A 49,492-nucleotide genomic window follows, 5' to 3' on the forward strand; every position below is an offset into this window, starting at 1 on the left:
GGCCGCGGCCGCCACCGGCGCGCCGCGCGCGGCCTCCAGCCCCGGCACGGGGATGCCGTCCTCGCCGCCCAGCCGGTAGGCGCCGCCCTCGGCATGGGCCCGGAGCACCTCGGACAAGGTGCGCGGCGCCCCGGACGGCGGCAGCAGCGCCACCTGGCCGCGCAGGGCCGCGGCGCAGAAGCCGAGCAGGAAGCGGTAGCGGTCCTCGGCCAGGTGGGCGACATGGCGCGCCTCCGGCAGGCGCCCGGCCAGGTCGCGGGCCTGGGCGAGGAACTGGCCCAGGGTCACCCCGCCGCGGGCGTCGAACACGAGGACGCGCGCCGGGTCGCCCGCCGCCAGGGGCAGGTCTTCGACGGCGGGAAGGGCTGGCTGGATGACGGCTGACATCGGGCTGGGAGGTTCCTGCGACAGTCCCCGTTGCCGCACAAGACGGTACAGGATGGCGGCCGGCCCCGGCGTGGGCAAGCACGGCTGCGGGCGGGCATGACCTTCTGCCGTGGCCGCGGCGGACCGGGCTGGTACCCTGCGGCGCCAGTCCACCACCCGGTTTCGTCCATGACCCAGCCCTTTCCGCGGGCCGCGCGGCGCCTGCTGCCGCTGCTGCTGGCCGCCCTGCCCCTGGCCGCGTCCGCGCAGTCCCCGTCCGCCGCCTTCACCCTGGAACAGGCGATGGCCGACCCGGACTGGATCGGCCCGCCGGTGGAGAAGGCCTGGTGGAGCTGGGACGGACGCGAGGCGCAGCTGCTGCTCAAGCGCGAGGGCAGCACGGTGCGAGACGCCTGGCGCGTGCCGGTGGCCGGCGGTGCCCTGCAGAAGGTCTCCGACGCCGAGCGCGCCGCGCTCGACGCCCCCGACCCGGTGTACGACCCGCAGCGCCGGCGCATGGCCTTCGTGCGCAACGGCGACGTGTTCGTGCGCGACCTGGCCAGCTGCAACCTTCAGCAGCTGACCCGCACCGCCCAGGCCGAGGCGCAGCCGCGCTTCGCCGCCGACGGCGGCGTGCTGTGGCGCGCCGGCGACGACTGGTTCCACTGGCGCGCGGACGGGGTGGTCGCCCAGGTCACCACGCTCAAGGCCGCGCGCGACCCGGCCGCCGCGCCCGCGCCGGACGCCCTGCGCGAACAGCAGCTGCGCACCTTGGAAACCCTGCGCCGCGACCGCGAGCGGCGCGAGGCGCAGCGCGCGCAGGAGGAAGCCTGGCGCAAGGCCGACCCGACCCGCGCCGCCGCCCCGGTCTACCTGGGCGACGACGTGGAGATCGTCGACAGCAGCCTGTCGCCCGACGCCCGCCACCTGCTGGTGGTGGTGAAGAAGAAGGGCGCCGATGCCGGTCGCGAAGGCAGGATGCCGACCTACGTCACCGAGTCCGGCTACGAGGAGTTCGAGGACGTGCGCACCCGCGTCGGCCGCAACGACCCGGTCCCGCATGCGCTGTGGCTGGTCGACGCCGCCACCGGCCAGGTGCGCGAGCTGGCGTTCGACGTCCTGCCCGGGATCAAGGACGACCCGCTGGCGGCGCTGCGCAAGACCGCCGGCAAGGAACCGCTGAAGGGCAACCGCCCGCTGCAGGTCGGCGCCGAGGGTGCGGCGATCCGCTGGAGCGATGACGGCCGCAACGTGGCGGTGATGCTGCGCGCGGTCGACAACAAGGACCGCTGGATCGCCAGCGTGGACCTGGCCGCCGCGCGCCTGCAGCCGCGCCACCGCCTCACCGACCCGGCCTGGATCAACTGGAACTTCAACGAGTTCGGCTGGCTGCCGGACAACCAGACCCTGTGGTTCGTGTCCGAGGAAAGCGGCCACGCCCACCTCTACACCCAGTCCGGCAGCGGCAAGCCGCGCCAGCGCACCTCCGGCCGCTGGGAGGCCTCCTCGCCGGTGCCCACCGCCGACGGCCGCGGCCTGCTGTTCCTGTGCAACCGCGCCTGGCCGGGCGACTACGAGGTCTGTGCCCTGGACCTGGCCAGCAACGAGGTGCGCGAGGTCACCGCGCTGGACGGCGTGGAGGACTTCGTGCCCTCGCCCGACGGCCGCCACCTGCTGGTCCGCTACTCCGGCAGCTGGCTGCCGCCGCAGCTGGCGGTGGCCCCGCTCGACGGCGGCCAGGCGCGGGTGCTGACCGATACCCGCAGCGCCGCGTTCAAGGCCCGCGCCTGGACCGGCCCGGAGATCGTGCAGGTGCCTTCCCGGCATGGCGCCGGCACGGTGTGGGGCAAGTTCTACGGACCGAAGGACTACGAACCGGGCCGCAAGTATCCGGTGGTGATGTTCGTGCACGGCGCCGGCTACCTGCAGAACGTGCACGCGCGCTGGCCCAACTACTTCCGCGAGCAGATGTTCCACCACCTGCTGGTCGAGCAGGGCTACGTGGTGCTGGACCTGGACTACCGCGGCAGCGAAGGCTACGGCCGCGACTGGCGCACCGCGATCTACCGGCAGATGGGCCATCCGGAGCTGGAGGACTACCTGGACGGCCTGGACTGGGTGGTGGCCAACCGCCAGGGCGACCGCGACCACGCCGGCATCTACGGCGGCAGCTACGGCGGCTTCATGACCTTCATGGCCCTGTTCCGCAGCCCCGGCACGTTCAAGGCCGGCGCCGCGCTGCGCCCGGTGGTGGACTGGACCCAGTACAACCACGAGTACACGTCCAACATCCTCAACACCCCGGAGCTGGACCCGGAGGCGTACCGCACCTCCTCGCCGATCGAATACGCCCAAGGCCTGCAGGACCACCTGCTGATCGCCCACGGCATGATCGACGACAACGTGTTCTACCGCGACTCGGTGGTGCTGGCGCAGAAGCTGATCGAGCTGCGCAAGGACAACTGGGAGCTGGCCTCCTACCCGCTGGAGCGGCACGGCTTCGTGCGCCCGGACTCGTGGTTCGACCAGTACCGCCGCATCCACAAGCTGTTCGAACGCACCCTCAAGGAGCCCGCCCGATGAACACCCCCGTCGAACCGATCCGCACCGTGGCCGCGGTGATCCGCGACCCGGCCGGGCGCGTGCTGCTGGTGCGCAAGCATGGCTCGGATACCTTCATCCAGCCCGGCGGCAAGCGCGAGCCGGGCGAGGACACCCTGCAAACCCTGGCCCGCGAGCTGGACGAGGAACTGGGCGTGGCCATGCGCGCCGATGGCGCCGTCCGCCTGGGCGAGTTCGAGGCCGACGCGGTCAACGAGCCAGGGCGCCGGGTCCGCACCGAGGCCTACGTGGTCCAGGTCGAGGGCCAGCCGCAGGTGCGCGCCGAGATCGCGGAACTGGCCTGGGTGGACCCGCGCCTGCCGTTCCCGGTGAAGGTGGCCCCGCTCAGCGCCGGCCACGTGCTCCCCGCCCTGGACCGGGCGCTGGCATCCGGCGCGCTGGGCTGAGCCCCGGCGCCGGACGGCTTTCGGCACAATGCAGCGGTCGACCCGGGGAACGGATCCATGAACGCACCGCCGCCCTTGCCGCGCAACGGCTTCGTCAGCGTGCTGGCCCGCATCTCGATGCTGCTGGCGGCGCTGGCGGTGCTCGGCTCGCTGGCACAGGCGGCGCTGGCCCTGGCGGTGGGCGACGCCACCGTGGCCCGGATCGCCAGCCACGCCGCCGTGCCCCCGGCGGTGGCCTGGATGCTGGAGCAGCGGCGCCTGCTGTCGCTGCTGGGGCTGCTGCTGTCGGGCCTGTTCCTGGTCTCGTCCTGGGGCCTGCTGCGGCGCCGGGACTGGGCACGCTGGACCTTCATCGCCTTCCTGCTGGCCACCGCCCTGCTCAACTTCGCCTCGCTGGCGCTGGTCGGCCAGTTCTTCGACGGCATGGTCGGGATGTTCCCGCAGGAGTTCCTGGACAGCCGCGAGGGCCGCGAATTCATGGCCCAGATGCAGGCCAACCGGATCGTCTCGCTGGTCACCGCGACGGCCACCGCGCTGGCCTTCGCCGGCCTGCATGGCTGGCTGGCCTGGAAGCTTTGCACCCCGCAGGTGCGGGCCGAATTCCACCGCGACCCGGCAAGCCCTTGATCCCGATCAAGGGCAGGCCCGGGTCGCCCGCTAGAATGCACCCATGGATCCGAACTTCGAGCTCGTCAGGGACTACCTGACCGGACTGCAGGACCGCATCTGCGCGGCCATCGAGGCAGCCGACGGCAAGGCCCGCTTCGTCGAGGACGCCTGGACCCGCCCCGGCGAGCCCGGCGCCAGCACCCATGCCGGCGGCGGCCGCACCCGCGTGCTGCGCGAGGGCGCGGTGTTCGAGCAGGCCGGCATCGGCTTCTCCGACGTCTCCGGCAGCCGCCTGCCGCCCTCGGCCAGCGCTGCCCGGCCGGAACTGGCCGGCGCCTCCTGGCGCGCCACTGGCGTGTCGCTCGTGTTCCATCCGCGCAACCCGTACCTGCCCACCACCCATGCCAACGTGCGCCACTTCCAGGCCCAGCGCGACGGCGAGACGGTGGCCTGGTGGTTCGGCGGCGGCTTCGACCTGACCCCGTTCTACCCGTTCGACGAGGACATCCAGCACTGGCACCGCACCGCCTTCGAGCTGTGCGCGCCGTTCGGCGCCGACCGCTACGAGCGGCACAAGCGCTGGTGCGACGACTACTTCTTCCTGCGCCACCGCAACGAGACCCGCGGCGTGGGCGGCCTGTTCTTCGACGACCTGCACGAGGACTTCGAGCGCGACTTCGCCTACCTGCGCGCGGTCGGCGACGGCTTCCTCGACGCCTACCTGCCGATCGTCGAGCGCCGCAAGGACACCCCGTACGGCGAGCGCGAGCGCGAGTTCCAGCTGTACCGCCGCGGCCGCTACGTGGAGTTCAACCTGGTCTACGACCGCGGCACCCTGTTCGGCCTGCAGAGCGGCGGCCGCACCGAATCGATCCTGATGAGCCTGCCCCCGCGCGTGCGCTGGGAATACGGCTACCAGCCCGAGGAAGGCAGCGCGGAAGCCCGCCTGCGCGAGTACCTGGTACCGCGCGACTGGCTGGCGCAGGAGACCTGACACACCAGGGGATAGCGGCTGCGGCCGCCTGGGAGCTTCCGGCGTTACCGGGGACAGGGGCATGGGGGATGCCCGCCGCGCCAGGCGCGGCGACGTCCCGGCAGGGGCGCGCACGAGCGGACGCCGGAAACAAGAAGCCCCGCCAACCAGGGGGAGGTTGGCGGGGCCGGGGAACGACGGCTTGGGGAGGAGCCCCCGTTCCAGTAGATCTACTCCAGGGGAAGGGAGAGATCCGCGACAGGCGTTGCACCTGTCGAGGGTTATGAAAGCACGGGGGACATTGATGTTTCGTGAAGAAAATTCTGGAAAACCGGTCCCGTTTAGGCCGGATTCAGTAGCGCGAAGCGGCTTCTGACTGAAGCATACAGATTCGGGTGAAACCCTCGTGAAACCGGGCGTTCAGTGCGCCTCGTCCCAGTTGTCGCCCACGCCCACGTCCACCACCAGCGGCACGCTCAGTTGCGCCGCCGCCGACATCCGTTCCCGCACCCGTTCCACCAGCTCCGGCACGAACGCCTCGTCGGCCTCGAACACCAGTTCGTCGTGGACCTGCAGCAGCATGCGCGCGCGGTCGGCGTGCGGCGCCAGCCACGCGTCCACCGCGATCATCGCGCGCTTGATGATGTCCGCCGCCGTGCCCTGCATCGGCGCGTTGATCGCCGCGCGCTCGGCGCCGGCGCGCTGGGCCGCGTTGCGCGCGTTGATGTACTCCAGGTGCAGGCGGCGGCCGAACACGGTCTCGACGAAGCCGCGCTCGCGCGCCTGCTCGCGGGTGCGCTCCATGTAGTCGCGCACGCCCGGGTAGCGGCTGAAGTACAGGGCAATGTAGTCCTGCGCCTGGCCGCGGTCGATGCCCAGCTGGCGCGCCAGGCCGAACGCACCCATGCCGTACATCAGGCCGAAGTTGATCGCCTTGGCGGCTCGGCGCTCGTTGACCGTCACCTCCTCCAGCGGCCGCCCGAACACCTCCGCCGCGGTGGCGCGGTGGATGTCGGCGCCGGAGGCGAAGGCGCGCAGCAGGCCCGCGTCCTGCGACAGATGGGCCATGATCCGCAGCTCGATCTGCGAGTAGTCGCAGGCCACCAGCTTGCGCCCGGGCGGGGCGACGAAGGCACGGCGGATGCGGCGGCCGTCGTCGGTGCGGATCGGGATGTTCTGCAGGTTCGGATCGGACGAGGACAGCCGGCCGGTGGCCGCGCCGGCCTGGTGGTAGCTGGTGTGCACCCGGCCGGTCTCCGGGTTGACCATCTCCGGCAGCTTGTCGGTGTAGGTGCTGCGCAGCTTGGCCAGGCCGCGGTACTCGAGGATGATCCGCGGCAGCTCGTGCAGGTCGGCGATCGCCTCCAGCGCCTCTTCGTTGGTCGAGGGCTGGCCCTTGGGCGTCTTCACCAGCGCCGGCAGCTTCAGCTCGTCGAACAGCAGCGCGCACAGCTGCTTGGGCGAGTCCAGGTTGAAGCTGCGCCCGGCCAGTGCGGTGGCGCGCTCCTGCGCCTCCAGCATCCGCCGCGACAGGTCCGCGCTCTGCCGGCGCAGCTCCTCCATGTCCACCAGCACGCCGTTGGCCTCGATCCGCTCCAGCACCTGCACCAGCGGCATCTCGATATCGCGGTACACGGCCTGCAGCTGCGGCTCGCCCTGCAGGCGCGCCGACAGCACCCGGTGCAGGCGCAGGGTGATGTCGGCGTCCTCGGCGGCGTAGCGGGTGGCGTCCTCCAGCGCGCACTGCGAGAACGGGATCTGCTTGGCGCCCTTGCCGCAGATGTCCTCGTACTTGACCGTGGTGTAGCCGAGGTGGCGCAGGGCCAGGCTGTCCATGTCATGGCGGGCGTTGCCGGAATCGAGCACGAAGCTCTCCAGCAGGGTGTCGTCGGCGTAGCCGGCCACCGGCACGCCGTGCCGGCGCAGCACGTGCAGGTCGTACTTGCCGTGCTGGCCCAGCTTGCGCACCGCCGGGTCGGCCAGCAGCGGGCGCAGCAGGTCCAGGGCCTGGCCACGCTCCAGCTGCGCCGGCGCGCCGGGATAGTCGTGGCCCAGCGGCAGGTACGCGGCGCGGCCGGGTTCGGCGGCGAAGCTCAGGCCGACCAGGCGCGCGCGCATCGGGTCGAGGCTGTCGGTCTCCGTGTCCAGGGCGAAGCTGCCGGCGGCGCGCAGGGCCGCGATCCAGGCCTGCAGCTGCTCGACCGTGGTGATGGTCTCGTACTGGCCGGGCGCGGCCAGGGCCGGGTCCAGGCCCTCCGGGGCGGCGGCCGCGGCGGTGGCGAAACCGGTGCCGCGGGCGCGGCCGGGCTCCTTCTCGGCCACGTTGCCGGTGGCCGCGCCGCCTTCCAGCTCGCGCAGGGCCTGGTTGAAGCCGTAGCGGGCGTACAGCGCGCGCAGGGTGTCCACGTCCGGCTGGCGCAGCACCAGCGCCTCCGGACCCTGGGCCAGGGCCACGTCGGTGCGGATGGTCACCAGCTCGCGGTTGAGCGGCAGGCGGTCCAGGGCCGCGCGCAGGTTGTCGCCGATCTTGCCCTTGATCGAGGGCGCGGCGGCGATCACCCCGTCCAGCGAGCCGTACTCGGCCAGCCACTTGGCCGCGGTCTTGGGGCCGCACTTCTCCACCCCGGGGACGTTGTCGATGGTGTCGCCCATCAGCGCCAGCAGGTCGACGATGCGCCCGGCCGGCACCCCGAACTTCTCCATCACCGCCGCGTCCGAATCCATGCGGCTTCCGGTCATGGTGTTGACCAGGGCGATCGAACCGGCGCCCCTGCCGGGCTCGCGCACCAGCTGGGCGAAGTCCTTGTCGCCGGTGGAGATGGTCACCTCCATGCCGGCGTCGGCACCGCGGGTGGCCAGGGTGCCGATCACGTCGTCGGCCTCCACCCCTTCCACCCGCAGGATGTCGATGCCCAGCGCCTGGACGATGTCGCACATCGGCTGCACCTGGGCGCGCAGTTCCTCGGGCATCGGCGGGCGGTTGGCCTTGTACTGCGGGTACAGCTCGTCGCGGAAGGTCTTGCCCGGGGCGTCGACCACGAAGGCGACGTAGTCGGGCTTCTCCTTGAGCGTGGCCCGCAGCATGTTGACCACGCCGAACAGCGCGCCGGTGGGCTCGCCGGCGGCGTTGGTCAGCGGCGGCAGCGCGTGGAAGGCGCGGTAGAGGTAGCTGGAGCCGTCGATCAGGATGAGCCGTTTCATCGGGGCATTCTAGCGGCCCGTGCCGGTACCGGCCGGGAACGGCGCGGCGCGCGCGCCCGGCTGGCGCATAATGGCCGCGTCCACACGGAGAACCCGCGATGCGCACGCCGATCCTGACCGCCGCCACGCTGGCCAGCCTCCTGCTCGCTGGCTGCGCCACCACCGCCACCGCCGACGCACCGGTGGACGTCAGCGGGGCCGAGGTCGCCAGCCGGGTGCTGGAGAATGGCGACCGGATGGACGAGTACCGCGTGGCCGGCCAGCTGCGCATGGTCCGCATCACCCCGGTGCGCGGCCCGGCGTACTACCTGTACGACCGCGACGGCGACGGCACCCTGGACCGCGACGACGCCGAGGACCTGCCGCAGGTCTACTGGAAGCTGTTCTCCTGGTGAGCCGCGCCGGGCTCAGCCCGGCTCCAGCCGGCGCGCGCCCGGACCCTGCCGGCCCAGCACGTCGCCCGGGTTGCGCAGCGGGCACTCGCGCAGCGACAGGCAGCCGCAGCCGATGCAGCCGTCCAGCTGGTCGCGCAGGCGCACCAGGCGCTCGATCCGCGCGTCCAGTTCGGCGCGCCACTGGTGCGACAGCCGCCGCCAGTCGGCGCGGGTCGGCACCTTGTCCTGCGGCAGGGTCGCCAGCGCCTGCGCGATCTCCGCCAGGGGGATGCCGGCGCGCTGCGCCACCTTGATAAGCGCCACCCGGCGCAGCACCGCGCGCGGGTAGCGGCGCTGGTTGCCGGCGCTGCGCTCGCTGCGGATCAGGCCGCGGGCCTCGTAGAAATGCAGCGCGGAAACCGCCAGGCCGCTGCGCCTGGCCACCTCGCCCACGCTCAGCCAGTCGCCGCCGCGCGGATGCGCCGGACCGCGGGATGCCGCCATCGCTTGACCTCAAGTTTGCTTGAGGTCCTAGCCTGCCACACCCCCAAGACGAGGAGCGTCCGCGCATGCCCGACCCCACCCTGCGCCTTGCCCTGCTGTACGGCAGCGACCGCCGCCAGCGCTTCTGCGACACCATCGCCGCCTGGGCCGTCGCCCACGCCGAGGCGATGGGCGGCTGGAGCATCGACCGCCTCGACCCGGCCACCCCGGAGGGCCGCGACGGCGCGGCGCTGGAACGCAAGGTCCGCGAGGCGGACGCATTCCTGGTGGTGACCCCGGAGTACAATCACGGCTACCCGGCCGCGCTCAAGGCAATGATCGACGCGGTCTACATCCCCTGGCAGGCCAAGCCGGTGGCCTTCATCTCCTACGGCGGCCTTTCCCGCGGGCTGTGCGCGGTGGAGCAGCTGCGGCAGGTGTTCGCCAGCCTGCACGCGGTGCCGCTGCGCGACGGCGTCAGCTTCGCCCACGCGCGCGACCAGTTCGCCGCCGACGGCACGCTGCCGGGCGGGCACCCCGCGCACAAGGCGATGCGCCTGGCCCTGTGGCGCCTGCGCTGGTGGGCCGGCGCGCTGCGCCAGGCCCGCCTCCTGATTCCCTACGACGCCGCCGCCTGAACGGTCCCCGCAGATCCCCGATGGACGCACCCGCCCAACCGACCCCGTCCCGCCGCAGCTGGCTGTTCCGCTGGTTCGAACGCCGCATCGACCCGTACCCGCCGGCGCCGGTGGTGCAGCCGCCACGCTCGCTGTACGCGTTCTGCCGGCACTACACCCGCGGCACCGAGCCGTGGCTGGCGCTGATGGCGGTGCTGACCACCGCGATCGCGGTGACCGAGGTGTCGCTGTACGCGTTCACCGGCTCGATCGTGGACCGCCTGTCCAGCCACACGCCGGCCACCTTCCTGGCCGAGGAAGGCTGGAAGTTCGCCGCCATGGCCGCGGTGGTGCTGGTGGTGATGCCGGCGCTGAACCTGCTCAGCTCGCTGGTGATCCACCAGACCCTGCTGGGCAACTTCCCCATGCGCATCCGCTGGCGGGTGCACCGCTACCTGCTGCGCCAGTCCATGGGCTACTTCCAGAACGAGTTCGCCGGGCGCATCGCCACCAAGCTGATGCAGACCTCGCTGGCGGTGCGCGAGACGGTGATCAAGCTGCTGGACGTGGGCAACTACGTGGTCGTGTACTTCGGCGGCGCGCTGCTGGTGGCGGCCTCGGCCGACTGGCGGCTGATGCTGCCGTTCGCCGGCTGGCTGGTCGCCTACGCGGCGCTGCTGCGCTACGCGATCCCGCGCCTGAACAAGGTCGCCCAGGAGCAGGCCGACGCGCGCTCGACCATGACCGGCCGGATCGTGGACAGCTACACCAACATCGCCACGGTCAAGCTGTTCTCGCACTCGCGCCGCGAGGAGGAGTACGCGCGCGGCTCGATGGACCAGTTCCTCGGCACCGTGCACCGGCAGATGCGGCTGGCGACCTTCGTCAACGTCAGCAACGACACCCTCAACATGCTGCTGCTGTTCGCGGTGGCCGCCAGCGGCATCGGCCTGTGGATGCAGGACGCGGTGAGCGTGGGCGCGATCGCCGTGGCCATCGCCTTCGTGCTGCGCCTGATGGGCATGTCGCAGTGGATCATGTGGGAGATGTCGGCGCTGTTCGAGAACATCGGCACGGTGCAGGACGGCATCAACTCCATCGCCCTGCCGGCCGCGGTGGACGACAGGCCCGAGGCGAAGGCGATCGGCCCGGTGCGCGGCGACATCCGCTTCGACCACGTGACCTTCCACTACGGCAAGAAGGGCGGCGTGATCGAGGGCCTGGACCTGCACGTGCGGCCGGGCGAGAAGGTCGGCCTGGTCGGCCGCTCCGGCGCCGGCAAGTCGACCCTGGTGAACCTGCTGCTGCGCTTCTACGACCGCGAGGGCGGGCGCATCCTGGTCGACGGCACCGACATCGCCACGGTCACCCAGGATTCGCTGCGCGCGGCGATCGGCGTGGTCACCCAGGACACCTCGCTGCTGCACCGCTCGGTGCGCGAGAACATCATGTACGGCCGCCCCGACGCCACCGAGGAGGAGATGGTCGAGGCCGCGCGCCAGGCCAATGCCCACGACTTCATCATGGAACTGGTCGACGCCAAGGGCCGCCGCGGCTACGACGCCCAGGTCGGCGAGCGCGGCGTCAAGCTGTCCGGCGGCCAGCGCCAGCGCATCGCCATCGCCCGCGTGCTGCTGAAGAACGCGCCGATCCTGGTGCTGGACGAGGCCACCTCGGCGCTGGACTCGGAGGTCGAGGCGGTGATCCAGGAGAACCTGTACCGGCTGATGCAGGGCAAGACGGTCATCGCCATCGCCCACCGCCTGTCGACCATCGCGGCGATGGACCGGCTGGTGGTGATGGACCAGGGCCGGATCGTCGAACAGGGCACGCACGAGCAGCTACTGGCCGCCGGCGGGCTGTACGCGCAGCTGTGGCAGCGCCAGTCCGGCGGGTTCCTCGAGCTGGAGGCGGAGGCCGCGGCGCCCTGAACCGGCGCCGTGCCCCGCTACTGCGCCGCCGCCTCGCGCCGGCGCTGGGCGCGGCCCAGGGCCACGCCGGTGCCGGCCCAGACCAGGGCCACGCCGGCGCCGATGAACAACGCCAGCGACGGGTGCTCGCCCAGCAGGTCGAGCATGCGCTTGACCCAGGCCGAGAGCGCGTCGCCGCCGCGGTAGACCGCGGTGTCGATGAAGTTCTTGGCCTTGTACTTCTGCGCCGCCGGCACGACCGTGTAGAGCATTTCCCGGCCCGGGCGCACCAGCGCGTACTCGCCGGCGCGGCGGGCGACCATCACCACCACGAACACCGCGAACACCGGCGCCAGCGCCAGCCACAGGAAGCCGGCGGCCATCACCAGCGGCACCGCCACCAGCAGCACGCCCACGCCCAGCTTCCTGGCCACGTGGCCGGTGACGAACAGCTGGGTGAGGATGGCCAGCACCTGGACCACGGTATCGATCAGGCCGAACACCCGGGTCTGCTGCTCGCGGTGCGGGAACAGCTCGGCCACCAGCCGCGCCTGCTCGAAGTACAGGAAGGTGGTGACCGTGGTCAGCAGCACCACGAACAGGCAGATGCCCAGCAGGAAGGGCGAGCGGAACACGTCGGTGGCACCCTCGAACGGGTTGCCGCCCAGCCGCTTCGGCGGCGGTGCCGCCGCGCGCTCGTGCGCCGGCAGCGGGTGGCGGACGCGCCAGCGGTGCAGCCACAGCGCGGTGGCGGCGCTGGCGCCGATCAGCAGCGAGGACAGCAGCAGCAGGCCACCGTGGCCCAGCGTCCCCACCAGCAGGGTGGTCAGCACCGGCCCCAGCAGGCCTCCGGCGCTGGCGCCGGAGGCGACCAGGGCGAACAGGCGCCTGGCTTCCGAAGGCGCGAACACGTCGGCCAGCACGCTCCAGGCCAGCGAGATCAGCAGCAGGTTGACCACCGAGACCCAGATGTAGAACGCGCGCCCGACCCAGACGTTCTCCGGCTGCAGCAGCAGGCTGGCACCGAAACCCAGCAGGGTCGCCACCACCGCGCCGAACACCCAGGGCACGATCCGCCGCCGCGGCACCTTCGAGGCGATCCAGCCGAATACCGGCAGCACCGCGACCGTGGCCAGGAAGGTGCCGGTGAACAGCCATTGCAGGTTGTCCACGCCCCCGGCCACGCCGAAGGTCTCGCGCACCGGCCGCAGCATGAAGTAGCCGGTGAACAGCAGGAAGAACATCGCCAGGCCGGCGCCGACCGCAGGCGCTTCGTGCGGCTGCACGCCGAACAGGCGCGACAGCAGGGGCTGGCGGCGGGCGGAATCCGGCGAGGACGTCATCGGCGCCGGCTCAGGCGGAGAACATCCGCACCAGCTCGCGCTGCTGCGCCTGGTCCAGCAGCGGGCCGGTGCCGGCCGCGAGCTGGTCGCGCTGGCGCTCCGGCTTGCCGGTGGCCGGGATCACCACCGTCACCGCCGGATGGCTGATGGCGAACTTCAGGAACATCTGCGCCCAGGATCCCACGCCGACCTCGGCGGCCCAGCCGGGCAGCGGTTTGCCGCGCACCTGGGCGAACAGTCGGCCGTCGTCGAAGGCGCGGTTGATGAGGACCGCCACGCCGCGGTCCCGCGCCAACGGCAGCACAGTCTTCGCCGCGTTGGTGGAGTTGACCGAGTAGTGGATCTGGATGAAGTCCAGCGCCTCCGTGCGCAGGATCTGCTCCATTTCCGCCAGGCCGGCGTCGGTGTAGTGGGTGATGCCCACGTACTTCGCCTTGCCCTGGGCCTTGAGCTCGCGCGCGTAGGGCAGCTGCCGGCGCCAGTCGCGCATGTTGTGCACCTGCAACAGTTCCACGCGGTCGGTGCGCAGCCGGCGCAGCGACTCGGCCCACTGCGCCTGCGCCGCCTCGCGGCTGTCGGCGGCGATCTTGGTGGCCAGGAAACAGCGATCGCGCCAGCCGCCGTCGGCCAGCAGGCGGCCCACCACCGCATCGGAGCGGCCGTAGTTGGGCGAGGTGTCGATCACCGCGCCGCCGCCCTCGAAGAAGATCCGCGCGACCTCCTCCAGGGCCTGGTATTCGGGCGTACCGAAGTCCACGTCGTAGCTGCCGGAGGTGCCGGCGCCAATCACCGGCAGCTGCTGGCCGGTGGACGGGACCGGGCGGGTCAGCAGCGGGGAAGCACCGGATTGCCCGGCAGCCCACAGCCGGCCCGGGGTTCCCAGCAGGGTGGCGCTGGCGACGGCGGAGGTGGCCAGCAACGACTGGGCGAGGAAGCGGCGACGCGAAGAGGTGTTCATGGAACGGACTCCGTTGGCGGCTCGCGGTCCGCCGATGCTAACCCCGTTTCCCGCCTTCGCATGTGCAGCTTGGCAGGGGGCCGGCGGTCATGCCCTGGCGGCAATGACGCACGGGCGCGCGCCGGCACGCTAGGCTGCAGCCCGTTTCCCCGGATCCCATCCGAGCCCGTGAGCGAACTCCCCGACCCCGGCTGGCAGGTGCTGCCGCGCGAGTTCTACCGCCGCCATCCGGCCGAGGTGGCGCCCGAACTGCTGAACAAGATCCTGGTGCGCAGCGACGGCCGCGCCGCGCGCATCGTCGAGGTCGAGGCCTATGCCGGCAGCGAGGACCCGGCGGCGCACTCGTTCCGCGGCCCCACCACGCGCACGGCGACCATGTTCGGCGAGGCCGGGCACCTGTACGTGTACTTCACCTACGGCATGCACTGGGGCAGCAACGCGGTGTGCGGCGAGGTCGGCCAGGGCTACGGCGTGCTGCTGCGCGCGGCCGAACCACTGCTGGGCGTGGAGCTGATGCGCCAGGCGCGGCCACGCGCGCGGCGCGAGCGTGACCTGGCCAGCGGCCCGGGCAAGCTGTCGCAGGCCTTCGGCATCACCGGCGCGTTCGACGGCGCCGACCTGGTCGGCGGCGACCGTGGCCTGTGGATCGCCTGCGACGGCACCCCGCCGCCGGATGCGCCCGTGGTCGGCCCGCGCATCGGCATCAGCCGCGCGGTGGAGTTCCCCTGGCGCTGGCACGTGCCCGGGCACCTGCACGTCTCGGTGCCGCCGCGGCGGCGATGACGGCCTGTGTGGTATCCTGTCCGTCCTCGTTTGGGGAGTAGCCTGCCCCGCCGCAATGGCAGGGCGTCCGCGTCAACACACTCGGCCCATGGCCGTGGCGCGGACACCGCAAGGACTGGCGAGACCAACGGTTGGCTGACGCGTCCGAGGCTGGGCGCCAGCCGGCCGTGTCCGTTGTCCAGCCTGGTATTCCCGATGCGCCCACTTTCCATCCTCATGATCGGCCTGGCCATGTCCACCGATGCCTTCGCCGCGGCCGTGGGCAAGGGCGCGGCGATGCAGCGCCCCGGCATTGGCCTGGCCCTGCGCACCGGGCTGCTGTTCGGCGTGATCGAGGGCATCACCCCGGTGATCGGCTGGCTGCTGGGTATCGCCGCGGCGCGTTACATCACCGCATGGGACCACTGGATCGCGTTCGCCCTGCTGGTCCTGCTGGGCCTGCACATGATCTGGCACGGCATCCACCCGGACGACGACGAGGACGGAGAAAATCCGGCTCGGCGCCACGGCTTCTGGAACATGGCGCTGCTTGCCTTGGGCACCAGCATCGATGCGATGGCGGTGGGCGTGAGCCTGGCCTTCCTGGATGCGCCAATCGCGGTAGTCGCCCTGGTTATCGGCCTGTGCACGATGGTGATGGTCACCATCGGCATCCTGCTCGGGCGCGTGTTCGGTGCCCTGGTCGGTCGCCGCGCGGAGCTGGCCGGCGGCATCGTGATGATCGTCATCGGTGCCACGATCCTGCACGAGCACCTCGGCGGTGCGGCCTGACGGCCGCGCACGCTCAGCGCACGACCAGCACCGGCACCTTCGAACGCGCCACCACCGCTTCGGTCTGGCTGCCCAGCAGCACCTTGCCCAGGCCGCGACGACCGTGCGAGGCCATCACCACCAGGTCGGCGCCCTGCTCCCCGGCCGCATGCACGATGGCGTCCGACGGATGCCCGTCGGGCACGTGCACCGTGGTGCAGGCGACGCCGGCGGCGGCCGCCTGGGCGGCGGCATCGGCGAGGATGCGCTGGGCCGAGCGCTCGCAGCCTTCACGGTATTCGCGCTGCATGTCCGGATCGGCCGACAGCGCAAGAGCGTCGTCGAAGGCCGGCATCCACGGCTCGGTCACGGTGACCACGACCACGTGCGCGCCCACCGCGCGGGCCAGGTCCAGGCCGTGGTCCAGGCCCTTGCCGGCCAGCTCGGAACCGTCGGTGGCGATCAGGATGCGTCGGTACATGGCGGCCTCCAGGCGCGGGACTGCGCATATTGCACCCCCGCGGGCGTGATGGCGGCAGATACGCCGCCGCCCCGCCCGGGCCGCCGGCTCAGACCGGCTGCAGCTTGGCGAAGGCCAGCACCAGCCACTTGCTGCCGGCCTCGTCGAAGTTCACCTGCACCCGGGCGTGGGCGCCGCTGCCCTCGTAATCGGTGACCACGCCGCGGCCGAAGCTGGGATGCACCACCGCCTGGCCCAGGGCGATGGCCGGGGCCTCGATCGCCGGGTGCACCTGGGTGCGCGGTGGCGCCGCCATCGGCCGCGCCACCTGCACCCGCGGGCGCACCTCGTTGAGCAGGTGCCCGGGGATCTCGCGCAGGAAGCGCGAGGGCAGGCCGTACATGTCCATGCCGTGGATGCGGCGGCTCTCGGCATAGGTCAGCACCAGCTTCTGCCGCGCGCGGGTGATGCCCACGTACGCCAGGCGCCGCTCCTCCTCCAGCCGCCCCTGCTCCTCCAGCGACTTGCTGCTGGGGAACACGCCCTCTTCCACGCCGACCAGGAACACCAGCGGGAATTCCAGGCCCTTGGCCGAATGCAGGGTCATCAGCTGCACCCCGTCCTCGTCGGCCTGGGCCTGGCCTTCGCCGGCCTCCAGCGCCGCATAGGACAGGAAGGCGACCAGCTCGCTCATGCTTTCCTGGTCGTCGTCCAGCTCGGCGCGGGAGAAGCGCGAGGCCACCGACACCAGCTCGTCCAGGTTCTCCAGGCGCGACTCGGCGTCGAGCTGGCCGCGGGCCTCGCTGGCCCAGTGCTGGCGCAGGCCGGAGCGGGCCAGCACGTGGTCCACTCGGTCCTTCAGCGCCAGGTCGGCGGTTTCCGCGTCCAGCGCCTCGATCAGGGCAAGGAAGCCGGCGACGGCATTCCGCGCGCGCGCGGCCAGGGCGTTCTCGGCCACCAGCGCGGTGGCCGCATCCCACAGCGACTGCGAGCGCTCGCGGGCGCGGCGCCGGATCTCGTCCAGGGTGCGGTCGCCGATGCCGCGCGCCGGGGTGTTGACCGTGCGCTCGAACGCGGCGTCGTCTGCGCGGCTGGCGACCAGGCGCAGGTAGGCCAACGTGTCCTTGATCTCGGCGCGCTCGAAGAAGCGCATGCCGCCATAGACGCGGTACGGCACCTGTTCGGACAGCAGCACCTCTTCCAGCGCGCGCGACTGCGCGTTGGAGCGGTACAGCACCGCCGCCTCGCGCCAGCTGCCGCCGTCGCGCACCCACTGGCGGAGGCGCTCGACCACGAAGCGCGCCTCGTCCATCTCGTTGTAGGCCGCGTATACGTCCACCGGCTCGCCCTCGCCGCTGTCGGTCCACAGCTGCTTGCCGATGCGGTCGGGGTTGTGCGCGATCACCGCGTTGGCGGCGTTGAGGATGTTGGCGGTGGAGCGGTAGTTCTGCTCCAGGCGGATGGTCTGCGCGCCGGGGAAATCGCGCAGGAACTGCTGCACGTTCTCCACCCTGGCGCCGCGCCAGCCGTAGATGGCCTGGTCGTCGTCGCCGACCACGAATACGCGGCCGCTGTCGCCGGCCAGCACGCGCACGAAGGCGTACTGGATGGCGTTGGTGTCCTGGAACTCGTCGATCAGCAGCTCGCGGAAGCGGGCGCGGTAGTGGCCCAGCAGGGCCGGGTTGTCGCGCAGCAGCTCGTGCGCGCGCAGCAGCAGCTCGGCGAAGTCGACCAGGCCGGCGCGGTCGCAGCGCTCCTGGTACAGCTCGTAGGCGCGGCGCATGGACTCGGTCCACGGGTCGTTGACCGCCTGGATGTGCTGCGGGCGGCGGCCCTCGTCCTTCTGCGCGTTGATCCACCAGGCGATCTGGCGCGGCGGGAAGCGGCCCTCGTCCAGCTCCAGCTGCTGCACCACGCGCTTGACCAGGCGCTGCTGGTCGTCGCTGTCCAGCACCTGGAACGACTCCGGCAGCCTGGCCTCGTTCCAGTGCAGGCGCAGCAGGCGGTGGGCGATGCCGTGGAAGGTGCCGATCCACATGCCGCGGCTGCCGCTGCGCAGCTGCATGTCGGCGCGGGAACGCATCTCGCCGGCGGCCTTGTTGGTGAAGGTGACCGCGAGGATCCCGTGCGCCGGCACGCCGTGGACCTCGTTGAGCCAGGCGATGCGGTGGGTGAGGACGCGGGTCTTGCCGGAGCCGGCGCCGGCCAGCACGAGGTAATGGCCGGGCGGGGCCGAGACGGCCTCGCGCTGGGCGCTGTTGAGGCCGTCGAGAAGGTGGGAGACATCCATGGGCGCATTTTACGGGTTCGGGGGGCGCAGGCCGTGAGACGCGTGCCTGCGATTCATGCGCCGGGCCCTGCCGCAGGGGAAGCGGAGGCAGCCCCGGCGTGCGTCCGCGCCGGATTCCGCGGATACATGAACGACGAAGGGCCGCCCTGCGGCGGCCCTCCGGCATTCCTGTCCCGCGCGGTCGCGGCGGGCGGCGCGACGGCTCAGTGGCTGCCGTGCTCGCGCTTGTGGCTGTTGTGGGTCATCAGCTTGTCGGTCCAGGCGATGCCGATGGCCGACAGGATGAACACGATGTGGATGATGGTCTGCCACAGCACGCCATCGGTGGTCAGCGCGTTGCAGCGGGCGGCGCCGACATTGGAGGCGGCGGTGGCGACCAGCTCCGGCGGGCAGAACGGCAGGCCGTTGAGGGTGCCGGCGGCGATGAAGGTCTTCAGCAGGTGGATCGAGGAGATGCCGATGATCGCCATCGCCAGCTTCACCTTGAGCACCGAGGCGTTGACGTGGCTCAGCCACTCCGGCTGGTCCGGATGGCCTTCCAGGCCCAGGCGCGAGACGAAGGTCTCGTAGCCGCCGACGATCACCATCACCAGCAGGTTGGAGATCATCACCACGTCGATCAGGCCCAGCACGATCAGCATGATCTGCTGCTCGCCCATGCTCGGCGCGTCGTGGACCAGGTGCCACAGCTCCTTGGCGAACAGGAACACGTAGACGCACTGCGCCAGGATCAGGCCCAGGTACAGGGGCAGCTGCAACCAGCGCGAGGCGAAGATCAGCGAGGACAGCGGACTGAGCGGGCGGCGGGGCGTGGGCTGCGACATGGGTGGGTGCTGCACTGCGGAAAAGACGGCGCAGGTTAGCGGCGCGCCGGCCCGGCTGCCAAGCGGCCGGCGGACCGGCGGGCGGCGGGGCGGTCCCGGCGGCGGGCCCCGGCTGCAACGCAGCGGACCACCGGCGCCCACGGGGCCATGCCCTCCGCGGCCCTACACTCGCCGTTCCGAAGCGGAGGCAAGCGCATGATCGAGCTGTACTACTGGCCCACCCCCAACGGCCACAAGATCACCCTGTTCCTGGAGGAATCCGGCCTGCCCTACACCATCAAGCCGGTGGACATCGGCAAGGGCGACCAGTTCAGGCCGGAGTTCCTGGCGTTCTCGCCCAACAACAAGATGCCGGCGATCATCGACCGCGAGCCCAACGACCTGGGCGAGCCGGTCACCGTGTTCGAGTCCGGCGCGATCCTGCGCTACCTGGCCGACAAGACCGGGCGCTTCGGCGGCGAAGGCCTGCGCGGCCGCGTCGAGGTGGACCAGTGGCTGGCCTGGCAGATCGCCGGCCAGGGCCCGATGACCGGCCAGTACGGGCACTTCACCGTGTACGCGCCTGAGCGGATCGAGTACGCGATCGACCGCTACACCCGCGAGGTGCAGCGCCTGCTGGGCGTGCTCGACAGGCGCCTGCAGGGCCGCGCCTTCATCGCCGGCGATGACTACACCATCGCCGACATGGCCGCCTATCCGTGGATCAACCCGTACACGAAGGCACCGCTGGACCTGGAGCCGTATCCGGAAGTACGCCGCTGGCACGCCAGCATCGCCGCGCGCCCGGCCACCCAGCGTGCCTACGCCCTGACCCGGCAGGTCAACCCGAACGCCGGCAAGCCGCTGACCGAGGAAGAGCGCAAGCACCTGTTCGGCCGCTGAGGCAGCGGGCGGCCACCCGGCGTGGCCGCCCGTGCAACGCGGCGCCGCGGCCGGCGGCTCAGCCCTCGCCGGCCGGCGCGGCCGGTGCGGCGGCCGCCTGCTGCCGCTCCAGGTGCAGCAGGATGCTGCCGACCTTGGACAGCAGGTAGCCGAAGAACAGGCCGTTGAGGGTGCCGCCAAGGGCCAGCAGCATCCAGAACGGATCGAAGCCGGACCCGACCACGCACACCACCGCGCCGACCACGGTGACCCAGCCCAGCGCCCGGCCCAGGAACTTGGCGTTCCGGCCCTCGCTGTCCGGCACCTCGCTGGCGGCCGCGGCCGCGCGCGCCGCCGCCTCCTGGTCCAGCCGCTGCAGTTCGGCGCGCAGGCCCGGGATCTGTTCCAGGACCTCGCGCGGCAGGTTGTTGCCGCAGGCGGTGCACCAGATGCGATGGTGCTCATCGCCGATGGCCTGCTGGCAATGCGGGCAGTTGACTAGCGGATTCCCCCTGACTTTCGCCACAAACGTTCCTTGCTCAAGACGCATGCGAGAAGCGCCATCCGCGGGGATGGCGCGGACTTCCGACCCGTGTCGGGCGACGGATTATCGGGTGCGGCGGGCGCCGCCGGAAGCCGTTCCGGGCGGCAACCAGCCCGTACGCAGCGACGGCAGGCACTTGCGCGGGCAATGGAAGAACCTCGTGCCCGCGCCCGCCACCAGCGCCCACACCCGGGGCGGTGTTGGACCAGGACATGCCCGGCCGGAACGCCTCCCGCACCCGGCCCGGGCCACGCCCGCCGCGGCAGACGGGGTAATGCCGTGGCGCCGCGATCCGCGTTCCTCGCGCCTAGGCGCAGGGGAAGGTGCGGGACAGGCCGATCAGCAGGAACAACTCGACCGGCTCCTCGTCGCGCACCCGGCCGTCCTCGCGGGCCTTGCGCAGGGCCTCGTCGATGATCCGCCGGTAGTTGTCCTCGTTCAGCGCCAGCTTCGGCGGCGCGCAGTACAGCGGACGCTGGCCGCCGGTGGCCAGGGCGGCATTGGCATAGGTGAAGCCGTTGCCCAGTCCCAGCAGGTAGATGCCCTGGGCGATGCGCACTTCCGCATCGGCCGAATCCCGCTGCGCCTCGTAGTCGGCGACCGTCAGCGCGCATGCGCCATCGACCACGGTCATCGCGGCGAGCATGGACGCCGCCGCCAGCAATCGCGAAACCTTCAATGCATCCCCCAACAGGCCGGACCGGAAGGGCCACAGGCCGGCCGGGGCTCGCCGCCGCAGTCCTGCGGCGCTGCCCGGGCGCGTCCATGCAAGCCCGCGGCGGGACTCTGCTGGGACACGCCACGGCTGTCAATCCTGGCGTGCGCGCAGCACCGCCGCGATGCGCCTTGCGGCCCCGGTAGCGGCGGCGCGCCACGCGCGGCGCGGTCCGGCGCACGCCGTCTACAATGCCCGGATGTCGCCTTACCGGATGCCTGCATGCGCCTTGCCTTCTTCCCGGCCCTCGTCTCGCCGTTGCTGCTTGCCTTCGCCATGACGCAACCCGCCCCTGCCACCGCCGCGCCGGCGGGAGAAAAGCTCACCCTCGAGGCGATCACCGGCAGCGCGCCGCTGTCCGGCCCGACGCTGATGAAGCCGAAGGTTTCGCCCGACGGCGCGCGGGTGACCTTCCTGCGTGGCAAGGAGAACGACCGCAACCGCCTGGACCTGTGGGAATACGACGTGGCCAGCGGCCAGACCCGCATGCTGGTGGACTCCAGCGTGGTGCTGCCGGGCGAGGAAGTGCTCAGCGAGGCGGAAAAGGCGCGGCGCGAACGCCAGCGCATCGCCTCGCTCTCGGGCATCGTCGACTACCAGTGGTCGCCGGACGGCAAGGCCCTGCTGTTCCCGCTGGGCGGCGAGCTGTACCTGTACGACCTGGCCCGCGAAGGCCGCGAGGCGGTGCGCAAGCTGACCTCGGGCGAGGGCTTCGCCACCGACCCGAAGCTGTCGCCGCGCGGCGGCTACGCCAGCTTCGTGCGCGACCGCGACCTGTGGGTGATCGACCTGCAAAGCGGCCGCGAGATCCGCCTGACCCACGACGCCAGCGACACCATCGCCAACGGCGTGGCCGAGTTCGTGGCCGACGAGGAGATGGGCCGCCACACCGGCTACTGGTGGGCGCCGGACGACAGCGCCATCGCCTTCATCCGCATCGACGAATCGCCCGTGCCGCTGCGCCAGCGCCACGAGGTGCACGCCGACCGCACCGTGGTGGTGGACCAGCGCTACCCCGCCGCCGGCGATCCCAACGTGCGCGTGCAGCTGGCCACCATCGCCCCGCGCGCCGGCGCCAGGCCGCGCTGGATCGACCTGGGCAAGGAACAGGACATCTACCTGCCGCGCGTGGACTGGCGCGACCCGCAGCGCCTGACCTTCCAGCGCCAGTCGCGCGACCAGCAGCGGCTGGAGCTGGTCGAGGCCGACCTGGCCAGCGGCCGGCAGCGCGTGCTGGTGACCGAGACCTCGCCGACCTGGGTGCCGCTGCACAACGCCCTGCGCTTCCTGCCCGACGGCCGCTTCCTGTGGGCCTCCGAGCGCAGCGGCTACCAGCACCTGTACATCGCCAGCGAGGACGGTAGCCAGCTGACCGCGCTGACCTCCGGCGAATGGGTGGTGGACGAGCTGCTGGCGGTGGACGCCGAGGCCGGCTACGCCTGGTTCTCCGGCACCCTGGATTCGCCGCTGGAGAAGCACGTCTACCGCGTGCCGCTGGCCGGCGGCGCGGTGGAGAAGCTGTCGAAGGAGCCGGGCACGCACGGCGCCAGCTTCGCGCGCAACGCCAGCGTGTACGTGGACTCCTGGTCCAACGAATCCACCCTGCCGCAGACCGAGCTGTACCGCAACGACGGCACCCGCCTGGCCACCCTGCTGCGCAACGACCCGGCCGATCCGGCGCATCCGTTCGCGCGTTACCGCCAGGCGCAGCTGCCGGTGGAGTTCGGCACCCTGGCCGCGGCCGACGGCCGCACCGAGCTGCACTACAGCCTGATCCGCCCGGCCGGCTTCGACCCCGGGAAGAAATACCCGGTGGTGGTCTACGTCTACGGTGGCCCGGCCACCCAGACCGTGACCCGCAGTTGGGCCGGCCGCGGCGACGGCATGTTCAACCAGTACCTGGCGCAGAACGGCTACGTGGTGTTCTCGCTGGACAACCGCGGCACCCCGCGCCGCGGCCGCGACTTCGGCGGCGCGCTGTACCGCCGCCAGGGCACGGTGGAGGTGGACGACCAGCTGCGCGGCATCGAGTGGCTGAAGTCGCAGCCGTGGGTGGATGCGGCGCGCATCGGCGTGCACGGCTGGTCCAATGGCGGCTACATGACCCTGATGCTGCTGGCGCGCACCGATGCCTACGCCTGCGGCATCGCCGGCGCCCCGGTCAGCGACTGGGGCCTGTACGACACCCACTACACCGAGCGCTACATGGGCCTGCCGGCCTCCAACCCGGACGGCTACCGCGCCGCGCGCGTGCTGGAGCACATCGACGGCCTGGTCGGCCCCAAGGCGCCGAAGCTGCTGCTGCTGCACGGCATGGCCGACGACAACGTGCTGTTCACCAACGCCACCGCGGTGATGTCGGCGCTGCAGAAGCGCGGCCAGCCGTTCGAGATGATGGCCTACCCCGGTGCCCGCCACGGCCTGTCCGGCGCCGACGCGCTGCACCGCTACCGCCTGGCCGAGGACTTCTTCGGGCGCTGCCTCAAGCCCGGGCGCTGAGGCGCGGCTTTGTTCCCGGACGCGCTTCGCTCGTCCGGGCCACAGCCGCAGCGGCCCCCAGGACAGGAACGCCGGCCCAGGGCCGGCGTTCCTGCTTTCAGTTGCCCGGCTCCACCGGCACGGAGGCCCCTGGCCGGCTGCCCGGTTCCGGCTGCGGCGCCACCGCCCCCGGCGGCACCCAGATGGCGACGCCGGCCGCCTTCTTCTGCGTGGTCGGGATGCCCACGCTGAGGCCGCCGGCGGTGTGGCGCCCGAAGCTGCCGGCGCCCACCGACATGCCCACCGGCGATCCGGACGAACCCACGCCCACCAGCACCACGCCGTTGGCGCCCAGCGCCGCGGCCTCGCGCTTGAGCCGCGCCACCGCAGCGTCGGTCTGGCCCTGGGTGCCGAAGCCGACCGCGCTGGAGGCTTCCAGCTGGGCGATGTCCTGCGAGCCCGGCGGCGGCACCGAGTAGATCTGCACCTGGGACGGGTCGATCGGCGGCCGCGCCTGGCCCAGCATGACCTTGGATGTGCCGGCGCAGCCGGCCAGCAGCAGGCCGGCCAGGGACGCGGCGATAAGTGGCTTCATGTGGCGCATGGCGGTTCCCCCTGGGTCCGATGGTGGTGGCCGGATGTTCCCCCCGGCCGGGTGAATCGGCCGCGAACCGCCCGGCGGGCGGGACAATCGGTCCGGGGAAGCGGCGCCGGCCCGGGGCGTATCATTCCAGGCCTGCAAGGAGCCATCCATGTCCTATCCCCTGATCCGCCCGCGCCGGATGCGGCGCGACGAGTTCTCCCGCCGCCTGATGCGCGAGAACGTGCTGACCACCAACGACCTGATCTACCCGGTCTTCGTCCACGAGGAGAAGGGCCGCGCACCGGTGCCCTCGATGCCGGGCGTGGAGCGGCTGTCGATCGACGAGCTGCTGCGCGTGGCCGAGCAGGCGCTGGAGCTGGGCGTGCCGGTGCTGGACCTGTTCGGCGTGCCCGATCCGGCAGCCAAGACCGCCGACGGCCGCATCGCCTGGGATCCGGACGGCATCGTCCCGCGCGCCATCCGCGCCCTGAAGTCGCGCTTCCCCGAGCTGGGCGTGATGAGCGACCAGGCGCTGGACCCGTACACCACCCATGGCCAGGACGGGCTGATCGACGAGTCCGGCTACATCCTCAACGACGAGACCATCGAAGCGCTGGTCAGGCAGTCGCTGGTGCACGCCGAGGCCGGCGTCGACATCCTCTCGCCCTCGGACATGATGGACGGCCGCATCGGCGCCATCCGCGAGGCGCTGGAGAACGCCGGTTTCATCAACACCCGGATCATGTCCTACGCGGCCAAGTACGCCAGCGCGTTCTACGGCCCGTTCCGCAGCGCGGTCGGCAGCGCCGGCAACCTCGGCAAGGGCAACAAGTTCACCTACCAGATGGACCCGGCCAATTCGGACGAGGCCCTGCGCGAGGTGGAGCTGGACATCGCCGAGGGCGCGGACATGGTCATGGTCAAGCCTGGCCTGCCCTACCTGGACGTGATCCGCCGGGTGAAGGACGCCTTCGGCGTGCCGACCTTCGCCTACCAGGTCAGCGGCGAGTACGCGATGCTCAAGGCGGCCGCGGCCAACGGCTGGCTGGACGAGAAGGCCTGCGCGATGGAGGCGATGCTGGCGTTCAAGCGCGCCGGCGCCGACGGCGTACTGACCTACTACGCGCTGGACGTGGCGCGCTGGCTGCGCGAGGACTGAGCCACGCCGGCCTGCGGGCGGCCCGGCGCTCAGGCGCCGGGCATGCAGCCGTCGGCCCCGCGCAGGGTCGGCACGGCGACCCGGTACAGATCACCCTTGCCGGCCTTCGGCGCCGGCGCCGAGCCGGTGACCAGCAGGTCGGCCGGGCGCGAAAGATCGACCACCGGCGCCCGCGTGTCGCGGTCCTCGGTGTTGAAGGACAGCCCCCATGGACCCTGCGCGGCATAAGCCACGCCCTGGCAGGCCGCCAGGTGGAGGCGCGAGCGGCCACTGGCCGGATCGCGCCGCGCGAACAGCAGCGCGCGGCCGCCGTCCAGCTCCAGCACGTCCAGTTCGTCGATCCGGGTGTTGACGCCCGGCAGGGCGCCGGCCAGGACGAAACTGCCATCGGGAAGGATCCGCGCGGCGTACAGGTCCAGCCCTCCGGCACCGGGGTGGCCATCGCTGGCGAACAGCAGGCGGTCCGCGGAGGGCGTGGGCGAATGCTCGTTGCCCGGCGTGTTGAGCGCGACCAGCGGCTCCGGCGTGCCCCAGCGCTGGCCGTCGAATGCCACCCGGTACAGGTCCAGGCCGCCGCGGCCATCCTCGCGTTCGGAGGCGAAGTACAGCCAGCGTCCGTCCGGCGAGAACGCCGGCTCGGTCTCGGTGCCGGGGGTGTTGAACGGCAGCGGCTGCGGATCGACCCAGCGGATGCCGTCGCGGCGGGCGATCCACAGGTCCATGCCGCCGGCGCCACCGGCACGGTCGCTGGCCCAGGCCAGCCACTGCCCGTCCGGGGAAACGCTGCCGCGCAGCTCATCGTCGCGCGTGGACACGGTCCACAGGCCCTCGATGCCAAACTCGGCCAGGCCGGACGCACTGGCCGGCAGGAGTAGACTCAGGCAAAGGGCCGTCCGCAGGTGGCTTCGCATGGCTCGGTCCGTAGTCCCGGGCCGGGCAGTCTAGCCGCCATTGGCCCCACCACCGCAACGTCGAGGACGCCATGCCCGAAGTCCGCTATGCCGTGTTTGGCCACCCCATCGCCCATTCGCTGTCGCCGCGGATCCATGCAGCCTTCGCCCGGCAGACCGGCATCGCCCTGCAGTACACGGCCATCGATGCCCCGCCGGAAGCGTTCGCCGACATCCTCGCGGCGTTCGCCGCCGGCGGTGGCCGCGGCGGCAACGTCACCATGCCGCTGAAGGAACAGGCGCACGCGCTGTGCGCCAGCCTCACCCCGCGCGCGCGCGCCGCGCAGGCGGTCAACACCCTGACCTGGCGCGACGGCCAGTGGCATGGCGACAACACCGACGGCGCCGGCCTGGTGCGCGACCTCACCGGCCGCCACGGCCTGGACCTGCGCGGCCGCCGCACCCTGCTGCTGGGCGCCGGCGGCGCCGCGCGCGGCGTGGCCGGCGCGCTGCTGGAGGCCGGCGTGCTGGAACTGGCGGTGGTCAACCGCACCGCCGCGCGCGCCGACACCCTGGTCGACGCGCTGGGCCAGCCCGGCCGCGCCTATTCGCGCTACTGGGACGACCTTGCCAACCAGGGCGACTTCGAGCTGATCGTCAACGCCACCTCGGCCGCGCGCGGCACCGGCGCCGGCGCGTTCAACGCCCCGATCACCCTGGTCAACAGCCGCACCGTGGCGGTGGACATCAACTACGGCGAGGCGGCGATCCCGTTCCTGGCCTGGGCGCGCGCCGCCGGCTGCCTGCGCGTGGTCGACGGCCTGGGCATGCTGGTCGAACAGGCGGCCGAGGCCTTCGAGGCCTGGCACGGCGTGCGCCCGGACACCCAGCCGGTGTACGAGGAACTGCGCGCGCAACACGCGCGCCTGGTCACCGCGGACTGAGGCCAGCAGATGCCGACCCAGTTGCTGACCATGCTGGCCTACCAGCTGCCGGAACTGCTGGCCGCCAGCCTGGTGCTGGCCCTTCTGCGCATCCGTACCCGCACCGGCGCCCCCGGCCGCAGGCTGGCCGTGGCCGGCGCCCTGGTGGTCCTGCTCGCGTCCCTGCTGCGCCTGCTGGCCAGCCTCGGCCAGGGCTGGGTGCTGGCCCGCGGCATGGCCGGCGGCGGCGAATCCCTGGGCACCTGGCTGGCGCTGTACAGCGCGGCGGTGATGCTGTTTGCGCTGGCGTCCGCGGTGGGCCTGGCCCTGCTGGGCTGGGGCGCGCTGCGCGCGATCAGCGCGGCAGGGCCACGCGCGGCCTGAGCGGGCCGCGCAAAGCCCGGCTCAGGCACCCTGCCGGCGATACACCGCGGCGCTGATGCACGACAGCACGCTGACCACGAACCAGCCGAACGGGAACAGCGACAGGGTCAGCAGCCAGGTCAGGCCGCCGGCGACGCAGGCGGCGAGGAACCACAGCACGGCCGAAAGCACCCGCCCCTGCACCAGCTGGCCCAGGCCGGGCACGACGAGGCTGCAGATGGCGGCAATCACGTTGCCCGCGGAGCCGGGTCCGTTGCTCATTGCGCAATTCCTCTCGAAGGACCGGTCCATCCTCGCCGACCCATTCCTGCCAGCCAGTGAAGAAGGTCACGCGACCACGAACCCCAGCCTGCAAAGGTGGAGCGCCGCCTGGCGGTCAAATGCGGCGGGGCTCCGCCCCAGACGGGCGCCACCAGGGCCTACACTGGGCGCATGCATCCGCCGGCAGCCCCCGCCTTCGCGTGCCGCAGCGGTTGCGCCGCCTGCTGCACCGCCCCGTCGATCTCCTCGGCGATCCCCGGCCTGCCGCACGGCAAGCCGGCGGGCATGCCCTGCCCGCAACTGGACGCGGCCCTGCGCTGCCGCCTGTTCGGCCGTCCGGAACGGCCGGCCGTGTGCGCCTCGCTGCGCCCGGGCCCGGAGATGTGCGGCGCCAGCCGCGCCGAGGCGCTGGCGATCCTGGCCGCGCTGGAGGCGGCCACCACGCCGGATCAGCCGGCCGGCGCCATCCCCAGGTAGGCGTCCTTCAGGCGCACGTAGTGCGCGGCCGAGTAGTGCAGGCTCTCGATCTCGCGCTCGCCCAGCTTGCGCACGAAGCGCGCCGGATTGCCCAGCCACAGCTCGGCCTCGCCCACCACCTTGCCCGGACCGACCACCGCGCCCGCGCCGACGAAGCCGTACTTCTCCACCCGGGCACCGTCGAGCACGCGGGCGCCCATGCCGACCAGGCACAGGTCGGCGATGGTGCAGGCGTGCAGGATCGCACCGTGGCCGACGGTCACGTCCTCGCCGACCAGGGTCGGGTAGCCGCCCTTGTTGTACGGGCTGTGGTGGCTGGTGTGGATGATGGTGCCGTCCTGGATGTTGCTGCGCGCGCCGATGCGGATGTGGTTGACGTCGCCGCGCAGCACGCAGCCCGGCCACACCGAGACCTCGTCGCCCAGCTCCACGTCGCCGATCACGACGGCGGCCGGGTCCAGGTACACGCGCTGGCCGAGCACGGGCGAGCGTTCGAGGTAGGGGCGCAGGTTGGGCGTTTGCATGGGCGCATTGTAGGCGCGGCGGCGCGCGGCCCTACACTGCGCGCATGGATGCCCCTGCCGCCCCCGCCAAGTCCCTGCCCGTCGACCCGCCCACCGCGGTGGCCGAACTCGCGCCCACCCTGCAGCGCCTGCGCGCGGCCTGGCAAGGGCAGCGCCCCGGCTATGCGCAGCGGCGCGACGACCTGCGCGCCCTGCGCGCGGCGCTGAAGGCGGGCCTGCCGCGGATGGTGGAAACGATCGCCGCCGACTTCGGCCACCGCCCGCGCGAGGAAAGCCTGCTGGCCGAGGCCATGCCGGTGCTGTCCACCATCGACCTGCTGCTGCGCAACCTGCGCGGCTGGATGCGGCCGCGCCGGGTTTCGGCCGGCTGGCGGCTGTGGCCGGCGCGCGCGCAGCTGCGCAGCGAGCCGCTGGGCGTGGTCGGGGTGATCTCGCCGTGGAACTACCCGGTGAACCTGGCGCTGGTGCCGCTGGCCACCGCGATCGCCGCCGGCAACCACGTCTACCTCAAGCCCTCCGAGGCCACGCCCGCCACCTCGCGCTTCCTGCGCGAGTTGCTCCAGGAGGTGTTCCCCGCCGACCGCGTGGCCGTGGCCCAGGGCGGCGCCGACGTCGGCGCGGCGTTCGCCGCGCTGCCGCTGGACCACCTGGTGTTCACCGGTTCGACCGCGGTCGGGCGCAAGGTCATGGCCGCCGCGGCGGCCAACCTCACCCCGCTGACCCTGGAGCTGGGAGGCAAGTCGCCGGCCATCGTCTGTCCCTCGTATCCGCTGGAACGGGCCGCCGCGCGCCTGGCCACGGGCAAGTGGTTCAACGGCGGCCAGACCTGCATCGCCCCGGACTACGCGCTGGTGGTCGGCGGCCGCGAACGCCGCGATGCCCTGGTCGCAGCACTGCGCGCCGAAGCCCTGGCCCGCTACGGGGACCTGTCCGGGCAGGCCGGCGACTACACCCGGATCATCGACCAGGCCCAGTTCGCGCGCCTGCAGGCCTGGCTGGACGAGGCCCGCGCGCGCGGTTGCGAGGTGCTGCCGCTGGTGGATGGCCACGACCCGGCGCGGCGCCTGTTCGCGCCGACCCTGGTGCTGGACCCGCCGGAGGACATCGCGCTGATGCGCGAGGAAATCTTCGGCCCGGTCCTGCCGGTGCTGGCGGTGGACTCGCTGGAGGCGGCTATCGGCTTCGTCAACGCGCGCCCGCGGCCGCTGGCGCTGTACCCGTTCTCCGCCGAGCGCGGCGAGATCGAGCGGGTGCTCGGCTCGGTGCTGGCCGGCGGCGTCACCGTCAACGACACCCTGCTGCACTTCGCCGCCGAGCACCTGCCGTTTGGCGGCGTCGGCCCCAGCGGCATGGGCGCCTACCACGGCCGCGCCGGCTTCGATGCCTTCAGCAAGCAGTTGCCGGTGCTGTGGCAACCTCGGCGCAGCGCCAGTGACCTGTTGCGGCCGCCCTACGCAAGGCTGGCGCGCCTCATCGGATTCCTGCTGCGGTAGTCCCGGCACCGGAGGCCTGGGCGCCGTCCGTCGAAAACCCCGCATGCCGCTCGTCGCAGTGGCAGGCCCCCAGCTTTCCCCGAGACAATGCCCCAGCCGCTTTCCGCCCCCAAGGCCACCCGCCGCGAATGGATCGGCCTGGCCATCATCGCCCTTCCCTGCCTGGTCTACGCGATGGACCTGACCGTGCTGAACCTGGCACTGCCGGCGATCAGCGCGCAGCTGGATCCCAGCGCCAGCCAGCTGCTGTGGATCGTGGACATCTACGGCTTCCTGGTGGCCGGTTTCCTGATCACCATGGGCACGCTGGGCGACCGCATCGGCCGGCGCAAGCTGCTGCTGGCCGGCGCGGCCGCGTTTGCCGTGGCCTCGGTCATGGCCGCGTTCTCGCGCAGCGCGGAAACCCTGGTGGCGATGCGCGCCCTGCTGGGCGTGGCCGGCGCGACCCTGGCGCCCTCGACCCTGTCGCTGATCCGCAACATGTTCCATGACGAGCACGAGCGCCAGTTCGCGATCGGCGTGTGGATCGCCGCGTTCTCGGTCGGCGGCGCGATCGGCCCGCTGGTCGGCGGCCTGCTGCTGCAATGGTTCTGGTGGGGCGCGGTGTTCCTGGCCGCGGTGCCGGTGATGGTGCTGCTGCTGGTGCTGGGGCCGAAGCTGCTGCCGGAGTACCGCGACCCCGACGCCGGCAGGCTGGACTTGGCCAGCATGCTGCAGTCGCTGGGCGCGGTGCTGGCCGTGGTCTACGGGCTCAAGCGCATCGCCGAACATGGCGTGGATCCACGCGGCATCGCCGTGCTTCTGGCCGGCATCGCCCTGGGCGCGATGTTCGTGCGCCGGCAGCGGCACCTGCCGTATCCGTTCCTGGACGTGACCCTGTTCCGGCGCCCGGCGTTTTCCGCCGCGATCGTGGCCTACGCCCTCACCGGCCTGGCAATGATGGGCGTCTACATCTTCATGACCCAGTACCTGCAGCTGGTGCTGGGACTGACCCCGCTGCAGGCGGGCCTGGCCACCATCCCGTGGTCGGTGTGCTTCACCGCCGGCTCGCTGCTGGCGCCGCGGCTGGCGCGGCACTGGGGCGCGCGCCGGGTGATGGTGCGCGGGCTGGTGCTGGCCGCCGCCGGGTTCGGCGTCACCGCGCTGGTGACGCCGCCGCACGCGCTGTGGTTCCTGGTCGCCGGGATGATCGCGATGAGCATCGGCCTGGCGCCGGTGATGACGGTGGGCAACGAGCTGATCATCACCACTGCGCCGCCGGAGCGCGCCGGGGCGGCCTCGGCGCTGTCGGAGACCAGCGCCGAACTGAGCGGTGCGCTGGGCATCGCCGTGCTCGGCAGCGCCGGCATGCTGCTGTTCCGGCTGTGGCTGGGCCCGGCGCTGCCGGCGGGCCTGGAACCGGCCGAGGGCGCACGCGCCCTAGCCACCCTGGGCGGGGCGATGTCGGTGGCCGGCGGCCTGGCCGACGGCGGCGCGTTCGCCGAGGCCGCGCGCACCGCGTTCACCGATGCCATGCGCGCGGTGGCCGTGTTCGGCGCGGCGATGATGCTGGCCGCGGCCTGGATGGCCGCGCGCCTGATGCGCGACGGCGAAGGCGAGGGTGCGCCAGTGCCGGCGCTGGACCAGGCCCCCGGCGCCTGAGCCTCAGGCCGGTTCCGGGAACGCGCGCTCCAGCCACTCCGGCACCGGCAGGCCCTTGCCGCGCAGGAAGGCCGGGTTGAACAGCTTGCCCTGGTAGCGGGTGGCGCCGTCGGCCAGCACGGTGACGATCGTGTGCCCGGGGCCCAGTTCCCGCGCCAGGCGCACCGCGCCGGCGATGTTCACCCCGCTGGAGCCGCCCACGCCCAGGCCTTCGTGGGCCATCAGCTCGTGTACCCAGGGCAGCGATTCGCTGTCCGGGATCGACCAGGCGTAATCCACAGGCGCGTCCCGGAAGTTGGCGGTGATCCGGCTGGAGCCGATGCCCTCGGTGATCGAACCACCTTCGGACGTCAGTTCCCCGGTGTTGACGTAGCTGGCCAGCGCCGAGCCGGCCGGATCGGCCAGGGCGATGGCCACCCCGGGCTTGCGCGCCTTCAGCGCGCGGCCCACGCCGGCGAGGGTGCCGCCGGTGCCGGTGGCGCAGACGAAGCCGTCGATGCGGCCGCCGGTCTGCTCCCAGATCTCCACCCCGGTGGTGGCTTGGTGGAAGTCGCGGTTGGCGGTGTTGTCGAACTGGTTGGCGAACCAGGCGCTGCCCGGCGCCCCGGCGTTCATCCGCTCGACCAGGCGCCGCGCCTGGTGCGCGTAGTGCTCCGGGTTGGCGTAGGGCACCGCCGGCACCAGCCGCACCTCGGCCCCGGTCACGCGCAGGGCCTCGATCTTCTCCCGGCTCTGGGTGGCGGGCATGGTGATGATGGTGCGGTAGCCGCGGCTGGCGCCCAGCAGCGCCAGGCCGATGCCGGTATTGCCGGCGGTGCCCTCGACGATGGTCGCGCCCGGGCGCAGCGCACCGCTGCGCTCGGCATCCAGCAGCAGGCCCAGCGCGGTGCGGTCCTTGACCGAGCCGCCAGGGTTGAGGAACTCGGCCTTGCCGAGGATCTCGCAGCCGGTCAGCTCCGAGGCGCGGCGCAGGCGGATCAGCGGGGTGTGGCCGATCGCGGCGGCCAGGTCGGTGCAGGTGCGCATGCTCGGGAGGGGCAAGGTGTCGGGGGCCTGCCGCAGATGGTGCGCGGATCGGCGGCGAAGTCCAGCGCCGCGGCGCAAAACCCGGATAATGCGCGCACGCCCCATGCCTGCGTCGCCATGAAGATCGCCTCCTGGAACGTCAACTCGCTCAACGTGCGCATGCCGCACCTGGAACAGTGGCTGCGCGCCTTCGCGCCGGACATCGTCGGGCTGCAGGAAACCAAGCTGGAGGACCACAAGTTCCCGGACGCGACCCTGGCCGCGCTGGGCTACCGCAGCGTGTTCTCCGGGCAGAAGACCTACAACGGCGTGGCCATCCTCTCGCGCGAGGCGCCGCGCGACGTGCTGGTCGGCGTCCCCGGGTTCGAGCACGAGCACAAGCGCGCCATCAGCGCGACCATCGGCGACCTGCGCGTGGTCAACCTGTACGTGGTCAACGGCCAGGACGTGGGTACCGAGAAGTACGAACTGAAGCTGGCGTGGCTGGCCGCGGTGCGGAACTGGCTGGAGCAGGAAGCGCGGCAGCACCCGAAGCTGGTGGTGCTGGGCGACTTCAACATCGCCCCGGACGAGCGCGACGTGCACGATCCGGCGGTGTGGAACGAGAACCACATCCTCACCTCCGCCGCCGAGCGCGCCGCGCTGCGCGGACTGCTGGACGTGGGCCTGCACGACGGCTACCGCCTGCTGCACCAGGAGGGCGGGGTGTTCAGCTGGTGGGACTACCGGATGGCCGCGTTCCGCCGCAACCTCGGCCTGCGCATCGACCTGACCCTGGTGTCCGAAGCGCTGCGGGGACAGGTCGCCGCCGCCGGCATCGACCGCGAGCCGCGCACCTGGGAGCGGCCCAGCGACCACGCCCCGGCATGGATCGAACTGGCCGCCTGAGCGGGGCCCGGGAAGGCGAAGGCCCGGGAAATCCCGGGCCCACGCCTCCTCGTCGTTCCGTTTTGCCGGCTCAGCGCACGCGTCCGCGCGTGAACAGGTTGACGATCGCCAGCAGGATCACCGCGCCGATCAGCGAGAACAGGAAGGTGCGGATGGTGATGGCTTCGTTGATGCCGCCGCCGAAGATCCATCCGGCCAGCACCGCGCCGACGATGCCGACGATGATGTTCAGCAAGATGCCCTGCTGCGCGTCGCGCCGCATGATCAGGCTCGCAAGCCAGCCGACGATACCGCCCACGATCAACCAGATGATGATGCCCATGACGTCCCTCTCCTCGAGTCCGCGTAGGTCACCCCGCGGCTGCGGGGGTGCGGGCCAATCAGACCCCCGCTGCCGTGAAGCGACCGTGCAAGGGATGCATCCGCCGCATGCACGCGCGCATCGCGCGGGATGCCGCCATGGCTGAGGCCTGGCGCTTCGGCCCGGTGCAGGTGCACGCGCTGCCCTACGCACCCGGGCAGCGCGGCGAGCCGCAGGTGCATGCCACCCTGGCGCGCTGGCTGCAGCGCGCGCCGGAGGAGCCGCTGCCGCTGCAACGCGACGCGCATGGGCGGCCGCGCCTGCTCGCGCCGTACGACGACTTCGATGCCGGCTGGAGCCACAGCGGCGAGCGCCTGCTGCTTGCGTTCGGGCGTGAGGTGGTACTGGGCGTGGACCTGGAGCGCTTCCGGCCGCGTCCGCGCGCGCTGGAACTGGCGCGGCGCTTCTTCGTCCGTGCCGAGGCGGAGTGGCTGCAGGCGCTGCCGGCGGAACTGCGCGAGCCGGAGTTCGTGCGCCTGTGGTGCGCCAAGGAGGCGGTGCTGAAGGCACACGGCCGCGGCCTGGCCTTCGGCCTGCACCGGCTGGAATTCCGCGCCGGGGACCCCGGCGCGCCGCTGCGCCTGCATGCCTGCGACCCGGGCCTGGGTGCGGCCGGCGACTGGCAGCTGCACGAGTGGATCCCGCAGGACGGCTACCACGCCGCCCTGGCCTGGCGCCCACGGGACTAGCCGCGGCGGGCGATAATCGCGCCCATGGATACCCCTCTCCCCGAACCGCTGCGCCGGCGGCTGGCCGACGGCCTGGCCGCGCTGGGCCTGGACCCGGCCCTGGCCCCCCCGCTGCTGGACTACCTGGCGCTGCTGCTGCGCTGGAACCGCACCTACAACCTGACCGCCATCCGCGACCCGGAGGAGATGGTCACCCGCCACCTGCTCGATTCCCTGGCCATGCACCCCTACGTGCGCCCCGGGGCGCTGGCCGACCTGGGCACCGGCCCCGGGCTGCCCGGCATCCCGCTGGCCATCGCCCGCCCGGACGTGCAGGTGACCCTGGTGGAGAGCAATGGCAAGAAGGCCCGGTTCCTGCGCGAGGCGGTGCGCCAGTTGAAGCTGGGCAACGCCCGGGTGCTGGAATCGCGGGCCGAGGCGGTGGCCGAGCCGGGCGCCTACGCCCAGATCACCGCCCGCGCCCTGGACACCCTGGCCGGGATCCTGGAGGTCGGCGGCCACCTGCTGGCCGCCGACGGCCGCCTGCTGGCGATGAAGGGCGTGGCCCCGGCCGAGGAGATCGCCGCCCTGCCCGCCGGCTGGGCCGCGCTGGCGGTCCATCCGCTGGACGTACCGGGGCTGGGGGCCGAGCGGCACCTGGTGGAGGTGGGCCGGGCGGCGTGAAATCCGCATAATGGCCCGTTCCGGACCACCCGCGTCCCCGTCCCGAGGCAGCCGCCCATGGCCCGCATCATCGCCATCGCCAACCAGAAAGGTGGCGTCGGCAAGACCACGACGGCCGTCAACCTGGCCGCAGCGCTGGCGCGCGCGCCCCGCCGGGTGCTGCTGGTCGACCTGGACGCGCAGGGCAACGCCACCATGGGCAGCGGGGTGGACAAGCGCGAGGTCGAGGCCTCCAGCTGCGACGTCCTGCTGGGCGAGCGCGACGCCCGCTCCACCGTGGTCCGCACCGCCGAGGACTTCGACCTGCTGCCGGGCAACATCGACCTGACCGCGGCCGAGATCCAGCTGATGGAGGTCGAGGGCCGCGAGCAGCGGCTGAAGGCGGCGCTGGAGCCGCTGCGCGGCGACTACGACTTCATCATCATCGACTGCCCGCCGGCGCTGTCCCTGCTCACCCTGAACGCGCTGACCGCGGCCGACTCGGTGATCGTGCCGATGCAGTGCGAGTACTACGCCCTGGAGGGCCTGAGCGCGCTGATGGAGACCATCGAGGCGCTGCGCCAGCGGCTCAACCCGGGGCTGGAGATCGAGGGGGTGCTGCGGACCATGTTCGACGTGCGCAACAACCTGGCCAACGCGGTCTCGGCCGAACTGATCGAACACTTCGGCGACCGCGTGTTCCGCACCATCGTGCCGCGCAACGTGCGCCTGGCCGAGGCGCCCAGCCACGGCCAGAGCATCGTCGGCTACGACAGCGCCTCGCGCGGCGGCGTGGCCTACCTGGGCCTGGCCGGCGAGGTGATCCGCCGCCAGGCGGCGCGGACCCAGGCCGCCCCGCAGAACTACGTGGAGGCAGTCTGATGGCCACCGCCAAGAAACGCGGCCTCGGCCGCGGCCTGGAAGCCCTGCTCGGCCCCAAGGGCGCCGCCGGCGCGGCCGCGCCGGTGGTGCTGGAGCCGGAGGCGCCGCAGCCGGGCGACGTGCTGCGCACCCTGCCGGTGGGCCAGCTGCAGCCGGGCAAGTACCAGCCGCGCCGCGACATGGACCCGGCCAAGCTGGAGGAGCTGTCGGCCTCGATCCAGGCCCAGGGGGTGATCCAGCCGATCGTCGTGCGCGAGATCGCCCCGGACCGCTACGAGATCGTGGCCGGCGAGCGCCGCTGGCGCGCCTCGCAGCTGGCCGGCCTGGCCGAGGTGCCGGTGGTCCTGCGCGAGCTGGACGACCGCACGGTCATCGCCATGGCGCTGATCGAGAACATCCAGCGCGAGGACCTCAACCCGCTGGAAGAGGCCCAGGCCCTGCAGCGGCTGATCGACGAGTTCTCCCTGACCCACGCCGAGGCCGCCGCCGCGGTCGGCCGCTCGCGCGCGGCGGTGTCCAACCTGCTGCGCCTGCTCGACCTGCCGCCGGCGATCCGCGCCCTGGTCGAGGCCCGCCGCCTGGAGATGGGCCATGCCCGCGCCCTGCTGACCCTGTCGCCGGAGCTGGCCAGCAAGCTGGCCCACGAGGCCGCCGAGAACGGCTGGTCGGTGCGCGAGGTCGAGCACCGCGCCCAGCAGTTCGCCGCCGGCAAGGTCCCGGTAACCGGTAGCGCCGCGCGCAAGGCCAGGGCCGCGAAGGTGCAGCAGCCGGACATCGCCTCGCTGGAAACCGAACTGTCGGAGACCCTCGGCGCCAAGGTCGCCATTGCCCACGGCCGCGGCGGCAAGGGCAAGCTGGTGATCCACTACACCGACCTGGACACCCTGGACGGCATCCTCGAACGCCTGCGCGGGGCGCGCGGCTGAGGCGCGCGGCGGAGGTTCCGCCCCGTGGGCGCAAGCGCGACAATGTCGCCAACTGACACGGGCACCCCCACTCCATGACCGTCCTCGTCACGGGCGCCGCCGGCTTCATTGGCGCCTATACCTGCCGGGCCCTCGCCGCACGCGGCGACCAGGTCGTCGGCCTGGACAACTACAACGACTACTACGACCCGGCGCTCAAGCGCGACCGGGTCGCCGCACTGTGTCCGCGGGTGGACATCCGGCGCCTGGACCTGGCCGACCGCCAGGGCCTGGCCGCGCTGTTCGCCGAGGTCCGCCCACGCCGGGTCGTGCACCTGGCCGCCCAGGCAGGGGTGCGCTACTCGCTGCAGAACCCGCACGCCTACGTGGCCTCCAACCTGGAAGGCTTCGTCAACGTGCTGGAGCAGTGCCGGCATGGCGATGTCGAACACCTGGTCTACGCCTCCAGCAGCTCGGTCTACGGCGACTCGGCGACCCCGCCGTTCTCCGAGGACCAGCGCGTGGACCGGCCGCGCTCGCTGTACGCGGCGACCAAGGCCGCCAACGAGCTGATGGCCTACACCTACGCCCAGCTGTACGGGCTGCGCGCCACCGGCCTGCGCTTCTTCACCGTGTACGGCCCCTGGGGCCGCCCGGACATGGCGCCGCTGCTGTTCTCGCGCGCGGTCCTGGCCGGGCGCCCGATCGAGGTGTTCAACCACGGCCGCATGCAGCGCGACTTCACCCACGTCGACGACATCGTCGCCGGGGTACTGGGCGCGCTGGACCGCGCCGACGGCGGCGAGCGCCACGAGGTGTTCAACCTGGGCAACCACACCCCGGTGGAGCTGGAGCGCTTCATCGACGTGATCGCCGCGGCCGCCGGCCGCGAGGCCGTGCGCCATTACCGGCCGATGCAGCCGGGCGACATGGTCAGCACCATGGCCGACACCCGCCGCGCGCGCGAGGCGTTCGGCTTCGAGCCGCGCACTCCGATCGAGCAGGGCCTGCCGCCGGTGGTGCAGTGGTGCCGCGACTACTTCGGAAAGGACGCCTGATGACCGCTTCCCAGCCCCAACCCCCGGCACCCGGGCTCTCGGTGGTCGTGCCGGTCCACAACGAGCGCGACAACATCGCCCCGCTGGTGGCCGAGATCGTGGCCGCCCTGCGCGGGCGGCTGGCGTTCGAGATCGTGTACGTGGACGACCACTCGGCCGACGACTCGCTGGCGGTGCTGCGCTCGCTCAAGGCGCAGGTGCCCGAGCTGCGGGTGCTGCACCACGCGGCGCAGAGCGGGCAGAGCGCGGCGGTGCGCAACGGGGTCAAGGCCGCGCGCGGGGCCTGGATCGCCACCCTCGACGGCGACGGCCAGAACGACCCGGCCGACATCCCCAGGCTGCTGGCCGCGCGCGACGCGGCCGCGCCGGAGGTGAAGCTGTTCGCCGGCTGGCGGGTGGACCGCCAGGACTCCGGCTCCAAGCGCTGGGCCAGCCGCTGGGCCAACCGCATCCGCTGCCGCCTGCTGCGCGACGACACCCCGGACACCGGCTGCGGGATCAAGCTGTTCGAGCGCGAGGTGTTCCTCGACCTGCCCTACTTCGACCACATGCACCGCTACCTGCCGGCGCTGGTGCAGCGCGCCGGCTGGAAGACGGTCAGCGTGCCGGTCAGCCACCGCGCGCGCACCGCCGGGGTGTCCAAGTACAACAACCTGGGCCGGGCCCTGGTGGGCATCCGCGACCTGCGCGGGGTGGCCTGGCTGATCGCGCGCAGCCACCGCACCCGGGTGGAGGAACTCTGATGTCGCTGCTGGACCAGCCGCTGGAATGGCTCTACTGGACCGGCCTGCACATCACCGGCTGGAAGCTGATCGGCTACACCGGCGCGCTGATGTTCGGCGGCCGCTGGCTGGTCCAGTTCCTGGCCTCGCGCAAGGCCGGCAAGCCGGTGATCCCGCGCCTGTTCTGGTACATGAGCGTGCTCGGCAGCCTGATGACGCTCAGCTACTTCCTGTTCTCGGCCAAGCAGGACTCGGTGGGGGTGCTGCAGAACCTGTTCCCCGCCTTCACCGCGATCTACAGCCTGTACCTGGACATCCGCCACCGCGGCTGGAAGCGCGACAAGGCCCCGCACTAGGGTCGGCACCGGCCGCCCGGGGGCCGAACCCGGTTGCAATCAGGCACTTGGCCGCGCATAATGCACGGCTCGCTGCGTCCGGCCGTTGCCGGATCGGCCCGGGAACGCGATCCGGGCCACCCCTGCAGGCGAACCCCTTCCCGCATCGCGTTCGGCCAGGCCCACCGGGGCATGGCCGGCGGGGCCGCCGTCTCCCGGGCTATGGGCGACACCAGACCTTCCGAGGTGCGTATGTCCCGCGTTTGCCAAGTCACCGGCAAGGGCGTGCAGACCGGCAACAACGTCTCGCACGCCAACAACAAGACCCGCCGCCGTTTCCTCCCCAACCTGCACGAGCGCCGCTTCTGGGTGGCTTCGGAGAACCGTTGGGTGAAGCTGCGTGTTTCCACCGCTGCCCTGCGCACCATCGACAAGAACGGCATCGACGCCGTCCTGGCCGAGCTGCGTGCCCGCGGCGAGAAGATCTGAGGAGTAACCGACCATGGCTTCCAAGCGCGACAAGATCCGCCTGATCTCCTCGGCCGGCACCGGCCACTTCTACACCACCGACAAGAACAAGAAGAACACGCCGAACAAGATGGAGATCAAGAAGTACGATCCCGTCGTTCGCAAGCACGTGATCTACAAGGAAGGCAAGATCAAGTAACTGGTCGCCTCCCGTCCCGGAAGAAGCCCGCCGCCCGGCGGGCTTTTTCTTTGCGCCGGCCGCGACGGTTTCAACCGGTACAATCGCCCGATGCATCGCGACCACGACATCGCCATCGTCGGCGGCGGCGCCGCCGGCACCCTGGCCGCCATCCACCTGCTGCGCCAGGCGCGGCCCGGACTGCGGATCGCGATCTACGAACCGGCACCGCGCCCGGGCGAGGGCGTGGCCTACTCCACCCGCCGCCCCGAGCACCTGCTCAACGTCCCCGCCGGGAAGATGAGCGCGCTGCCGGAGGAGCCGGCCGATTTCCTGCACTGGCTGGCCGGGCGCGCGGAATACGCCGGCGCCGGCGACCTGTCCGGACGCTACCTGCCGCGCCGCGACTACGCCGCCTACCTGGGCCAGCGCCTGGAGGAGGCGCGCGCCAGCAGCCCGGCCACGCTGGAGCTGCACCGGCACCGCATCACCGCCCTGCAGCGCCGCGACGGCGGCCTGCGCCTGCAGTGGGACGGCGGCAGCGCCGGCGCGGCGCGGGTGCTGCTGGCCACCGGCAACGCCCTGCGTCCGCTGCCGGCGCGCGGCGCCGGTGCCCTGGCCGCGCCGCAGCTGCTGCAGGCCTGGGACAGCGAGGGACTGGCGGCGATCGCGGCGCAGGCACGGGTCTGCATCGTCGGCACCGGGCTGAGCATGGTCGACGTGGTCCTGACCCTGGAAGCCGGCGGCCATCGCGGCCCGGTGCACCTGCTCTCGCGCCACGGCCTGCTGCCGCTGGCGCACGTGCCGGATTCCCCGGTGGACGCCGGCCTGGACGTGGACGCGCTGCTGGCCCTGGGCCTGCGCGCGCGGCTGCGCGCCCTGCGCCAACGGGTGGCCGCGGCCGCCGCCGCGGGCCTGCCCTGGCAGGCGGTCATGGAGCGCCTGCGCCCGCAGGTACAGGCGCTGTGGCGCTCGCTGGACGCGGCCGACCAGCGCCGCTTCCTGCGCCACGTCGTGCGCTACTGGGACATCCACCGCCACCGCATCGCCCCCGAGGCCGGCGCGGTGCTGCGGCAGCTGGCCCGCAGCGGCCGCCTGCAGCTGCACCGCGCTCGCCTGGACCGGGTCGCCGCCGCGCCGCGCTGCGTGCAGGTGGGCGCGCGCGACCGCCATGGCCGCGAACTGGTGCTGGACGTGGACCACGTGGTCAATGCCACCGGCGTGGAGCTGCGCGTGCAGGCCATGCGCAACCCGCTGCTGGAGCAGCTGCTGGGCGAAGGCCTGGCCATGCCGGGCGCGCACGGGATCGGCCTGGCCACCGACGCCGACGGCCGCCTGCTCGATGCCGCCGGCCAAGCGCGCGGGGAGCTGCGCGTCATCGGCAGCCTGCGCATCGGCGAGGCCTGGGAAAGCCTGGCGGTGCCGGAACTGCGCGTGCAGGCACGGGACGTGGCCCGCGCCTGGGCGGATCTTCCGGCCTAGCCCGCGCCGATCGCGCGCAGCGCCGCGTCCAGTTGCGCCTGCGGCTCCAGCGCCGCGGCGATGGGCGTCACGTCGGACTCGCCGAGCGGCGGCTGCAGGGTGGCGAACTGGCTGTCCAGCAGGGCCACCGGCATGTAGTGCCCGCTACGCTGGCGCATGCGCGCGGCGATCAGGCCAGCGTCGCCATGCAGGAACAGGAAGCGCAGCGGCAGCCCGGTGGCGCGCAGCATGTCGCGGTGGCGCCGGCGCAGGCCCGAGAACGCGAGGGTGACGCGCTCGCCGGCCGCGACCCGGTGCCGCAGTTCGGCGGCGATGCGCTGCACCCACGGCACCCGCATTTCGTCGGTCAGCGGCTGGCCGGAAGCCATGCGCGCCCGCGCCTCCTCGCTGTGGAAGTCGTCGGCATCGAGGAAGGTCGCATCCCAGGCCTGGGCCAGCGCCTGGGCCAGCGTGGTCTTGCCGCTGCCGGACACGCCCATCACCACCGCCACCCGTACCGGCGCGCTCATGCCGTACCACCTCCGGCAAGCGGCAGCTCGACTCGCACGCGGTAGATGCGGCCGGCCTCGACCGGCTGCAGCAGGCCATCGGCCAGCGGCTGGCCATCGAGCTGCACGCGCATCGCCTGCACGCCGGCCGCGCGCTCGACCTCCAGCTCGACCTGCGCGCCGCGGAACCGCCGCGATGCCCTGGCCGAATTCCAGTGCGAGGGCAGCTGCGGGGCGATGCGCAGGGCGTGGCCCTCGCCGCGCAGGCCGAACAGGTCCTCGACCAGGCAGCGGTACAGCCAGGCCGCGGTGCCGGTGTTGAACAGCTGGCTGGAGCGGCCGGCGGTGCGCGGATGCAGGCGCCAGGCGCCGCGGTAGTAGTTGGGCACGAACACCGGCAGCTGGCCGCGCTGCAGCATGTCCTCCGGGTCCGGGCCCGGGAGCATGGCGCGCAGCACCTGCCAGGCGCGGTCGGCCTCGCCGGCGCGGAACAGCGCGTGCAGGTAGAACGCGGCGGCGTGGTTGTAGACCGCGCCGTTCTCGGCCGAGCCGGGGAATTTCTGGGTCAGGCGGCCCACGTCCTCGCGCATGCCGGTGTACGGCGGGTCGAGCATGGCCGCCCCGTACGGCGAGAGCAGGTGCTCGTCCACCGCACGCAGCAGCTTGGCACGCCGCGCCTCGTCGGCCGCGCCGCCGAGCATCGCCCAGCTCTGCGGGTTGAGGTAGATGCGGCCTTCGCTGTCGGCGCGCACGCCGAACACCACGCCGTCGTCGGTGATGCCGCGGCCGTACCAGTCACCATCCCACAGGTGCGCGTTGACCGCAGCGTTGAAGGCATCGGCGCCCTCGCGGAACACGGCATCGGGACGGCCGTGGCGGGCGCTGATGTCGGCCCACAGGCGCAGGGCGTGGGCGCTGGCCAGCGACAGCCAGCCGGACACGCCGCGGCCCTTCCAGCCGACCATGTTCATCGGGTCGCACCAGTCGCCCTGGGCGATGTAGCTGAGGCCGCGTTCGTCGCGCTGGGCCAGGAGCCAGTGCATGGCGCGGTCGATGCGCTCGGCCACGCTGGCGCTGGCGCCGTCGCCGCCGGCGACCACCTCGTCGAGGATCGCGTCGTCGCCGGTCTCGTCCAGGTAGGCCTGCAGGCATACCGGCAGCCACACGCAGTGGTCGGTGTGCGGCACCTGGTTGATGTACTTCAGCTCCGCACCCTCCACCAGCAGGATGCCGTCGGGCATGGAGCCGTCGGCGCGCTGCTGCGACAGCGCGTGCACGAACGCCGCGCGCGCGGTGGCCGGGCGCAGGTAGGCCATGCCCATGTGGTCCTGCAGGAAGTTGCGGGTCTGCGGGTCGGTGGTCAGGCGGTTGGAATCGCCGTGGTAGTAGACCTGGCGGGGCAGCCAGTGGTTGGCGAAGTGGTCCAGCCACGGATCCGGCGAGTCGATGCGCACGCAGCCGGCGCCTTCGGCCAGGTAGCGCTCGGTCGCCGCGGCCGCGGCGGCGAAGCCCTCGGCCGAGAGGTGGCGCCCGCGCAGCGCGCGGATCTCCTCGTCATCGTGCGCGGGGGCGAACAGGAAGCGCAGTTCCTCCTCCTGCTCCGGCTCCAGCACCAGGCGGTACTGCAGCGCCGCGGTCGGGGTCTCGTACAGGGCGTCGCCGCAGGCCAGGGCCTCGTGCCGGGCCACCGCGTCCGGCGCGTGCAGCCCGCCCTCGCCCTCGAACGCGGCCTGGTTGGCCTCCCAGGCGTCCGGCGCGCGCTCGTGCAGCAGCACGGTGAGGTCCTTGAACTCGCGCTGGCGGAACCACTCGGCGACCTTCTGGTACGGGGTGACGCTGCCGCAGACGATGCCGCCCAGGTCCGGCCGGTAGCGCCCGCCCTGGTTCATCCACGACATGTAGCCGACCGGGAAGTACGGGTACAGGCTGATCCGGCGCCGGCGCCCGGACACGTTGCGCACGCGGATGCTCCACAGCTCGGCCACGTCGTCGGCGGCCAGGCGCACCGCCATCGCCACCTCGATGCCGTGGCACAGCACCGTCCAGGCCACGTCGCCGGCGCCCACCGAGAACGCGAACGCGTCCGGATGCCGGTTGACAGGCGCGTGCGGCGCCGAGAACAGGCTGCCGGTGTCCTCGTCGCGGACGTAGCAGAAGCGTCCCGGGTGGTGGGCGTAGTACGGCTGCTCCGGCTGCATGAAGGTTTTCGCCTCCAGCACCGGCGCATGCGCGTACTTGGACGGCTCCGGCTGCATGAACTGCGCGGTGGCATAACCGCGGCAGTTGAGCTGCAGCAGCATGCGCCGGTTCCACAGGAAGGTGGACGCCTGCGGCATCGCCGTGGGGCTCTCCAGCACGAAGCGCCGCCCCTGTTCGCGGAATCCGCCCACGCCGGGCACGCTGTCGATGGTCTGCTTGCCGTTCATGCCTGTGCTTCCCGCCTTGCCTCCAGTTCGCCCTGGATGCGCTCCAGCGCGGCCGCATCCAGCGGATAGAAACGCATCAGCCACGCCGCCAGCAGCGCCACCACGCCGGGGATCACCGTCAGCAGCAGGACGATGCCCAGGCGCGAGGCGTCCGACTGCGCCTCGTTGGCCACGTAGCCCAGCGCCGCCAGGGTCCAGGCGATGCCGGCCGAGGCCATGGCGCCGCCCATCTTCTGCGAGAACGCGGCGGCGGCGAAGGTCATCGCGGTGGCGCGGCGGCCGGTCTTCCATTCGGTGTAGTCGGCGCAGTCGGCGTACATGGAGAACGCCAGCGGCGACTTCGGCCCCAGCATCAGCCCGACCAGGGTGTTGAGGCCCAGCATCACCCACACCTGCTGCGGCGGCACGAAGTACATCGCGCAGCTGAGCACGCCCACGCCGCCCATCAGCAGCATCAGCAGGGTGCGCTTGTCGAGGAAGCGGGTCATCAGCGGCGTGGCCGCCGCGCCCACCGCCAGCGCGATCGAGTAGGCGCCCAGGAACAGCCCGGTCAGCTCCGGCCGCTCGACGTGGTACTTGAGGTAGTACACCAGCGAGCCGGTGCGCATCACGATGGTGATCATGATCACCAGCGCCAGCACGAACAGCACCAGCCACGGGCGGTTGTGCAGCAGGTCCACGACGTCCTGGCGCACCGCGCTGCGCTGCTGCGGCGGCGGCTGGATGCGCTCGCGGGTGCTGGCGAACACCGTGGCGAAGCAGGCCACCGCGACCAGGCCGTACAGCGCCATGGTCAGCTGCCAGCCCAGCTGCTCGTCGCCGCGCCCCAGCCAGCGCACCAGGTCCAGGGTCAGCGCGTTGACCGCGGTGGTGCCGGCGAAGGCGGCGATGAAGCGGAAGCTGATCAGCGTGGTGCGCTGCTGGCTGTCGGAGGTCATCACCCCGGACAGCGCCGAGTACGGCATCGCCATCACGGTGTAGGCCAGCATCATCAGGGTGAAGGTCGCGTACGCCCACACCAGGCGCCCGTCCCCGTCCAGGCCGGGCACGGTCCACACCAGCACGCCGCTGGCCGCCAGCGGCAGCGCGCCCCACAGCATGTACGGGCGGAACCGTCCCCAGCGGGTGCGGGTGCGGTCGGCGACGGCGCCCATCAGCGGGTCGGTGACCGCGTCCACCAGGCGGGTGACCAGCATCATGGTGCCGATCGCCGCGGCGCCGAGGCCCATCACGTCGGTGTAGAAGATCAGCAGGAAGGCCGAGACGTTGGCCCAGTACAGGTTGAAGCCGAAGTCGCCGAGGCCGTAGCCGGCCTTCTCGCGGAAGGACAGGCGCGCGGATGGATCCGCCGCGGGCGCGGCCCGGTTCTGGTCGTGCTGCATTCCCTCTCCCTGGTGCAGGGCGCCGGCCGGGCGCCGTGGGCACGTGACAGCGTTGTCAGATTGCGCGCAACCCGGGCCCGAGGCAAGCGCCGCACCATGCGCCGCAGTACACTCGCGGGCCGGGTGAGGGGAGGCGATCGGGTTGGTCTCGAGCTGGATCCTGCTGCTGGTCTCGGTCGGCTACGCCGCGCTGCTGTTCACGGTGGCATGGTGGGGCGACCGCCGGCCGATGTACCCAGACCGCCCGTGGCTGCGTCCGGCGGTGTACAGCCTCGCGCTGGCGGTCTACTGCTCCTCGTGGACCTTCTACGGCGCCGTCGGCAGCGCGGTGCGCAACGGCCTCGGCTACCTGCCGATCTACCTCGGCCCGATCCTGCTGATGCTGTTCGGCTGGCGCATCATCGAGCGCCTGGCGCTGATCGCGCGCAGCCAGAACGTGGTCTCCATCGCCGACTTCATGTCCGCCCGCTACGGCCGCTCGCGGCGGCTGGCGGCGCTGGTGGCGGTGATCGCCCTGGTCGGCATCATTCCCTACGTCGCCCTGCAGTACAAAGCCGTGGCCATGAGCCTGGCGGTGCTGTCGGGCCAGCACGTGGAACAGGCCGCGGTCGCCGCCGACCCGGCGCTGTACGTGGCCCTGCTGATGGCGCTGTTCGCCGCCCTGTTCGGCACCCGCCAGGTCGACGCCACCGAGCACCACCACGGCATGATGCTGGCGATCTCGCTGGAGTCGCTGGTCAAGCTGGTGGCGCTGGTGGCGGTGGGCGTGTTCGCCTGGGCCTGGCTGCGCGGCAACGAGATGCGGGTGACCCAGGCCGCGCGCGAGCTGTTCACCCAGGCCCCGCCGATGGGCTTCGTCGCCCAGACCCTGCTGAGCTTCCTTGCCATCGTCTGCCTGCCGCGCCAGTTCCAGGTGGCGGTGGTCGAATGCGGCGACGTGGCCGACATCCGCCGCTCGCGCTGGATGTTCGGCGGCTACCTGCTGGTGGTGACGCTGATGGTGGTGCCGATCGCCACCGCCGGCGTGTCCCTGTTCGGCGGCAACCCGCGGGTGGCCAGCGACACCTTCGTGCTGGCGCTGCCGCTGGCCGAAGGCAGCAGCGCGCTGGCGCTGGCCGCCTACGTCGGCGGATTCTCCGCCGCCACCGGCATGGTGATCGTGGCCAGCATCGCCCTGGCGACGATGGTCTCCAACGACCTGGTGATGCCGGTGCTGCTGCGCCGCGGCTGGGGCGAGCGCCACGCCGCCGCCGACGTCGCCTCGCTGGTGCTGTGGGTGCGCCGCCTTGCGATCCTGCTGCTGTCGCTGTGCGCGTACGCCTACTACCGCTGGATCGGCGGCGACACCGCGCTGGCCGCCTACGGCGTGATGGCGTTCGCGGCGGTGGCGCAGTTCGCCCCGGGCCTCATCGGCGGCCTGTACTGGCGCGGCGCCAGCCGCCGCGGCGTGGAGTTCGGCCTGCTCGCCGGCTTCGCCACCTGGGTGTACACCTTGCTGCTGCCGGCGCTCAGCCGCTCCGGGCTGTTCGACGGGCAGTGGATGGAGACCGGCCCGTTCGGCCTGTACTGGCTGCGCCCGCAGCAGCTGTTCGGGCTCAGTGGCTGGGATCCGCTGACCCACGGCACGTTCTGGTCGCTGCTGCTCAACGCCGGGGTGATGATGGTGGTCTCGGCGCGCTGGCGGCCCAGCGTGGACGAGCGCCTGCGCATCGCCCCGTTCCTGGACCCGTACGCCGAGCGGCAGACGCTGTCGCGCAGCGAGTGGTCGGGCAACGTCAGCGTCGGCGACCTGCTGGCCCTGGCCAAGCGCATCGTCGGCGAGCGCCACGCCCACCGCGCCTTCGTCGAGCAGGCGGCCGAGCTGGGCGGCGAGCTGCAGCCGGCCAGCGCCGCCGACCGCGCCTGGATCCAGTTCACCGAGCGCCTGCTGGCGGCATCGATCGGCGCCGCCTCCGCGCGCCTGGTGCTGACCTCGGTGCTGCGCGGCTCGGGCATGCACCTGGACGAGGTGATGGCGCTGCTGGACGAGGCCGGCCAGGAACTGCGCTTCAACCGCCAGATCCTCTCCACCACCCTGGAGAACATCAGCGCCGGGGTCAGCGTGGTCGACCCGGACATGCGCCTGGTGGCCTGGAACCGCCGCTACCAGCAGATGTTCGGCTACCCGGCCGGCATGCTCTACGTCGGCCGCCCGGTGGCCGACCTGATCCGCTACAACGCCGAGCGCGGCGAGCTGGGCGAGGGCGACATCGAGCAGCACATCCGCAAGCGCATCGAGCACATGCGCGCCGGCACCCCGCACGTGTTCGAGCGCGTGCGCGCCGACGGCACCGTGATCGAAATGCGCGGCCAGGCGCTGCCCGGCGGCGGCTACGTCACCAGCTACAACGACATCACCGCCTACAAGCACGCCGAGCAGGCGCTGCGCGAGGCCAACGAGACCCTCGAGCAGCGCGTGGCCGAGCGCACCCGCGAGGCCGAGGAGGCGCAGCAGTCGCGCACCCGCTTCCTGGCGGCGATCAGCCACGACGTGCTGCAGCCGCTCAACGCCGCGCGCCTGTTCGCCTCGGCGCTGCGTGACAGCGCCCAGGCCGACGTAGAGCAGCGGCACCTGGCCGAGCGCGTGGATGCCTCGCTGCGCGCGGCCGAGGAGCTGCTGGACGGCCTGCTGGACGTCTCGCGCCTGGACACCGGCGCACTGCAGGCGGAGATCTCCACCTTCGACGCCGGCGAGCTGCTGCGCGAGCTGGCGGCGCAGTACGCGCCGATCGCCGCCGGGCGCAGCCTGGACCTGCGCGTGCACGCGCGCGCCTGCGCGGTGCGCAGCGACCGCCGCCTGCTGCGCCGGGTGCTGCAGAACTTCATCGCCAACGCCCTGCGCTACACCCGCCAGGGCCGGATCGTGCTGGGCATGCGCGTGCGCGGGGACACCGTGTACCTGCAGGTCTGGGACACCGGTCCGGGCATCCCGCCGCAGCACATGCGCCAGATCTACGAGGAATTCCAGCGTTACCAGCAGCCGTTCGACTGGGGCGAGCGCGGCCTGGGCCTGGGCCTGTCGATCTGCCAGCGCATCTCGCGCCTGCTCGACCACGAACTGGACGCGCGCAGCAAGGTCGGCCGCGGCAGCATGTTCTCCATCGCCGTGCCGCGCAGCGCGCAACCGGCGGCGGCGCCCGCGCCGGCGCCGGCGCCGATGGCGGTATTGCCCGGCGACGGCTCGCTGGCCGGCCTGCGCGTGCTGTGCGTGGACAACGACCGCGAGATCCTCGACGGCATGCGCATCCTGCTGGCGCGCTGGCAGGCCGTCGCCATCCCCGCGGCGACGGTGGACGAGGCGCTGGAGCGGATGGCCGACAGCGCGCCGCAGGCGATGCTGGTGGACTACCACCTGCACGACCGCATGGACGGCCTGGACGCGCTGGACGCACTGCGCGCGGCCGGCGGCGCCATCCCCGGCGCGCTGCTGACCGCCGACGGCCGCGACGAGCTCAAGCGCCAGGCGCGGCTGCGCGGCTACCGGCTGCTGACCAAGCCGGTGAAGCCGGCCTCGCTGCGCGCCTGGCTGGCGGCACAGGTGCCGGCCGCGGCGCGCGCCGGCGCCTGACCGGCGGCGCCGTGGTTGCCGTGGCCCCGGTGCTGGCTTACCGTGGCCGCGTCCGCACCGACCCGACCATG

General features: G+C 72.4%; 47 protein-coding genes and 1 pseudogene. 29 read left to right on the forward strand and 19 right to left on the reverse strand.

From position 1 onward, the window contains the following. Positions 1–387, reverse strand: a pseudogene (locus tag B351_RS16370) (AMP-ligase); the annotation flags it as partial. Between the two features lie 168 nt (positions 388–555). Here B351_RS16370 and B351_RS0106870 point away from each other — a divergent pair. From B351_RS0106870 to hemF, 4 genes are read left to right on the forward strand one after another with little or no spacing between them, the layout of a single operon-like run. Further along, positions 556–2,949: a S9 family peptidase gene (locus B351_RS0106870; protein WP_019398308.1), complete on the forward strand. Its 2,394-nt coding sequence runs from the start codon at positions 556–558 to the stop codon at positions 2,947–2,949. Next, complete coding sequence (locus B351_RS0106875; RefSeq protein WP_019398309.1) at positions 2,946–3,374, forward strand: NUDIX domain-containing protein; 429 nt, start codon at positions 2,946–2,948, stop codon at positions 3,372–3,374. Before B351_RS0106870 ends, B351_RS0106875 begins: the two co-directional genes overlap by 4 nt. Before the next feature lie 57 nt (positions 3,375–3,431). Then, positions 3,432–4,001: a hypothetical protein gene (locus B351_RS0106880; RefSeq protein WP_019398310.1), complete on the forward strand. Its 570-nt coding sequence runs from the start codon at positions 3,432–3,434 to the stop codon at positions 3,999–4,001. Positions 4,002–4,044: 43 nt separating this feature from the next. Then, a complete protein-coding gene (gene hemF / locus B351_RS0106885) occupies positions 4,045–4,977 on the forward strand; it encodes an oxygen-dependent coproporphyrinogen oxidase (RefSeq protein WP_019398311.1) in 933 nt (310 codons plus the stop codon). A gap of 399 nt (positions 4,978–5,376) precedes the next feature. Here hemF and polA read toward each other — a convergent pair whose 3' ends face one another. After that, positions 5,377–8,157, reverse strand: a complete 2,781-nt coding sequence (gene polA / locus B351_RS0106890; RefSeq protein WP_019398312.1) for a DNA polymerase I — start codon at positions 8,155–8,157, stop codon at positions 5,377–5,379. 98 nt (positions 8,158–8,255) lie between these two features. On the opposite strand from polA, the gene B351_RS0106895 reads away from it, so the two are divergent. Further along, positions 8,256–8,552, forward strand: coding sequence for a DUF2782 domain-containing protein (locus B351_RS0106895; RefSeq protein WP_019398313.1), 297 nt, complete (start codon positions 8,256–8,258; stop codon positions 8,550–8,552). A 12-nt stretch (positions 8,553–8,564) separates the two neighbouring features. On the opposite strand, the gene soxR is transcribed toward B351_RS0106895, so the two are convergent. Beyond that, positions 8,565–9,035 (reverse strand): redox-sensitive transcriptional activator SoxR, encoded by a 471-nt coding sequence (gene soxR / locus B351_RS0106900; protein ID WP_019398314.1) that lies wholly within the window; start codon positions 9,033–9,035, stop codon positions 8,565–8,567. Positions 9,036–9,100: 65 nt separating this feature from the next. On the opposite strand from soxR, the gene B351_RS0106905 reads away from it, so the two are divergent. Both B351_RS0106905 and B351_RS0106910 read left to right on the forward strand, forming a co-directional pair. Continuing rightward, complete coding sequence (locus B351_RS0106905; protein WP_019398315.1) at positions 9,101–9,652, forward strand: NADPH-dependent FMN reductase; 552 nt, start codon at positions 9,101–9,103, stop codon at positions 9,650–9,652. Positions 9,653–9,714: 62 nt separating this feature from the next. Beyond that, positions 9,715–11,562 (forward strand): ABC transporter ATP-binding protein, encoded by a 1,848-nt coding sequence (locus B351_RS0106910; RefSeq protein ID WP_026010456.1) that lies wholly within the window; start codon positions 9,715–9,717, stop codon positions 11,560–11,562. 17 nt (positions 11,563–11,579) lie between these two features. On the opposite strand, the gene B351_RS0106915 is transcribed toward B351_RS0106910, so the two are convergent. Both B351_RS0106915 and B351_RS0106920 read right to left on the reverse strand, forming a co-directional pair. Continuing rightward, a complete protein-coding gene (locus tag B351_RS0106915) occupies positions 11,580–12,884 on the reverse strand; it encodes an NTP/NDP exchange transporter (RefSeq protein WP_019398317.1) in 1,305 nt (434 codons plus the stop codon). Between the two features lie 10 nt (positions 12,885–12,894). Beyond that, positions 12,895–13,842: an aldo/keto reductase gene (locus tag B351_RS0106920; protein WP_039731146.1), complete on the reverse strand. Its 948-nt coding sequence runs from the start codon at positions 13,840–13,842 to the stop codon at positions 12,895–12,897. Between the two features lie 168 nt (positions 13,843–14,010). On the opposite strand from B351_RS0106920, the gene B351_RS0106925 reads away from it, so the two are divergent. Then, the gene (locus B351_RS0106925) at positions 14,011–14,625 is read left to right on the forward strand and encodes a DNA-3-methyladenine glycosylase (protein WP_019398319.1); all 615 of its coding nucleotides are present in this window, start codon (positions 14,011–14,013) and stop codon (positions 14,623–14,625) included. A gap of 195 nt (positions 14,626–14,820) precedes the next feature. Further along, positions 14,821–15,396: a manganese efflux pump MntP family protein gene (locus B351_RS0106930; protein ID WP_026010457.1), complete on the forward strand. Its 576-nt coding sequence runs from the start codon at positions 14,821–14,823 to the stop codon at positions 15,394–15,396. A 13-nt stretch (positions 15,397–15,409) separates the two neighbouring features. Here B351_RS0106930 and B351_RS0106935 read toward each other — a convergent pair whose 3' ends face one another. The 3 genes from B351_RS0106935 to B351_RS0106945 all read right to left on the reverse strand — a co-directional run bounded on the left by B351_RS0106935 (position 15,410) and on the right by B351_RS0106945 (position 18,949). After that, positions 15,410–15,856 carry a universal stress protein gene (locus tag B351_RS0106935; protein WP_019398321.1) on the reverse strand — a complete coding sequence of 149 codons (447 nt, stop codon included), beginning with the start codon at positions 15,854–15,856 and terminating at the stop codon, positions 15,410–15,412. An 88-nt stretch (positions 15,857–15,944) separates the two neighbouring features. Further along, positions 15,945–18,125: a DNA helicase II gene (uvrD, locus tag B351_RS0106940; RefSeq protein WP_019398322.1), complete on the reverse strand. Its 2,181-nt coding sequence runs from the start codon at positions 18,123–18,125 to the stop codon at positions 15,945–15,947. A 203-nt stretch (positions 18,126–18,328) separates the two neighbouring features. Next, a complete protein-coding gene (locus B351_RS0106945; protein WP_019398323.1) occupies positions 18,329–18,949 on the reverse strand; it encodes a TIGR00645 family protein in 621 nt (206 codons plus the stop codon). 195 nt (positions 18,950–19,144) lie between these two features. On the opposite strand from B351_RS0106945, the gene B351_RS0106950 reads away from it, so the two are divergent. Next, positions 19,145–19,831 (forward strand): glutathione binding-like protein, encoded by a 687-nt coding sequence (locus B351_RS0106950; RefSeq protein WP_019398324.1) that lies wholly within the window; start codon positions 19,145–19,147, stop codon positions 19,829–19,831. Between the two features lie 58 nt (positions 19,832–19,889). On the opposite strand, the gene B351_RS0106955 is transcribed toward B351_RS0106950, so the two are convergent. Both B351_RS0106955 and B351_RS0106960 read right to left on the reverse strand, forming a co-directional pair. Continuing rightward, positions 19,890–20,336: a zinc ribbon domain-containing protein gene (locus B351_RS0106955; RefSeq protein WP_019398325.1), complete on the reverse strand. Its 447-nt coding sequence runs from the start codon at positions 20,334–20,336 to the stop codon at positions 19,890–19,892. A gap of 325 nt (positions 20,337–20,661) precedes the next feature. Next, a complete protein-coding gene (locus B351_RS0106960) occupies positions 20,662–21,033 on the reverse strand; it encodes a hypothetical protein (protein WP_198006207.1) in 372 nt (123 codons plus the stop codon). 312 nt (positions 21,034–21,345) lie between these two features. On the opposite strand from B351_RS0106960, the gene B351_RS0106965 reads away from it, so the two are divergent. Continuing rightward, entirely contained in the window at positions 21,346–23,568 is a 2,223-nt protein-coding gene (locus B351_RS0106965; protein ID WP_026010458.1) for a S9 family peptidase, read from the forward strand. Between the two features lie 97 nt (positions 23,569–23,665). Here B351_RS0106965 and B351_RS0106970 read toward each other — a convergent pair whose 3' ends face one another. Beyond that, on the reverse strand, positions 23,666–24,151 hold the full coding sequence (locus tag B351_RS0106970) for a hypothetical protein (RefSeq protein ID WP_019398328.1): 486 nt from the start codon (positions 24,149–24,151) through the stop codon (positions 23,666–23,668). Positions 24,152–24,299: 148 nt separating this feature from the next. On the opposite strand from B351_RS0106970, the gene hemB reads away from it, so the two are divergent. After that, the gene (gene hemB, locus B351_RS0106975; RefSeq protein WP_019398329.1) at positions 24,300–25,289 is read left to right on the forward strand and encodes a porphobilinogen synthase; all 990 of its coding nucleotides are present in this window, start codon (positions 24,300–24,302) and stop codon (positions 25,287–25,289) included. Between the two features lie 29 nt (positions 25,290–25,318). Here the strand turns inward: hemB and B351_RS16375 are convergent, their stop codons facing one another. Next, positions 25,319–26,200: a PD40 domain-containing protein gene (locus B351_RS16375; RefSeq protein ID WP_039731147.1), complete on the reverse strand. Its 882-nt coding sequence runs from the start codon at positions 26,198–26,200 to the stop codon at positions 25,319–25,321. 71 nt (positions 26,201–26,271) lie between these two features. On the opposite strand from B351_RS16375, the gene aroE reads away from it, so the two are divergent. Both aroE and B351_RS0106990 read left to right on the forward strand, forming a co-directional pair. Beyond that, the gene (aroE, locus tag B351_RS0106985; RefSeq protein WP_019398331.1) at positions 26,272–27,123 is read left to right on the forward strand and encodes a shikimate dehydrogenase; all 852 of its coding nucleotides are present in this window, start codon (positions 26,272–26,274) and stop codon (positions 27,121–27,123) included. Positions 27,124–27,132: 9 nt separating this feature from the next. Further along, positions 27,133–27,486 carry a hypothetical protein gene (locus tag B351_RS0106990; protein WP_232207903.1) on the forward strand — a complete coding sequence of 118 codons (354 nt, stop codon included), beginning with the start codon at positions 27,133–27,135 and terminating at the stop codon, positions 27,484–27,486. Between the two features lie 21 nt (positions 27,487–27,507). Here the strand turns inward: B351_RS0106990 and B351_RS0106995 are convergent, their stop codons facing one another. Further along, positions 27,508–27,747, reverse strand: coding sequence for a hypothetical protein (locus B351_RS0106995; RefSeq protein ID WP_019398333.1), 240 nt, complete (start codon positions 27,745–27,747; stop codon positions 27,508–27,510). A gap of 171 nt (positions 27,748–27,918) precedes the next feature. Between B351_RS0106995 and B351_RS16380 the strand changes: the two genes are divergently transcribed. Beyond that, the gene (locus tag B351_RS16380; RefSeq protein WP_019398334.1) at positions 27,919–28,224 is read left to right on the forward strand and encodes a hypothetical protein; all 306 of its coding nucleotides are present in this window, start codon (positions 27,919–27,921) and stop codon (positions 28,222–28,224) included. Here B351_RS16380 and B351_RS0107005 read toward each other — a convergent pair. Then, the gene (locus tag B351_RS0107005) at positions 28,197–28,748 is read right to left on the reverse strand and encodes a gamma carbonic anhydrase family protein (RefSeq protein WP_019398335.1); all 552 of its coding nucleotides are present in this window, start codon (positions 28,746–28,748) and stop codon (positions 28,197–28,199) included. The genes B351_RS16380 and B351_RS0107005 overlap by 28 nt on opposite strands. A 44-nt stretch (positions 28,749–28,792) precedes the next feature. Here B351_RS0107005 and B351_RS0107010 point away from each other — a divergent pair, with 44 nt between their 5' ends. Then, positions 28,793–30,241, forward strand: a complete 1,449-nt coding sequence (locus tag B351_RS0107010) for a coniferyl aldehyde dehydrogenase (RefSeq protein ID WP_019398336.1) — start codon at positions 28,793–28,795, stop codon at positions 30,239–30,241. A gap of 87 nt (positions 30,242–30,328) precedes the next feature. After that, the gene (locus tag B351_RS0107015) at positions 30,329–31,882 is read left to right on the forward strand and encodes an MFS transporter (RefSeq protein ID WP_019398337.1); all 1,554 of its coding nucleotides are present in this window, start codon (positions 30,329–30,331) and stop codon (positions 31,880–31,882) included. Positions 31,883–31,885: 3 nt separating this feature from the next. On the opposite strand, the gene B351_RS0107020 is transcribed toward B351_RS0107015, so the two are convergent. Further along, positions 31,886–32,908, reverse strand: coding sequence for a cysteine synthase A (locus B351_RS0107020; RefSeq protein WP_019398338.1), 1,023 nt, complete (start codon positions 32,906–32,908; stop codon positions 31,886–31,888). 117 nt (positions 32,909–33,025) lie between these two features. Here B351_RS0107020 and xth point away from each other — a divergent pair, with 117 nt between their 5' ends. After that, positions 33,026–33,796, forward strand: a complete 771-nt coding sequence (gene xth / locus B351_RS0107025) for an exodeoxyribonuclease III (protein ID WP_019398339.1) — start codon at positions 33,026–33,028, stop codon at positions 33,794–33,796. A 70-nt stretch (positions 33,797–33,866) separates the two neighbouring features. On the opposite strand, the gene B351_RS0107030 is transcribed toward xth, so the two are convergent. Further along, positions 33,867–34,118 carry a GlsB/YeaQ/YmgE family stress response membrane protein gene (locus tag B351_RS0107030; RefSeq protein ID WP_019398340.1) on the reverse strand — a complete coding sequence of 84 codons (252 nt, stop codon included), beginning with the start codon at positions 34,116–34,118 and terminating at the stop codon, positions 33,867–33,869. A gap of 137 nt (positions 34,119–34,255) precedes the next feature. Here B351_RS0107030 and B351_RS0107035 point away from each other — a divergent pair, with 137 nt between their 5' ends. From B351_RS0107035 to B351_RS0107080, 10 genes are all read left to right on the forward strand, one after another. After that, positions 34,256–34,846: a 4'-phosphopantetheinyl transferase superfamily protein gene (locus B351_RS0107035; RefSeq protein WP_156810437.1), complete on the forward strand. Its 591-nt coding sequence runs from the start codon at positions 34,256–34,258 to the stop codon at positions 34,844–34,846. 24 nt (positions 34,847–34,870) lie between these two features. Continuing rightward, positions 34,871–35,509 (forward strand): 16S rRNA (guanine(527)-N(7))-methyltransferase RsmG, encoded by a 639-nt coding sequence (rsmG, locus tag B351_RS0107040; protein WP_019398342.1) that lies wholly within the window; start codon positions 34,871–34,873, stop codon positions 35,507–35,509. A gap of 57 nt (positions 35,510–35,566) precedes the next feature. After that, positions 35,567–36,370: a ParA family protein gene (locus tag B351_RS0107045; RefSeq protein ID WP_019398343.1), complete on the forward strand. Its 804-nt coding sequence runs from the start codon at positions 35,567–35,569 to the stop codon at positions 36,368–36,370. Continuing rightward, positions 36,370–37,296, forward strand: a complete 927-nt coding sequence (locus tag B351_RS0107050) for a ParB/RepB/Spo0J family partition protein (protein WP_019398344.1) — start codon at positions 36,370–36,372, stop codon at positions 37,294–37,296. Before B351_RS0107045 ends, B351_RS0107050 begins: the two co-directional genes overlap by 1 nt. A gap of 74 nt (positions 37,297–37,370) precedes the next feature. Further along, positions 37,371–38,333: an SDR family NAD(P)-dependent oxidoreductase gene (locus B351_RS0107055; RefSeq protein ID WP_019398345.1), complete on the forward strand. Its 963-nt coding sequence runs from the start codon at positions 37,371–37,373 to the stop codon at positions 38,331–38,333. Then, on the forward strand, positions 38,333–39,076 hold the full coding sequence (locus B351_RS0107060; protein ID WP_039731148.1) for a glycosyltransferase family 2 protein: 744 nt from the start codon (positions 38,333–38,335) through the stop codon (positions 39,074–39,076). The genes B351_RS0107055 and B351_RS0107060 overlap by 1 nt, the downstream gene beginning before the upstream one ends. Continuing rightward, the gene (locus B351_RS0107065; RefSeq protein ID WP_019398347.1) at positions 39,076–39,411 is read left to right on the forward strand and encodes a lipid-A-disaccharide synthase N-terminal domain-containing protein; all 336 of its coding nucleotides are present in this window, start codon (positions 39,076–39,078) and stop codon (positions 39,409–39,411) included. Before B351_RS0107060 ends, B351_RS0107065 begins: the two co-directional genes overlap by 1 nt. A 231-nt stretch (positions 39,412–39,642) precedes the next feature. Beyond that, on the forward strand, positions 39,643–39,879 hold the full coding sequence (rpmB, locus tag B351_RS0107070; protein ID WP_019398348.1) for a 50S ribosomal protein L28: 237 nt from the start codon (positions 39,643–39,645) through the stop codon (positions 39,877–39,879). Positions 39,880–39,892: 13 nt separating this feature from the next. Continuing rightward, entirely contained in the window at positions 39,893–40,057 is a 165-nt protein-coding gene (rpmG, locus tag B351_RS0107075; protein ID WP_019398349.1) for a 50S ribosomal protein L33, read from the forward strand. Positions 40,058–40,147: 90 nt separating this feature from the next. After that, complete coding sequence (locus tag B351_RS0107080; protein WP_019398350.1) at positions 40,148–41,518, forward strand: FAD/NAD(P)-binding protein; 1,371 nt, start codon at positions 40,148–40,150, stop codon at positions 41,516–41,518. Here the strand turns inward: B351_RS0107080 and B351_RS0107085 are convergent. From B351_RS0107085 to B351_RS0107095, 3 genes are read right to left on the reverse strand one after another with little or no spacing between them, the layout of a single operon-like run. After that, positions 41,515–42,027 carry a gluconokinase gene (locus tag B351_RS0107085; protein WP_019398351.1) on the reverse strand — a complete coding sequence of 171 codons (513 nt, stop codon included), beginning with the start codon at positions 42,025–42,027 and terminating at the stop codon, positions 41,515–41,517. The genes B351_RS0107080 and B351_RS0107085 overlap by 4 nt on opposite strands. Then, complete coding sequence (locus tag B351_RS0107090) at positions 42,024–44,432, reverse strand: GH36-type glycosyl hydrolase domain-containing protein (protein ID WP_019398352.1); 2,409 nt, start codon at positions 44,430–44,432, stop codon at positions 42,024–42,026. Before B351_RS0107090 ends, B351_RS0107085 begins: the two co-directional genes overlap by 4 nt. After that, entirely contained in the window at positions 44,429–45,814 is a 1,386-nt protein-coding gene (locus tag B351_RS0107095) for an MFS transporter (protein WP_019398353.1), read from the reverse strand. Before B351_RS0107095 ends, B351_RS0107090 begins: the two co-directional genes overlap by 4 nt. 142 nt (positions 45,815–45,956) lie before the next feature. Here B351_RS0107095 and B351_RS0107100 point away from each other — a divergent pair, with 142 nt between their 5' ends. Next, positions 45,957–49,421 (forward strand): PAS domain-containing hybrid sensor histidine kinase/response regulator, encoded by a 3,465-nt coding sequence (locus tag B351_RS0107100; RefSeq protein ID WP_019398354.1) that lies wholly within the window; start codon positions 45,957–45,959, stop codon positions 49,419–49,421. The last annotated feature ends 71 nt before the right edge of the window (positions 49,422–49,492 follow it).

Origin of the sequence: Pseudoxanthomonas sp. GW2 (assembly GCF_000283075.1) — a bacterium.
GTDB lineage: Bacteria > Pseudomonadota > Gammaproteobacteria > Xanthomonadales > Xanthomonadaceae > Pseudoxanthomonas.

What these genes read in the sequence shown, in the direction of transcription:
- B351_RS0107015 (WP_019398337.1), top strand. Translation starts at nt 30,329, where the DNA reads ATGCCCCAGCCGCTTTCCGCCCCCAAGGCCACCCGCCGCGAATGGATC.
- B351_RS0106965 (WP_026010458.1), top strand. Translation starts at nt 21,346, where the DNA reads ATGACGCAACCCGCCCCTGCCACCGCCGCGCCGGCGGGAGAAAAGCTC.
- B351_RS0107085 (WP_019398351.1), bottom strand. Translation starts at nt 42,027, where the DNA reads ATGAGCGCGCCGGTACGGGTGGCGGTGGTGATGGGCGTGTCCGGCAGC.
- B351_RS0106950 (WP_019398324.1), top strand. Translation starts at nt 19,145, where the DNA reads ATGATCGAGCTGTACTACTGGCCCACCCCCAACGGCCACAAGATCACC.
- B351_RS0106935 (WP_019398321.1), bottom strand. Translation starts at nt 15,856, where the DNA reads ATGTACCGACGCATCCTGATCGCCACCGACGGTTCCGAGCTGGCCGGC.
- B351_RS0107060 (WP_039731148.1), top strand. Translation starts at nt 38,333, where the DNA reads ATGACCGCTTCCCAGCCCCAACCCCCGGCACCCGGGCTCTCGGTGGTC.
- rpmG (WP_019398349.1), top strand. Translation starts at nt 39,893, where the DNA reads ATGGCTTCCAAGCGCGACAAGATCCGCCTGATCTCCTCGGCCGGCACC.
- B351_RS0107050 (WP_019398344.1), top strand. Translation starts at nt 36,370, where the DNA reads ATGGCCACCGCCAAGAAACGCGGCCTCGGCCGCGGCCTGGAAGCCCTG.
- B351_RS0106880 (WP_019398310.1), top strand. Translation starts at nt 3,432, where the DNA reads ATGAACGCACCGCCGCCCTTGCCGCGCAACGGCTTCGTCAGCGTGCTG.
- B351_RS0106905 (WP_019398315.1), top strand. Translation starts at nt 9,101, where the DNA reads ATGCCCGACCCCACCCTGCGCCTTGCCCTGCTGTACGGCAGCGACCGC.
- B351_RS0106995 (WP_019398333.1), bottom strand. Translation starts at nt 27,747, where the DNA reads ATGAGCAACGGACCCGGCTCCGCGGGCAACGTGATTGCCGCCATCTGC.
- B351_RS0106990 (WP_232207903.1), top strand. Translation starts at nt 27,133, where the DNA reads ATGCCGACCCAGTTGCTGACCATGCTGGCCTACCAGCTGCCGGAACTG.
- xth (WP_019398339.1), top strand. Translation starts at nt 33,026, where the DNA reads ATGAAGATCGCCTCCTGGAACGTCAACTCGCTCAACGTGCGCATGCCG.
- aroE (WP_019398331.1), top strand. Translation starts at nt 26,272, where the DNA reads ATGCCCGAAGTCCGCTATGCCGTGTTTGGCCACCCCATCGCCCATTCG.
- B351_RS0107020 (WP_019398338.1), bottom strand. Translation starts at nt 32,908, where the DNA reads ATGCGCACCTGCACCGACCTGGCCGCCGCGATCGGCCACACCCCGCTG.
- B351_RS0106930 (WP_026010457.1), top strand. Translation starts at nt 14,821, where the DNA reads ATGCGCCCACTTTCCATCCTCATGATCGGCCTGGCCATGTCCACCGAT.
- B351_RS0107080 (WP_019398350.1), top strand. Translation starts at nt 40,148, where the DNA reads ATGCATCGCGACCACGACATCGCCATCGTCGGCGGCGGCGCCGCCGGC.
- B351_RS0107090 (WP_019398352.1), bottom strand. Translation starts at nt 44,432, where the DNA reads ATGAACGGCAAGCAGACCATCGACAGCGTGCCCGGCGTGGGCGGATTC.
- B351_RS16375 (WP_039731147.1), bottom strand. Translation starts at nt 26,200, where the DNA reads ATGCGAAGCCACCTGCGGACGGCCCTTTGCCTGAGTCTACTCCTGCCG.
- B351_RS0107005 (WP_019398335.1), bottom strand. Translation starts at nt 28,748, where the DNA reads ATGCAAACGCCCAACCTGCGCCCCTACCTCGAACGCTCGCCCGTGCTC.
- B351_RS0106875 (WP_019398309.1), top strand. Translation starts at nt 2,946, where the DNA reads ATGAACACCCCCGTCGAACCGATCCGCACCGTGGCCGCGGTGATCCGC.
- B351_RS0107045 (WP_019398343.1), top strand. Translation starts at nt 35,567, where the DNA reads ATGGCCCGCATCATCGCCATCGCCAACCAGAAAGGTGGCGTCGGCAAG.
- B351_RS0106870 (WP_019398308.1), top strand. Translation starts at nt 556, where the DNA reads ATGACCCAGCCCTTTCCGCGGGCCGCGCGGCGCCTGCTGCCGCTGCTG.
- polA (WP_019398312.1), bottom strand. Translation starts at nt 8,157, where the DNA reads ATGAAACGGCTCATCCTGATCGACGGCTCCAGCTACCTCTACCGCGCC.
- rpmB (WP_019398348.1), top strand. Translation starts at nt 39,643, where the DNA reads ATGTCCCGCGTTTGCCAAGTCACCGGCAAGGGCGTGCAGACCGGCAAC.
- B351_RS0107030 (WP_019398340.1), bottom strand. Translation starts at nt 34,118, where the DNA reads ATGGGCATCATCATCTGGTTGATCGTGGGCGGTATCGTCGGCTGGCTT.
- B351_RS0106945 (WP_019398323.1), bottom strand. Translation starts at nt 18,949, where the DNA reads ATGTCGCAGCCCACGCCCCGCCGCCCGCTCAGTCCGCTGTCCTCGCTG.
- B351_RS0107065 (WP_019398347.1), top strand. Translation starts at nt 39,076, where the DNA reads ATGTCGCTGCTGGACCAGCCGCTGGAATGGCTCTACTGGACCGGCCTG.
- B351_RS0107055 (WP_019398345.1), top strand. Translation starts at nt 37,371, where the DNA reads ATGACCGTCCTCGTCACGGGCGCCGCCGGCTTCATTGGCGCCTATACC.
- B351_RS0107035 (WP_156810437.1), top strand. Translation starts at nt 34,256, where the DNA reads ATGGCTGAGGCCTGGCGCTTCGGCCCGGTGCAGGTGCACGCGCTGCCC.
- hemB (WP_019398329.1), top strand. Translation starts at nt 24,300, where the DNA reads ATGTCCTATCCCCTGATCCGCCCGCGCCGGATGCGGCGCGACGAGTTC.
- B351_RS0106915 (WP_019398317.1), bottom strand. Translation starts at nt 12,884, where the DNA reads ATGACGTCCTCGCCGGATTCCGCCCGCCGCCAGCCCCTGCTGTCGCGC.
- uvrD (WP_019398322.1), bottom strand. Translation starts at nt 18,125, where the DNA reads ATGGATGTCTCCCACCTTCTCGACGGCCTCAACAGCGCCCAGCGCGAG.
- soxR (WP_019398314.1), bottom strand. Translation starts at nt 9,035, where the DNA reads ATGGCGGCATCCCGCGGTCCGGCGCATCCGCGCGGCGGCGACTGGCTG.
- B351_RS0106895 (WP_019398313.1), top strand. Translation starts at nt 8,256, where the DNA reads ATGCGCACGCCGATCCTGACCGCCGCCACGCTGGCCAGCCTCCTGCTC.
- B351_RS0107010 (WP_019398336.1), top strand. Translation starts at nt 28,793, where the DNA reads ATGGATGCCCCTGCCGCCCCCGCCAAGTCCCTGCCCGTCGACCCGCCC.
- B351_RS0106970 (WP_019398328.1), bottom strand. Translation starts at nt 24,151, where the DNA reads ATGCGCCACATGAAGCCACTTATCGCCGCGTCCCTGGCCGGCCTGCTG.
- B351_RS0107095 (WP_019398353.1), bottom strand. Translation starts at nt 45,814, where the DNA reads ATGCAGCACGACCAGAACCGGGCCGCGCCCGCGGCGGATCCATCCGCG.
- B351_RS16380 (WP_019398334.1), top strand. Translation starts at nt 27,919, where the DNA reads ATGCATCCGCCGGCAGCCCCCGCCTTCGCGTGCCGCAGCGGTTGCGCC.
- hemF (WP_019398311.1), top strand. Translation starts at nt 4,045, where the DNA reads ATGGATCCGAACTTCGAGCTCGTCAGGGACTACCTGACCGGACTGCAG.
- B351_RS0106920 (WP_039731146.1), bottom strand. Translation starts at nt 13,842, where the DNA reads ATGAACACCTCTTCGCGTCGCCGCTTCCTCGCCCAGTCGTTGCTGGCC.
- rsmG (WP_019398342.1), top strand. Translation starts at nt 34,871, where the DNA reads ATGGATACCCCTCTCCCCGAACCGCTGCGCCGGCGGCTGGCCGACGGC.